The 57416-nt window shown below is 60.7% G+C and carries 50 protein-coding genes and 1 pseudogene (2 of these 51 only partly in view); 24 read left to right on the plus strand and 27 right to left on the minus strand.

Annotated elements, in window-relative coordinates:
- The 12 genes from AB4P90_RS05800 to yaaA form a co-directional block, all read right to left on the minus strand.
- On the minus strand, nt 1–410 hold the 5' portion of the coding sequence (locus AB4P90_RS05800; protein WP_014717000.1) for an alginate O-acetyltransferase AlgF. 247 nt of this gene lie to the left of the window's left edge; the window shows 410 of its 657 coding nt (coding positions 1–410); it begins with the start codon at nt 408–410; its stop codon lies off the left edge, out of view.
- A 16-nt stretch (nt 411–426) separates the two neighbouring features.
- Complete coding sequence (locus AB4P90_RS05805) at nt 427–1599, minus strand: alginate O-acetyltransferase (RefSeq protein ID WP_014717001.1); 1173 nt, start codon at nt 1597–1599, stop codon at nt 427–429.
- 11 nt (nt 1600–1610) lie between these two features.
- Complete coding sequence (locus AB4P90_RS05810; protein ID WP_395605731.1) at nt 1611–3143, minus strand: MBOAT family O-acyltransferase; 1533 nt, start codon at nt 3141–3143, stop codon at nt 1611–1613.
- A gap of 188 nt (nt 3144–3331) precedes the next feature.
- Nucleotides 3332–4441, minus strand: a complete 1110-nt coding sequence (locus tag AB4P90_RS05815; RefSeq protein ID WP_014717003.1) for a mannuronate-specific alginate lyase — start codon at nt 4439–4441, stop codon at nt 3332–3334.
- An 8-nt stretch (nt 4442–4449) separates the two neighbouring features.
- A complete protein-coding gene (locus AB4P90_RS05820; protein ID WP_395605732.1) occupies nt 4450–5898 on the minus strand; it encodes an alginate O-acetyltransferase in 1449 nt (482 codons plus the stop codon).
- A gap of 11 nt (nt 5899–5909) precedes the next feature.
- Nucleotides 5910–7478, minus strand: a complete 1569-nt coding sequence (gene algG, locus AB4P90_RS05825) for a mannuronan 5-epimerase AlgG (RefSeq protein ID WP_038448982.1) — start codon at nt 7476–7478, stop codon at nt 5910–5912.
- A complete protein-coding gene (locus AB4P90_RS05830) occupies nt 7478–8968 on the minus strand; it encodes an alginate export family protein (RefSeq protein WP_038448984.1) in 1491 nt (496 codons plus the stop codon). Before AB4P90_RS05830 ends, algG begins: the two co-directional genes overlap by 1 nt.
- Nucleotides 8965–10386, minus strand: a complete 1422-nt coding sequence (gene algK, locus AB4P90_RS05835) for an alginate biosynthesis TPR repeat lipoprotein AlgK (protein WP_051661130.1) — start codon at nt 10384–10386, stop codon at nt 8965–8967. Before algK ends, AB4P90_RS05830 begins: the two co-directional genes overlap by 4 nt.
- Nucleotides 10387–10496: 110 nt before the next feature.
- A complete protein-coding gene (locus AB4P90_RS05840; protein WP_014717008.1) occupies nt 10497–11663 on the minus strand; it encodes an alginate biosynthesis protein Alg44 in 1167 nt (388 codons plus the stop codon).
- Between the two features lie 37 nt (nt 11664–11700).
- The gene (gene alg8 / locus AB4P90_RS05845) at nt 11701–13182 is read right to left on the minus strand and encodes a mannuronan synthase (protein WP_003188740.1); all 1482 of its coding nucleotides are present in this window, start codon (nt 13180–13182) and stop codon (nt 11701–11703) included.
- An 83-nt stretch (nt 13183–13265) separates the two neighbouring features.
- Nucleotides 13266–14582: a nucleotide sugar dehydrogenase gene (locus AB4P90_RS05850; protein ID WP_014717010.1), complete on the minus strand. Its 1317-nt coding sequence runs from the start codon at nt 14580–14582 to the stop codon at nt 13266–13268.
- A gap of 878 nt (nt 14583–15460) precedes the next feature.
- A complete protein-coding gene (gene yaaA / locus AB4P90_RS05855; RefSeq protein ID WP_014717011.1) occupies nt 15461–16240 on the minus strand; it encodes a peroxide stress protein YaaA in 780 nt (259 codons plus the stop codon).
- Nucleotides 16241–16360: 120 nt separating this feature from the next.
- Here yaaA and AB4P90_RS05860 point away from each other — a divergent pair, with 120 nt between their 5' ends.
- The 6 genes from AB4P90_RS05860 to moaE all read left to right on the plus strand — a co-directional run bounded on the left by AB4P90_RS05860 (nt 16361) and on the right by moaE (nt 24518).
- Entirely contained in the window at nt 16361–17485 is a 1125-nt protein-coding gene (locus tag AB4P90_RS05860) for a polysaccharide deacetylase family protein (protein ID WP_288855017.1), read from the plus strand.
- A 340-nt stretch (nt 17486–17825) separates the two neighbouring features.
- The gene (locus AB4P90_RS05865) at nt 17826–19220 is read left to right on the plus strand and encodes a PhoH family protein (RefSeq protein ID WP_003188745.1); all 1395 of its coding nucleotides are present in this window, start codon (nt 17826–17828) and stop codon (nt 19218–19220) included.
- Between the two features lie 295 nt (nt 19221–19515).
- Complete coding sequence (locus AB4P90_RS05870; protein ID WP_395605733.1) at nt 19516–23244, plus strand: autotransporter domain-containing protein; 3729 nt, start codon at nt 19516–19518, stop codon at nt 23242–23244.
- A gap of 109 nt (nt 23245–23353) precedes the next feature.
- On the plus strand, nt 23354–23827 hold the full coding sequence (gene moaC, locus AB4P90_RS05875; protein ID WP_137270399.1) for a cyclic pyranopterin monophosphate synthase MoaC: 474 nt from the start codon (nt 23354–23356) through the stop codon (nt 23825–23827).
- Nucleotides 23824–24066: a molybdopterin converting factor subunit 1 gene (moaD, locus tag AB4P90_RS05880; protein ID WP_014717016.1), complete on the plus strand. Its 243-nt coding sequence runs from the start codon at nt 23824–23826 to the stop codon at nt 24064–24066. The genes moaC and moaD overlap by 4 nt, the downstream gene beginning before the upstream one ends.
- Nucleotides 24067–24068: 2 nt before the next feature.
- Nucleotides 24069–24518 carry a molybdopterin synthase catalytic subunit MoaE gene (moaE, locus tag AB4P90_RS05885; protein ID WP_395605734.1) on the plus strand — a complete coding sequence of 150 codons (450 nt, stop codon included), beginning with the start codon at nt 24069–24071 and terminating at the stop codon, nt 24516–24518.
- 128 nt (nt 24519–24646) lie between these two features.
- On the opposite strand, the gene rhlB is transcribed toward moaE, so the two are convergent.
- Together rhlB and AB4P90_RS05895 are read right to left on the minus strand one after the other, a co-directional pair.
- Nucleotides 24647–26113 (minus strand): ATP-dependent RNA helicase RhlB, encoded by a 1467-nt coding sequence (gene rhlB, locus AB4P90_RS05890; protein WP_014717018.1) that lies wholly within the window; start codon nt 26111–26113, stop codon nt 24647–24649.
- 95 nt (nt 26114–26208) lie between these two features.
- Nucleotides 26209–26865: an alpha/beta hydrolase gene (locus AB4P90_RS05895; RefSeq protein ID WP_014717019.1), complete on the minus strand. Its 657-nt coding sequence runs from the start codon at nt 26863–26865 to the stop codon at nt 26209–26211.
- Between the two features lie 346 nt (nt 26866–27211).
- Here AB4P90_RS05895 and AB4P90_RS05900 point away from each other — a divergent pair, with 346 nt between their 5' ends.
- The 4 genes from AB4P90_RS05900 (at nt 27212) to AB4P90_RS05915 (ending at nt 31381) form a co-directional block, all read left to right on the plus strand.
- Nucleotides 27212–28243, plus strand: a complete 1032-nt coding sequence (locus tag AB4P90_RS05900) for an amino acid ABC transporter substrate-binding protein (RefSeq protein WP_014717020.1) — start codon at nt 27212–27214, stop codon at nt 28241–28243.
- A 72-nt stretch (nt 28244–28315) separates the two neighbouring features.
- A complete protein-coding gene (locus AB4P90_RS05905) occupies nt 28316–29497 on the plus strand; it encodes an amino acid ABC transporter permease (RefSeq protein ID WP_019817630.1) in 1182 nt (393 codons plus the stop codon).
- A 10-nt stretch (nt 29498–29507) separates the two neighbouring features.
- Nucleotides 29508–30605, plus strand: a complete 1098-nt coding sequence (locus tag AB4P90_RS05910) for an amino acid ABC transporter permease (protein ID WP_014717022.1) — start codon at nt 29508–29510, stop codon at nt 30603–30605.
- A gap of 11 nt (nt 30606–30616) precedes the next feature.
- Nucleotides 30617–31381 carry an amino acid ABC transporter ATP-binding protein gene (locus AB4P90_RS05915; RefSeq protein WP_003188759.1) on the plus strand — a complete coding sequence of 255 codons (765 nt, stop codon included), beginning with the start codon at nt 30617–30619 and terminating at the stop codon, nt 31379–31381.
- Nucleotides 31382–31434: 53 nt separating this feature from the next.
- On the opposite strand, the gene AB4P90_RS05920 is transcribed toward AB4P90_RS05915, so the two are convergent.
- Together AB4P90_RS05920 and AB4P90_RS05925 are read right to left on the minus strand one after the other, a co-directional pair.
- The gene (locus tag AB4P90_RS05920) at nt 31435–31917 is read right to left on the minus strand and encodes a type II toxin-antitoxin system MqsA family antitoxin (RefSeq protein WP_395605735.1); all 483 of its coding nucleotides are present in this window, start codon (nt 31915–31917) and stop codon (nt 31435–31437) included.
- Nucleotides 31914–32225, minus strand: a pseudogene (locus AB4P90_RS05925) (type II toxin-antitoxin system MqsR family toxin). The gene AB4P90_RS05920 and the pseudogene AB4P90_RS05925 overlap by 4 nt, the downstream one beginning before the upstream one ends.
- Before the next feature lie 159 nt (nt 32226–32384).
- Between AB4P90_RS05925 and AB4P90_RS05930 the strand changes: the two are divergent.
- The gene (locus AB4P90_RS05930; protein ID WP_014717025.1) at nt 32385–33044 is read left to right on the plus strand and encodes a FadR/GntR family transcriptional regulator; all 660 of its coding nucleotides are present in this window, start codon (nt 32385–32387) and stop codon (nt 33042–33044) included.
- Nucleotides 33034–34299: a CynX/NimT family MFS transporter gene (locus AB4P90_RS05935; RefSeq protein ID WP_106111016.1), complete on the plus strand. Its 1266-nt coding sequence runs from the start codon at nt 33034–33036 to the stop codon at nt 34297–34299. The genes AB4P90_RS05930 and AB4P90_RS05935 overlap by 11 nt, the downstream gene beginning before the upstream one ends.
- Here AB4P90_RS05935 and AB4P90_RS05940 read toward each other — a convergent pair.
- The 9 genes from AB4P90_RS05940 to AB4P90_RS05980 form a co-directional block, all read right to left on the minus strand.
- Nucleotides 34296–34937 carry a DUF1120 domain-containing protein gene (locus tag AB4P90_RS05940; protein WP_395605736.1) on the minus strand — a complete coding sequence of 214 codons (642 nt, stop codon included), beginning with the start codon at nt 34935–34937 and terminating at the stop codon, nt 34296–34298. The genes AB4P90_RS05935 and AB4P90_RS05940 overlap by 4 nt on opposite strands.
- Before the next feature lie 11 nt (nt 34938–34948).
- Nucleotides 34949–36088 (minus strand): DUF1120 domain-containing protein, encoded by a 1140-nt coding sequence (locus AB4P90_RS05945; protein WP_395605737.1) that lies wholly within the window; start codon nt 36086–36088, stop codon nt 34949–34951.
- 11 nt (nt 36089–36099) lie between these two features.
- Complete coding sequence (locus AB4P90_RS05950; RefSeq protein WP_395605738.1) at nt 36100–38535, minus strand: fimbria/pilus outer membrane usher protein; 2436 nt, start codon at nt 38533–38535, stop codon at nt 36100–36102.
- A gap of 119 nt (nt 38536–38654) precedes the next feature.
- A complete protein-coding gene (locus AB4P90_RS05955; protein ID WP_014717030.1) occupies nt 38655–39359 on the minus strand; it encodes a fimbria/pilus chaperone family protein in 705 nt (234 codons plus the stop codon).
- Between the two features lie 28 nt (nt 39360–39387).
- Entirely contained in the window at nt 39388–40071 is a 684-nt protein-coding gene (locus AB4P90_RS05960; protein ID WP_020301229.1) for a DUF1120 domain-containing protein, read from the minus strand.
- A 3-nt stretch (nt 40072–40074) separates the two neighbouring features.
- Nucleotides 40075–40695 (minus strand): DUF1120 domain-containing protein, encoded by a 621-nt coding sequence (locus AB4P90_RS05965; protein ID WP_019817636.1) that lies wholly within the window; start codon nt 40693–40695, stop codon nt 40075–40077.
- Nucleotides 40696–40707: 12 nt separating this feature from the next.
- A complete protein-coding gene (locus tag AB4P90_RS05970) occupies nt 40708–41322 on the minus strand; it encodes a DUF1120 domain-containing protein (protein WP_032903332.1) in 615 nt (204 codons plus the stop codon).
- A gap of 45 nt (nt 41323–41367) precedes the next feature.
- On the minus strand, nt 41368–41490 hold the full coding sequence (locus tag AB4P90_RS05975; protein ID WP_256203223.1) for a hypothetical protein: 123 nt from the start codon (nt 41488–41490) through the stop codon (nt 41368–41370).
- Nucleotides 41491–41503: 13 nt separating this feature from the next.
- Nucleotides 41504–42124 carry a DUF1120 domain-containing protein gene (locus AB4P90_RS05980; RefSeq protein ID WP_019817638.1) on the minus strand — a complete coding sequence of 207 codons (621 nt, stop codon included), beginning with the start codon at nt 42122–42124 and terminating at the stop codon, nt 41504–41506.
- A gap of 389 nt (nt 42125–42513) precedes the next feature.
- Between AB4P90_RS05980 and AB4P90_RS05985 the strand changes: the two genes are divergently transcribed.
- The 7 genes from AB4P90_RS05985 to dacB all read left to right on the plus strand — a co-directional run bounded on the left by AB4P90_RS05985 (nt 42514) and on the right by dacB (nt 50102).
- Nucleotides 42514–43332 (plus strand): response regulator, encoded by an 819-nt coding sequence (locus tag AB4P90_RS05985; protein WP_014717035.1) that lies wholly within the window; start codon nt 42514–42516, stop codon nt 43330–43332.
- 199 nt (nt 43333–43531) lie between these two features.
- Nucleotides 43532–44167, plus strand: a complete 636-nt coding sequence (locus tag AB4P90_RS05990; RefSeq protein ID WP_014717036.1) for a response regulator transcription factor — start codon at nt 43532–43534, stop codon at nt 44165–44167.
- A 232-nt stretch (nt 44168–44399) separates the two neighbouring features.
- Nucleotides 44400–45044 (plus strand): DUF1120 domain-containing protein, encoded by a 645-nt coding sequence (locus AB4P90_RS05995; protein ID WP_014717037.1) that lies wholly within the window; start codon nt 44400–44402, stop codon nt 45042–45044.
- A gap of 99 nt (nt 45045–45143) precedes the next feature.
- Nucleotides 45144–45614 (plus strand): nuclear transport factor 2 family protein, encoded by a 471-nt coding sequence (locus tag AB4P90_RS06000; RefSeq protein WP_020301224.1) that lies wholly within the window; start codon nt 45144–45146, stop codon nt 45612–45614.
- A 37-nt stretch (nt 45615–45651) separates the two neighbouring features.
- Nucleotides 45652–45933, plus strand: coding sequence for a GIY-YIG nuclease family protein (locus AB4P90_RS06005; protein ID WP_102666713.1), 282 nt, complete (start codon nt 45652–45654; stop codon nt 45931–45933).
- A 127-nt stretch (nt 45934–46060) separates the two neighbouring features.
- Nucleotides 46061–48475 carry a TonB-dependent receptor gene (locus AB4P90_RS06010; RefSeq protein WP_038449008.1) on the plus strand — a complete coding sequence of 805 codons (2415 nt, stop codon included), beginning with the start codon at nt 46061–46063 and terminating at the stop codon, nt 48473–48475.
- A gap of 169 nt (nt 48476–48644) precedes the next feature.
- Nucleotides 48645–50102, plus strand: a complete 1458-nt coding sequence (gene dacB / locus AB4P90_RS06015; protein WP_395605739.1) for a D-alanyl-D-alanine carboxypeptidase/D-alanyl-D-alanine-endopeptidase — start codon at nt 48645–48647, stop codon at nt 50100–50102.
- A gap of 1 nt (nt 50103) precedes the next feature.
- Here the strand turns inward: dacB and AB4P90_RS06020 are convergent, their stop codons facing one another.
- Nucleotides 50104–50883, minus strand: a complete 780-nt coding sequence (locus tag AB4P90_RS06020; protein WP_014717042.1) for an IclR family transcriptional regulator — start codon at nt 50881–50883, stop codon at nt 50104–50106.
- 120 nt (nt 50884–51003) lie between these two features.
- Here AB4P90_RS06020 and hmgA point away from each other — a divergent pair, with 120 nt between their 5' ends.
- From hmgA to AB4P90_RS06040, 4 genes are all read left to right on the plus strand, one after another.
- Entirely contained in the window at nt 51004–52287 is a 1284-nt protein-coding gene (gene hmgA / locus AB4P90_RS06025; RefSeq protein WP_073451575.1) for a homogentisate 1,2-dioxygenase, read from the plus strand.
- A gap of 3 nt (nt 52288–52290) precedes the next feature.
- Nucleotides 52291–53577, plus strand: a complete 1287-nt coding sequence (gene fahA, locus AB4P90_RS06030; RefSeq protein WP_102666716.1) for a fumarylacetoacetase — start codon at nt 52291–52293, stop codon at nt 53575–53577.
- 12 nt (nt 53578–53589) lie between these two features.
- Nucleotides 53590–54225, plus strand: a complete 636-nt coding sequence (maiA, locus tag AB4P90_RS06035; RefSeq protein ID WP_014717045.1) for a maleylacetoacetate isomerase — start codon at nt 53590–53592, stop codon at nt 54223–54225.
- 254 nt (nt 54226–54479) lie between these two features.
- Complete coding sequence (locus tag AB4P90_RS06040) at nt 54480–55796, plus strand: MFS transporter (protein ID WP_395605740.1); 1317 nt, start codon at nt 54480–54482, stop codon at nt 55794–55796.
- A 101-nt stretch (nt 55797–55897) separates the two neighbouring features.
- Here AB4P90_RS06040 and AB4P90_RS06045 read toward each other — a convergent pair whose 3' ends face one another.
- The gene (locus AB4P90_RS06045) at nt 55898–56701 is read right to left on the minus strand and encodes a SirB1 family protein (protein WP_020301219.1); all 804 of its coding nucleotides are present in this window, start codon (nt 56699–56701) and stop codon (nt 55898–55900) included.
- Between the two features lie 187 nt (nt 56702–56888).
- On the opposite strand from AB4P90_RS06045, the gene AB4P90_RS06050 reads away from it, so the two are divergent.
- Nucleotides 56889–57416 carry the 5' portion of a Glu/Leu/Phe/Val dehydrogenase dimerization domain-containing protein gene (locus AB4P90_RS06050; protein ID WP_395605741.1) on the plus strand. The gene runs 492 nt beyond the window's last position, so only the first 528 of its 1020 coding nucleotides appear in the window; its start codon is at nt 56889–56891; its stop codon lies off the right edge, out of view.

Here is a 57416-nt window from a genome sequence, read left to right on the forward strand (position 1 = left end):
TCGCTGAGGTTCTGTACGCGCACCAGGGATTTCTGCTTGTTCTTGAACGGGGGTTCTTCGATCAACTGCGGCTGGCCGCTGCCGCTGTTGACCAGGGTGTAGTAGTGGTCGGCGGCCAGCTTGACCGGCAGGGTCTGGCTGCCGACCTTGGCGCTGTAGTCACCGCCCGGCATGAAGCTGAAGTCGCTGCTGGCCAGTGGCGCAACGTCGCTGAGGTTGGTGCTGCCGACGGTGGCGCTGACTTCCTGGTTGCTGGCGTTGTAGATACGCACAAAGCTGGAGCCTTTTGGTGCAGTCGGGCCGTATAGGGCGGCGTCACCGGCAGCGAAGGCCGACAGGGATACGACGCTCAGGCCTGCTGCGATAGCCAGGGTTTTAGCGAGACGACGAGGAGTAGTAGTGAAAGTCATGTGAGTTACCTCTCTTTCAGTTTTGCGCCCGGTCGGGCGTCTCGGATTTAGGTGTGTTGATTGCCATGTTCTGTTGGCGCGAACCGGCTTGTTTAAGCTGCGCAACCCAGGCTGGGTCGGCATCACCGATTTCGTTGTTGATAGGCAGATAACGTTCAGGAAACTCCCAGATCAGCACCTGAGGCGGGCTGTTCTTGAAGTCGTCACTTTTGAGGTAGCTGAGCATCGGCAGGATCGGGCCGTGGCCATCTTCGGCGTAGCTGACCACGTCGCTGTGCAAGGCTTGTTTGAGCGCACCCACGAAGTTCCAGTTGGGGTTGGCGCTGTAGCTGGTGCCCACCAGGGCCACCGGGGTTTCGCTGTCGCTGAACAGCGCGTCATCACCTTTCTCTTCGGCCAGGTGGGTGACGCGTTTTTCCAGCGGCTCTTTAGGTGGCATCAGGTTTTCGAACAGCGGGTCCAGGGGCAGGAACAAACGCAAGTCACCTTTATGTGGCTCGGTTTTCTCAGCCTCGGTGACAAAGCGCTGCGGCTCGCCGCTCAGTGGGGTCTTGTCGGCAATCGCCTTGGCCAATTGCTTGGCGGCGACTTCGGCACCGTCCGGTGTCCAGTGAGTATCGGTGCGCAGGAACACCTGCTTGCCGGCTAGCTTGGCCTGTTGCAGCGGGCCGAGCAGATCTGGAGCTGGAATGTTGTCCGCCGCCACTCGGGCATGGAAGTCCTGGTACAGGTTGGCGTGCACGCTGGCCGGTTTCACTTCACCCAAATGCTCCGGATACAGGCGTACCTTGGCCGGCACGATCGCCATCACCAGTTGGATACCCTGGGCCTTGAGCTTCTGGCGCACGCCTTCGACCAGCGCGTAGTTGCCTTGCAGGTTCTGGTCTTCGTTGACGGCGGGGTTGAATTCCTCGTCGCTGTACAACCAGTGATCACGGCCCAGCACCACGCCAGGGCGGCCTTCATTGAACAGCTTGTAGTCCAGCGCCGCCCACAGGTTGGTGCCCAGGCGCTTGATCGGGAACTCGTCGTCATAGTGGGTCTCGACGGCTTTGGTCCAGCGACCGTTGAGCACGGTGGCATCGGCGTTGGTGCTGAAGCCAAAGAAGCTGCGCAGCGACCAGGCGCCAAGTGCCAGCAACAGCACCAGGAACAGGCTTATGTAGAGGACGCGTAATGAACGGGTCATGGTCGGCTCCCTCAGAATTGGAAGTAAAGGAACGGCGAGAAACTCTGCGCCGACAGTTTCAGGATCGACGCCACGAACAGCAGCAGCACCGCCGCGCGCATGGCGTAGCGTGGCCAGTCAGCGGTCCAGTAGGCCGGTTGCACGGCAGCGTCACGGCCCACGCTGAAACCGGGCTCGTGGATGCTGCCAGGGTTGTCGCCGGGTACGGCCTTGATCAGGCTCGGGTCGGCTGGCTGGGCCTTTTCGGCAGGGCGGTTGGTGTAGAAGTCGCGCAGGCCGAAGAACGCCAGCGTTGCATAGGCCACCACCAGGGTTGCCACTTGCAGGCCGGTAAGGTTGGCGCGGTTGAGTTCCGACAGTGACCACTCGCCAAAGCTGAACATCGCACCGTACATACGCCCGGCAACGTGCAGGTTTTCGGCGCGGAAGATCACCCAGCCCATTACCACCAGCAGGAAGGTAAAGGCCCAGCGCAGCACATTGAAACTGCGCGGTGCGGTGTTCAGCCCGATGGCTTTTTCAATCGCCAGCCACATGCCGTGCCAGGCGCCCCACACGATGTAGGTGATGTTCGCGCCGTGCCACAGGCCACCGAGCAGCATGGTCAGGAACAGGTTGCGGTAAGTGGTCAGGGTGCCTTTGCGGTTGCCGCCCAGGGTGATGTACAAGTAGTCACGCAGCCAGGTGGACAGGCTGATGTGCCAGCGCCGCCAGAACTCGGTGATCGACTGGCTGATGTAGGGCTGCTTGAAGTTTTCCATGAAGCGAAAACCCATCATCAAACCCAAGCCAATGGCCATGTCGCTGTAGCCGGAGAAGTCGAAGTACAGCTGCGCGGTATAGGCCAGCGCGCCGAGCCAGGCATCGCCTGTGGTGGGGTTTTGCAGGGCGAAGCAATGGTCGGCCACCACCGCGAGGGTGTCAGCAATAAAGACCTTCTTGATGAAACCCTGCATGAACCGCGTGCAGCCCTCGGAGAATTTATCCAGGGTGTGGGTGCGGTTGTTGAACTGGTCGGCCAGGTCGCGAAAGCGCAGCACGGGACCGGCGATCAGGTGCGGGAAAATCGCCACGAACGCCGCAAAGTCGATGAGGTTGCGGGTCGCCGGGGTGTCGCCACGGTACACGTCGATGATGTAGCTGATGGACTCGAAGATGTAGAACGAGATCCCGATCGGCAACAGCACGTGAGTGAGGATGAACGGCTCCAGGCCTGCCGACTTCATCATTACATTGATGCTGTCGACGCCGAAGTTGGCGTACTTGAAGTAGCCGAGGATGCACAGGTCGACCGCCACCCCGAGCAACAGCCAGCGCTGCGCTGGCTTGGTGCGTACACCGGCGGCACCGACCTTGAGGCCGATCCAGTAATTCCACAGGGTCACTGCGGCGAACAGCGCCAGGAAGTCCACTCGCCACCAGGCGTAGAACACGTAGCTGGCAATCAGCAGCAGCAGATTGCGATAGCGTTGCCCGCTCAAGTAGTACAAGCCGAGAAAGATCGGCAAGAACAGAAACAGGAACACATTGGACGAGAAAACCATCCCGATCTCTCCATGTTTAACCAATAGTCAAGGGCCAGAGCCCCCCCAAACCCCCCACGATGTCGGGGGAGGCTGTGATCGTTCCCACGCTCTGCGTGGGAATGCCTCTTGTGGCGCTCTGCGCCACGCTTTGGGACGCACAGCGTCCCGTGCTGCATTCCCACGCAGAGCGTGGGAACGATCAGCGACTAGCTGCCTTTGTTGCCTTTTTCATGCGCCGGGTCGTAGACCTTGGTCAGGTCACCGCCCAGGCGGAAGGTCTTGAACGGTTGCATGCCATGCTTGCGTTCGATCACATCCGGTGCGCAGGTGTAGAGGGTGCAGAAGGGCTCAAGCCAGGCAAATTTCATGTCTTCCTTGAGGTCCTTCATGTCCTGCTCTTTGCCGTTCTTCTGCTCGAAGATGTCCGGGTCTTTCACCCCGGCCAGCACCTTGTCGCCCAGGCGCTTGAGCGCGCTGTTGTTTTCCTGGCGCAGGTCCACGCCGTTGACCAGCGCAAAACTGGCGATCATCGACAGCGGCGGCAGCGCGTAGTTGTGGTACGACAGGGCGCGTTGCTGGCGCTTCAATTCGTTCGGCAGGAAACCCTGGTCATCGACCTGGTTCACGCCGACCTTGTATTCCTTCACCGCCCAGTCAAACAGGTCGCGGCGGTTGGTAGCGATGGACGTTGCCATCACTGACCAGGCGGCCCAGTACGAGTGGTTGTTAGTTTTTTCCAGGGGCAGGTTGTCCCAGTCGCTCACCACCTGGTCGGCCAGCTTGTTGAACCAGGCTTCGATCTGCTGGGCTTCCTGCGGATGCTTGGCCAGTGGCTGCGACTCGGAGAACTTCAGGCGCACATAGGCCGAGGCCATGCTGCCCAGCGCCCATTTGCGCATGGACTTGCCGGTGTGATTGAAGTCCTTGGACATCAACGCATCGGCCTTGGCCCATGACACCAGCCAGTTCAGGGTGCATTCGAGCTGCTGTGGACGGCCGTCGCGCATGAACTGCATCACCCGTTTGCTGGTGTCTTTTTCCAGCTTGGTGATGTCGGCGGTGCTGTCGCGAAAGGCTTTTTCCGACTGCACATTCAGGGTCGAACGGGCCTTGTCGGAACCTTCGTACTTGCTGCGAAACTGCAACGGCCCGGTGTAGGGCGTTGGCATGCTGTCGCAATCATTCTTGAAGTCGCCGGTCTTGAACGCTTCGATCGGTGCGAAATAGCCCTGGGGTGGACGCAGTGGCGCCGCTGCATTGACGGAACCTGCGAACATGGCCAGGCCCAGCAGGCCAGGGAGCAATAACTTTTGCATAAGTAACCTCACTTCCCGAGTTGGGCGGTCTGCTGACCACCGCTTGGGAATACGTTGCGTGTGCAAATTTTCGCTTCAACCTTCTGCGCCGCAGCGCCCGCTTCGGGGCCCTGCACTTCCACGGCCAGCAAGTTCTGCGAGGCCCAGTCTTCATCGGTGCGCAGTTCAAAGGCGAAACGCCCGTCTGTATCGGATGTTTCGGGTTTCTCGATCTTGATGTCCTCGTGGCGCCCGTTCATGTACCAGAGGGTGGCTTGCAAGGTTTTCACCGACGGATCGGCGAAGCGGATATCGACCTGATGGTTGGCGTTGCGCAGGTCTTTGTTCGCGCTGTTGACCATCAGTTCGTTTTTGCCCGGTTTGAGCGTGGTGCTGGCCGACATCTGCGCGGTCTTGCCTTCGCAACCGTTGTCCAGCAGCGCCATCATCTGGCGGTAGATGGTTTCCTGGTCGAGACGGTACAGCGGCGAGAATTCCCAGATCAGGATCTTCGGCGGGGTCTTCTGGAATTCGTCGCTGCCCAGGTACTGCAGCATCGAACCTTCCAGGCCACCGCCGGGGAAGGCGACGTTGAGGATGTCGGCCCCGATTTCCTCTTCCAGGAAACCGGCGAAGTTGTAGTTCTTGCCGCTGTGGCTGGTGCCCACCAGGGTGATCTGCGGGTTGCCCGAATCGCCGAACAGGTCGCCGTCGCCGGCTTCGCCCTTGGGCTCGGTGGTGAACTGGTCCATGTACTGGATCGCATAGCTGGTGCCACACAGTTGCCCGGCCATGTTGTGCAGGGTGCCGGTCTTGCCCATGCGGCCCGAGCGCTTGGTCTCGAACTCACGCTTGGGAATCTCGGCATATTCCGGCATCTGCTTGACCTTGGCCGCGACGATTTTCGCGGTGCGCTGGGCGCCGTACGGAGTCCAATGCTGGTCGCCACGGAAATAGAAATCGTGGGCTGGCAATTCATCCGGCAGTTGTTCGTTGGTCAGCGGCGACAGGTCTGGTACCACGTAGCCCATCTTGGCGAAGCGGCCGAGCATGCTCTTGTAGTTGCCCAAGGCCTTGTCGAAATCGAACGAGGCTTTCTCCGCGGGGTTGAGCTTGTTGCGGTTCACCAGGCCACGGGTTGGCTGGTAGACCACCACCAGTTCCACGCCCTTGCTCTTGAACGCATCGTGCAGCTGCTGCATGCGCTTGTAGCCGGCCGGGGTGGTGTCGAACTCGGTGCGCAGGTCTTCCTGGGTACGGAACAGCCAGTCGCCCTGGGCTTGCACCAGGGTGGTGAAGTTCTGCTGGTAGCGCGTGGTGTAGTTTTTCGCGTCATGGGCGGCCGGGCACAGGCTGCAGCAGGTTTCAGCGGTGAAGGTAGGAGCTTTGACTTCATCGGCGCGTACGCCCTGGCTGGCCGCCAGCAGGCCGAGGGTCAGACCCGAGAGGCTCAGCAGTTTGATCATGTGTGGGTGCATAAGGGTCATCCTCAGTCCTGCAATTCGGTCTGGCGTTCGACGGGGTCGATCAGCACGGCTTTCTGCTGGCGCACCAGCAGGTCGAGAATTTCTTCCTGGCGGTCGCCCAGGATGCCGGAGAAGCTGATGCCGCTGGATTTGGTCGGCGCCAGCATCGACACGCGATACAGCTCGATACTCAACGGCGAGTCGATGGACAGCGGCCCGCTGCCGTTACCCGCCAGTTCACCGCCGACCACGATCAGCGAGACCTTGGCGTCGAACGGGTCGAGGGCGATGTCGCGGTCGGTGTCGGTCAAGTCCTTGATGTGGCCGTACACGCCGGTCAGCCCGTTGGCCATCGAGGTGTTTTCGTAGAGCTTGATGTTCACGCTGTTACGCACGCGGATCCCGTGGCGACGGTTGCTGATCACCTTGTTGCCCCACAGCAGGTTGTCGCCGCTCTCATAGAGGGTGATGCCGTCGGTGTGGTTGCGGTAGATCTCGTTGTCGGCGATCAGGTTGTTCACGCTGTTACGGTCGATCACCAGGCCCGAAAGCTTGTTGTCATAGCTGCGGTTGTTGAAGATGAAGCTGTCATTCACTTCCCGGGAAATGATGATGCCGTGCTTCTTCTTGGTGCCGTACACGGTGTTGTCCGCGATGATCAGGCCGTGAGAACGGTCATGGGGGTCAATGCCGTAGACGATGTTGTCTTTGTAGGTATTGCCCTTGATCACAAAGCCCGTGGTCTCGTAGCAGTAGAAGCCGTACCACATGTCCGAGAACTCGGAGTCGATGATCCAACCGGTCGGCTCGGGGCGCTTGAGCACCTTGGCCATGTTCGGCGTGTACTGGGAAATACTCACCCCGTACGACTTACTGTTGGCGTAGCCGAAGCTGGCCATCTTGGTCTTGGAGATGTAGGTCTCGGTGCCGCCCCAGGCCAGCAGGAATGGGCGGAATTCCTTGGCTGACTTGAACAGCGCCGGGCCATTGGTTTTTTCATCCCAGCCGGTGACCTTGGTGTCGCGCACGAACAGCTGGCCGTCGTTGATCAAAAACGAACCGGCTTGTTGGGACAGGCGCAGTTCCTGGGTATTTTTGTCGATATCGAGGATGCCCTTGCGACCGACCACGATCGGCAGCTTGGCCAAAAAGACACCCGGCGACGTTTCGCTGAAGTACTGCTTAGGCACCTTGCCCAGCAGGTCCTTGAGGTTCATGTAGCCGTCATCGACGAAGATCGCCTGGGGAATGCCATGCTGGCGCACCACCCATTCGGCCATCTTGTTATCGCCGCCGATAAAGTCCTTGAGCGCGTCTTCTTGCATCATGCGGCGGATGCTGATTTTGCCCGCCTTGGTCTTGACGATTTTCTTTTCCATCGCCTGCGCGGTGTAGCCCGACAGGTCGGGCAGCGCCGGCTTGGCCATTTCCAGCGGCGCGGTGGGCGGGCTGGAGATGGTGTAGGTTTTGGCCTGTTGCAGTTCCTTGGCGATGATCGGCGCCTTGGCCGCCGTATCGGCAAACGCTGTGGCGCTGGCCATCAGCATTGCCGCGACGAGTAGGCTTTGAGCATTCATGGCGCAGGCTCCCATCAGAATTTCCAGACCACGTCGACAAACGCGCGGTGCATGTAGGAGTCGACCTGGCTGCCATAGGCATCGCCGGGCTTGAACACGCCGGCACGCAAACGCACCAGGGCTGAAGGCTCGTCGATCGACTGGCTCAGCGCCGCTGGCAGCAAGCCTTTCTTGAAGTACTTGGTGACCACCAGGTCCATTTCTTGGCCGAGGTCTTTCTTGCCGTCTTCCAACGGCAGGGAGGTGCTGGAGAGGATCGCGCCGGTGACGTCATCGGTGTTGTTCTGCACCGCGTCGATGCCGTTGCTGCCCACCGGCTTGTTGCCGTCCACGCGCCAGAACTTGTGGTACACCAGGCTGGCGTCATAGTCCTCGCGCAGCTGCCAGGAACCGAACAGGCTCATGGACTGCATGTTGTTCATTTCGCCGCGAAACGCTTCACCAAAGCGATGCACACGGGACTGGGTGCCGGTCCAATTCGAACGGTTGCTTTGCAGGCCGTTCTGTTCGTACTCGGCACTGGCGCGCGAGTACGCGGCACCCACTTGCCACTGCGGATCCAGGCGCAGGCGCACGCCGATATCGGTGGCCCAGCCGCTGGCGTCATCGCTGCGTTTGGCGGAGGTGGGGCGGCTGCCGTCGGCGTTCAAGGCGTTGACCTTGTCGCGGTCGCCTTTCATGCCGGTGATGCTCGCCCAGTAGTTGACGGTGTTGGTGTTGCGCCAGTTGTAGGCGTCGCTATTGGCTTCGATGCCCAGCCAGGTGAGGTCGCCGTTTTCGCGCTTGTCCAGCGGGTCGCTGGCCACACCCGGTTCGGCGTAGTCGAGCTTGCCGTCGTCGTGGGTGTGGTGGCCGCGCAGGCCGATCCACTGGCCCGGTGTCCACTGGTAGGCGGCGTCGGCGTAGAAGTGCTGGCGGTCCTTGTCGACCGGCGACAATTCCTTAAGGTCGGTGCGGTATTCGCTGAAGCGTTCGGCGGCGCCGACATTGGCCTTGAGCAAGGTGGTGTCGAAGGTCCAGTTCAACGCTTCGATGTTGGTGTCGCGCCACTGGCCGTCGTCATTGCGCAGGCGCTGGCGGCCGAACTTGAGGATCTCGCCGGGGTAGGGCGTGAAGCCGCTGTAGCCGACCCAGAACTCACGCAGGGCCAGGTAGTTTTTCTTGGCCTTGCGGTCGTCGTTGCTCGACTGCTGCTCGGTGGTGTCATCGGCCGACTGTTGCAGGGTGTCGGTCTCGATGATGTCGCTGGACACCACTGCCTGGCCCATGGCGTAGGCGCTCCACGCGCCGCTTTCGCCGTAGATCCAGGGGCGCAGGTCGAGGCCGATGCCGTTGACGTCGCCGCCTTTCTGGGTGCCCAGGTCGCGGTCGTCTTCAGACTGCGCGGTGGCTTTGACTTCCAGGCCGAAGTTCTTCGCTTCGGTGAGCGCGGCCAGGGTCGGGCACGACCACAGCAGGGCGAAGGACAGGCCGATACCGGCCTTGACGAATGGGTTGAGCTTCATAGGGATTCCTCGCCGTCTTCTTCTTGCAGGGCGTGCAGTTGCAGCGTGCTTTGGGCCAGGGTGCCGCGGGCGGCCAGTTCCTGTTGCACCAGGCGTTGGCCTTCGGCGCGTTGCGCAGGCGTCAGCGGCGCTTCGAGCTGGGTGGCCAGGTCATTGGCTTCTGGCGTGTCCTGGGCCTTGGCCAACTGGCTGAAGACATAGGCGTTCAATGGGTCGGGCTTGGTGCCCTTGCCTTGGGAAAACAGTTGGGCAATGGCGAAGTCGGCGCTGTTCTGGCCGTTGCGCGCTGCGGTCAGCAGGTGGTCCAGGGCTTTTTGCGGGTAAACCTTGCCCAGGTAGCCACGGCGGTAGATCTGGCCGAGGTAGTAATCGGCGGCCACTTCACGGCCCACGGCTTTTTCGAAATGCGCCTCGGCGGCCTTGGCATCGGCGGGCACCCACTTACCTTCGTAGTAGAGCTTGCCCAGCAGCAATTCGGCGCGTGGCTGGTCGGCGGCGCGGCCGTTGTCCAAGTACTTCATCATCTGCTCGACATCGCCCAGTTCGGGGAAGTCGTAGAGCAGTTGCGCCAGGCTGACCCAGGACGCCGGGTAGCCGGGGGCGATTTTTTCCAGCAACGCCTGGGCGGTTTTCTCGTCCGGGGTACCGAGGGTGGCATCGCCGAGTACGCGGGCGACGCTGTCGACGCGCTGGGCGGTGACGGTGCCACGGCTTACGCCTGCTTCCATTTGCTTGAGCAGTTCGGCCTGTTGTTCCGGCTGCTGTTTTTTCTGATAGACCGTGGCCAGTTCGACGTAGCAGATATCGGTGGTGTTCAGCGCGGCTTTGCAGATGCGCTCCACATCATCCAGATGCTGGTCGTAGGTACCCTGCGTGCGATACAGCAGCACCTGGGCCAGGCCGGCCTCCGGGTAACCCGCCGCCTGCCATTGGCTGATCTGCTGTTGGGCATTCACATTGGGGAAGCTGTGGGGGTATTGCAGGTACAGCATCGCCAGCGGGATCAAGGTGTTGCCTTCGCCATTGGCAAAGGCTTTTTTCAGTAGGCTTTCGGCTTCATGGTGCTCGGCCTCAGTGGCGCCCGGCTTGGCCGCCAACAGGCGACCCAGGCGTGCCTGGGCGCGGGGCGAGGTGTCTGCGGCCGCACGGTAGGTGGCTTCGGCCTGCTTGATTTGCGCTGGGTCGCGGGTGCCGACCTGGATATCGGCCAGGCCCACCTGGGCCTCGCTGTAGCCCAGTTCCGCCAGTTGCTGGTAATTCTGCTGGGCGGTGACGGTGTCGCCGCGTTTCAGCGCTTCATTGGCCAGGCGCTGGTCGGGCAGGCCGGCGCAACCGGCCAGGCTTACGGCCAGTGCCAGCGCGCAGTACGCAGAGGCCAGGTGAAATTTGCTCTGTGTGGGAGCTGGCTTGCCTGCGATGGCATCGCTGCGGTGCAACTGATGCACCGAGTCGCCTGCATCGCGGGCAAGCCCGGCTCCCACAGAGGTCAGCGGTGTTGTTGGAATAGAGTTCACAGGCATGTCCTCGCTTACAGACCGTGAGCCATGGCTTTGTCGATCAGCCAGTTCAGCGATGGGCCACGGTCGCTGGTGACTTCCACCGGGCGGCCGGCGTAGGTGCTGTCCAGCGGTGCGTCGGGCTTGATCTGCACACGGATGTCAGAGGACAGGTCGGCGCTGTTCAGGCTGGTGCTGCTGACGATGGTGCCGGTGCGAACCTGTTCTTCGTCGGCGACCTGGAAGCTCACCGGGGTACCTGGGCGCACATCACCGAACTGGCGATAGCTGAAGCGCGCTTCCACATTGGCCTGGCTGCCGCGTGGCACCAGTTGGAAGATCACATCGCCCTTGCTGGCGTACTGGCCGTCGGCGACCAGTTGCTGGGCGACCACGCAGTCGCACGGCGAAGTCAGGGTGCCGGTCATTTGCTTGCCGAACAGCTCTTCAACCTTGGCCGGTTGCAGTTGGTCTTCGTCCAGGTGGCCCTTGAGTACGTCGAGCATACTGGTGCTGAACGTCGCCAGTGGCGCGCCCTTGGCCGCAACCGAATCACCTTTGAGCAGGCTCTGCACGGTGCCGTCACGGGGCATGGTCACGTTCATGCCCGGTACGCTGACGAGGCCGGCCTGGGCGTGGCTGACGAAGTACATGCCGTAGAGCGACTTGACCACAAAGCCGAAGGCTGCCAGGCCGACCAAAAAGATCGCCAGGCTGAATGTCACGGCGCGCAGGCGACCGAACGCAGTCATGCCGCTGCCGCCGTCCTTGACCTTGCGTGCCTTGGTGAAGTTGTCGCGTTGCAGGGTCGCGAGTACGTCGCCCATGGTCACGATGTCGCCGGACAGGTGCGAAGTGATCAGGTGACGCAGGGTAGAAATATCCTGGGCATCGAGGTTCTGGAACTGGCAGCCGGTGCGGCCGGTCTGGCGGTCGTAGGAGCGGATCTGCAGCTCCACGTCCATGGCCAGGCCGAGGTTGTCGATCACGAACTGCAGGCGGCCCTTGTGCACTTGGCCGATGGTGAGCGGCTGGGTGGCGGTGAAGGCCAGGCCGCCGGCGGACAGGTCGATAACCTTTGCTTCGGTCGGCGTGCGGTCACTGTTGAAGAAGCGCAGCTTGGCCGGGATTTTCACCCGGGCGTGTTGGCGCTGGGCTTCGGATTCGTGGACAACGTTGGCGTTTACTTGGCTGTTCATAGTATTCGATTTCCTAGTTAATTCAGGCTTGGCAGGGTCAGACCATCATCAGCAACACGGCAACGAAGATGCTGCCGGCGGAGAAGGTCATGGTCCGAGACGACCAGGTGTTGAACCAACGTTGAAAGCTGGCCAAATCGCGGGTCAGTTTGGTGTCCTGGCGGGTCCAGGACTGTTGATCAAGGCGGAAGAACACGTAGATCTTCACCAACGCGCCCATGATCTGGTTGTAATAGAGAATCAGCGGGTAGGCCGGGCCGATCTTGTGGCCGGAGCACGACAGCAGCAGGGTGAGGATCAGGCGGGTGATGCCGATCCACAGCAGGTAGGCGAGGATGAAGGCGCCGCCGTACTTGAAAGTGGCAATCATCGCTACGGTCAGGCCGAGCAGGGAGGTCCACATCGACACGCGCTGGTCGAACAGCACCACGCTGGTGAACAGGCCCAGGCGACGCACGCCCAGGCCGAGGGCACGGGAGTTCTGGCGCAAGTTGTTGCCGTACCAGCGGAACATCAGTTTGCGGCTGGCCTTGATAAAGCTCTTTTCCGGCGGGTGTTCCACGGTGTTGATGGCGGCGTCCGGCACGTAGAAGGTGTCGTAGCCCAGGCGCATCAGGCTGAACCAGCTGGACTTGTCATCGCCGGTGAGGAACTTGAAGCGGCCCAGGCGCCAGTGTTGCAGCGAGTCGCTTTCCACATCGGCGATAAAGCCCGGGTCAGTCACTACGCTGGCGCGGAATACCGACATGCGCCCGGTCATGGTCAGCACGCGCTTGGACAGGGCCATGGAGCACATGTTGATGTGGCGTTGGGCAAAGCGCAGCTTGTGCCACTCGCTCATGATGTAGCCGCCGCGCACTTCGCAGAATTCGTTGGTGGTCAGGCCACCGACATTGCCGAACAGCTGGAACCACGGCACGGTCTTGCGCACTACGCCTTCGGCGAGCACGGTGTCGCCATCGATCACGGCCACCACGGCGCGATCGTCCGGCAGGTGGCGGGAGATGGCGCGGAAACCAAACGCCAGGCCGTCGCGTTTGCCGGTACCGGCGATGCGCACGAAGTCGAGCTTGACGTGAGCCGGCGGGTTGAGCTTTTCCCAAAGGCTTTTCACCAGCAGCTCATCGGACATTTCCACCAGCGAGCACACCACGGTGGTGGGAAAGCCGCAGTCGATGGCTTCACGAATCACCGAGCTGTAGACCTGTGCGGTGGTCAGCGCATCGATACGAAAACTGGTGACCATCAGGAACACATGGGACGGGTCGGCGGCCTTGCCCAGCTTGCGCACTTTGCGGCGCAGGTGCGGGTACACCACGTAGAGAAACAGCATGCCGCGAAAGAAATGCGTCGCGCCCATCGAGTAGCGCCAGATACCCACAGCGCCAATCAGGAAAATAAAATTCTTCGATTGCGAATCGAAGGTACTCGCCGGCAACAGCAGGGCGAGACCCATCAGCAGGCTGAGAAAGAACAGCCAGCCGGCCGATTGCAGAAATACATGTTTTAACTTGGACATAAGCGTCATCCGCAAGGTGAGGAGGCTTCAGGCTGCAAGCGCTGGGGATAAAGCCACTGGCAGCCTGAAACTTGCCGTTGCTGTTACCAGCAAATACCTTCGGTACGGCCGCTCACGCTGGTGGCCTTGGACATGAAGCCCACCAGGTCGACCACTTGCTTGCCTTCCGGAGCGTTATGCGCCAGGGCACGGAACTTCTCGTCACGGTTACCGAGGATGATCACGTCGGAGTTGTTGATCACATCATCGAAATCCGAGTTGAGCAGGGACGACACGTGCGGGATTTTGCCTTCGATGTAGTCCTTGTTCGCGCCGTGCACGCGGGCGTATTCGACGTTGCTGTCGTAGATGCTCAGGTCGTAGCCCTTGCCGATCAGCATTTCTGCCAGCTCTACCAGGGGGCTTTCACGCAGGTCATCGGTGCCGGCCTTGAAGCTCAGACCCAGCAGCGCAACTTTGCGTTTGTCGTGGCTGGAGACGATGTCGAAGGCGTTCTGTACCTGGGACTCGTTGCTGCGCATCAGCGAGTTGAGCAGCGGTGCTTCCACGTCCAGGGAGCCGGCGCGGTAGGTGAGGGCACGCACGTCTTTGGGCAGGCACGAACCGCCGAAAGCGAAACCTGGGCGCATGTAGTACTGGGACAGGTTGAGGGTCTTGTCCTGGCAGACCACTTCCATCACTTCACGACCGTCAACGCCGACGGCCTTGGCGATGTTGCCGATCTCGTTGGCGAAGGTGACTTTGGTGGCGTGCCATACGTTGCAGGTGTACTTGATCATTTCGGCAACGGCGATGTCCTTGCGGATGATCGGCGCGTCGAGTTCTTCGTACAGCGATTGCAGCACATCGCCGGAGGCTTTATCAAACTCGCCGATAACGGTCATCGGTGGCAGGTCGTAGTCGGCGATGGCAGTGGATTCACGCAGGAATTCGGGGTTGACCGCAACGCCGAAGTCGACGCCGGCTTTCTTGCCGGAGCAATCTTCCAGGATCGGGATTACCACGTTGGCGACGGTGCCCGGCAGTACGGTGCTGCGCACCACGATGGTGTGGCGGGTGGTCTTGTCACGCAGCACAAAACCGATCTCGCGGCATACCGACTCGATGTAGTTCAGTTCCAGGTCACCGTTCTTCTTGCTTGGCGTGCCGACGCAAATCATCGACAGGTCGGTATCGCGAATCGCCTCGGCGAAGTTGGTAGTGCCACGCAGTCGGCCCGTCTGGATACCCTGGCTCAACAGCTCGCCCAGACCCGGTTCAACAATCGGCGACTTACCGGCATTGATCAGGTCGATCTTTTCCTTGGAAATGTCTACGCCGACCACTTCGTGGCCACGGGCAGACAGGCAACCGGCACACACTGCGCCAACGTAACCCAAACCAAATATGCTGATGCGCATCGCAATTACCTCTTTGTTTAATTCATGCCATTAAATGGCCGGAGTTCATGTTTGCAAGCGTCACTGATGCCGCGAAAGTTAGGCGAATAGACGCCGACTTACCGCGTGCAGGCATGTTGAATAACGAGTGACTAACTATTGCACTCAAGTTGTGCGCAACGAGGCCTTATTATTGGGGCTTGCCCTGAAATGCAGCCGTGCTTCCTTGGAGGAAGGCTCCGGCGCCGGTGCGGCAAGGTTTTGATGCAGGCAAAATGCCTTTTTTATCAATGCCTTGTGTGTTTGCACGGGCTCATTTAGGTCAGCGCTGCCTTGGCCTGCAGGGGATAGCAATGCGTACTTATCGCCACCCTTAACTCGATCAGTTGATGTTATGACCATAGAACCAAAGTGCTTTATGACAACTTGGCTACTTCCGTTGGTCGCTATGTAAGTCATCTCTTACGTAAGCAGAGAATTTCGTTACCGGTGGTATGAGCGGTGCTTCAGGACGAAGTTCCGGGCCACTCATCCCCTTTCCCGAAATTTTTTGAAATATTAGAAAAGATGGCACTGGTACTATATTGATAGCACTTGCTATTTAGGCCAGTAGTTATGGGGAGTTGGTGCGAGGGGATAGTTTTGTGCCACTACCGTTTAAAAAAAGTGGTGCCACTACGAAAAAAACCGACGGGTGTCGAGTGAAGAAATCGTTAGGGTTGTGTCTGGATGTTTTTCTGGCGCCAAATAAATGACGATGGATGGGGTGGAATGCAGGCAAAAAATGTGGGAGCTGGCTTGCCTGCGATAGCGGTGTATCAGCGACATGTGAGTCGGCTGACCCTCCGCTATCGCAGGCAAGCCAGCTCCCACAGTTGATGTTGGTGGCTGTACAGGCCTTATTCCGGTGCGTGATCGCGCAAAAACACTAGGTTATCCGGCTTGGATTGCTCCGCATTGAAGCGATAACCCTGCACATCGAACTGCTTGAGCTTGGCCGGGTCGTTGATGCGTTCTTCAATCACAAAACGGCTCATCATGCCTCGGGCCTTTTTGGCGTAGAAGCTGATGATCTTGTACTGACCGTTCTTCAGGTCCTTGAACTCGGTATTGATGATCCGCGCGTTCAAGGCCGTGCGCTTGACTGCCGAGAAGTACTCATTGGAGGCCAGGTTAAGCAGCACATCGTCGCCTTGTTCGGCCAGGGCCTCATTCAACCATTCGCTGATGCGTGTGCCCCAGAACGCGTAAAGGTCCTTGCCGCGGGCGTTGGCCAGCTTGGTGCCCATCTCCAGGCGATACGGCATCATCAGGTCCAGCGGACGCAGCAGGCCGTACAGGCCCGAGAGCATACGCAGATGGTCCTGGGCATAGCTGAAATCGGCATCGCTGAAAGTCTCGGCATTCAGGCCGGTATACACATCGCCCTTGAACGCCAGCAGCGCCTGCTTGGCGTTGGCCGGAGTGAAGGCCGGTGTCCAACTGCCGAAGCGCGCGGCGTTGAGGCCACCGATCTTGTCGGAGACATGCATCAACTCACTGATTTGCGCCGGGCTCAGTTCGCGCAGTTGCTCGATCAGTTCCTGGGAGTGGTCCAGGTACTGCGGCTGGGTGAAGCGTGCAGTGACCGGCTTGGACTCGAAGTCGAGGGTTTTGGCGGGGGAAATCACCATCAGCATGAAGTTGGCTCCTGGAATCGTGGGCGAGATTCTAGGGGTTGGGGCGTTTTGACTCCACCTATGATGGCGATAGATGCGATCCGCTATGATGGGCGGTAACTCTGTAGAGGGAGACCCCGTGTGCGATTAGCGCTTTTATTGTCCGCTTGCCTGCTGTGCCTGAATGCCCAGGCCGCGCCGGTGGATGTCGCCAGCCTGGACCGTGGTACCTGGCCGGAAAAACTCGCCAGCCCGGCGCTGTTCGATGTGGCTTCGCGGGCGGAAATCCTGATGTTTGCCCATGGTTTAATCGCCAGCGAAGCCCAGGACGAAACCGCGCTTAAGCAACGGCTGGGGCTGAAGATCATCAACCTGGCCGCCATCGATGACCTGCGTCGCCAGCTCTGGCAACGGCTGTTGGAGAACTACACATTCGCCCAGCAGAGCTGCGAAGCAGATGCCTCGTTCTGCTACCTGGTGGAAAACATGGACGATCTGCGCGAGCAGGCCGGCAAGTTCGAGGTCAGTGACAACTCTTTCTATATAGGCTGGGCTGCCCCCAGTCGGCACTTTCACGAACGCTATCTGGACGAGTTATTGCGCAAGGCCGCGCTGTTTCCGCAGATCAGCAGTGAAGTGGCGCGCTTTGGCGATCATGAGCGCAACGGTGATGAACTCAATGACCGGATGTTTTTACTGACCTTCGACGGTGGCCCTGCACCTGTCAGCGGCAATACCGACTGGCTCACCGATTACCTGCGCAAGCAAAAGATGAACGCGACGTTCTTTGTCCTTGGCAGCAGCTTGCAAACCCGTGTGGAGCGCAGTTCCGCCGCCGATGTGCAGGCGCTGTACCAAGGACAGTGCGTGGGGCTTCAGGGGTGGCAATACCGTTCCCATAGCCATTGGGTTGACTGGCAAAGCTCCATCACCCGCAGTGCCGGGCTGGTACAGAACCTGATGCCGGAAAACTATGTGCCCTTGTTCCGCCCACCGTATGGGCAGCGCCGCGCGGACAGCCAGGGCTTCTTCCAGCAACAGGGCCTGCAAGTGGCGTTATGGGACATCGATTCCCAGGACGAGCCGGGCAAGCTCAAGGCCGATGAGTCGGCGCAACGGGTGCTGACGTTGATGCTGCTATGGCGCAAAGGCGTGATCGTGTTTCATGACACCCAGGACAAGGCGCGGGTGGCATTGCCGATGGTATTGCAGGCAACGACGCAGAGTGGCTTGGGTTGGCAGGAGTGTCGCGAGGCATTTCGATGAAGTGCCCGGTTTTGCTGGCGATGGGGTGTTTTCGGGGTGATTTGCTACGACATTTCGATGCAGGCGGACTTCCGACTTTAACGGGGTACATGGCACTCGGCTAGTGCTATTCGTCATCCTGAAAAATAAACTTCAAAAAAACGTCAAAGTGCTTTTTCCTGTCATTGGTTTTGCGGTATTACGAAGTCAGATCGCCGAAACCTGCAGCACAGGTGGCGTCTTCCAAGACTCCTCCTGTGGGCACTGCACTTGACCTTGTTCAAGGTGCAATCGGTGGTCGAATCGAGGCGCAGCACCGCCCAGGTATTGCGTCGAATGGCTCCCACAAAGGTGACCGAGTATGGATGATCATGGACGTAACCCTTCTTCCGACCAGCCAATCCTTTATGTGCTTGATACCAACGTATTGATCCACGATCCAAACGCACTGCTGAACTTCGAAGAACACCACGTCGCCATCCCGATGATCGTGCTTGAGGAACTCGACAAACTCAAAAGCGGCCACCACAGCGTTGCCGCCGAATGCCGCCAGGCCATCCGCCTGATCGACAAGACCCTGGGTGAAGCCTCGCCCGAGGACGTTGAAGTCGGCGTACCGATCCAGCGTGGCAAGGGCGGCCCGAAGGGCTTGCTGTCGATCCTGATGAGCAAGCGCAGCGAGCCCAACAGCCTGCTGCCGGAAAACCTGAACGACAACAAAATCATCAACCAATTGATCGACCTGCACGCCCGCGACAAGGACCTGCGCGTGGTGCTGGTGACCAAAGACATCAATATGCGCCTCAAGGCACGAGCGTGTGGGATCGCTGCCGAGGACTACAGTACCGACCAACTGGTCGACGATGTGTCGATGTTGTCCCGTGGTTATCACATGATGACCGGTTCGTTCTGGGACCGTGTGAGCAAGGTCGAAACCCGTCAGGACCACGGCCGCACCTGGCATCAGGTACAGCTGATCGACAACCTGCCGGCCGTGCATATCAATGAGTTTATCGTCGATGAACAGGGCTTCGTGGGCTGGATCAAAGAGATCCAGGTCGACAAGTTGCTGATCCTCGACCTGCATCAGGAACCCCTGTTGCACCAGGAAGCCTGGGGCCTGAAACCGCGTGATATCTACCAGAGCCTGGCGCTGTATGCGCTGCTCGATCCGGACATTCACCTGGTCAACCTCACCGGCGCCGCAGGTTCGGGCAAAACCATCCTGGCCCTGGCCGCCGCCATCGAACAGACCATGGTCACCAAACGCTATCGCCGCATCATCGCCACCCGCAGCGTGCAGGGCCTGGACCAGGAAATCGGCTTTCTGCCCGGTACCGAGGCGGAAAAAATGGAGCCGTGGCTGGGGGCGATTACCGACAACCTCGAAGCCTTGCACATGGATGACGAAAACACCCATGGCAGCGTCGACTACATCCTCAGCAAAGTGCCGTTGCAGTTCAAATCCCTCAACTACATCCGAGGTCGCAGCTTCCAGCAGAGCCTGATTCTGATCGATGAATGCCAGAACCTCACACCGCACCAGATGAAAACCATCATCACCCGTGCCGGCGCCGGTTCCAAAGTGGTGTGCCTGGGCAACCTGGCGCAGATCGACACCCCTTACCTGTCCGCGACCAGCTCCGGGCTGACTTACCTGACGGAACGCTTCAAGGACTTCCCGAACGGCGTGCACATTGCGCTGCAAGGGGTACCGCGTTCGATCCTGGCTGAATACGCCGAGTCCCATCTGTAACTACGCTGAACCCGCTGCGAAAAGCCCTGGATTTTTCACGAAATCCGGGGTTTTTGTTATGTGCGACATTTGCCTGCGTTAACGCGTCCTGGGTGCTTGTGGTTTCTGTAATTATTTTGTTACATTTTTTCTGCGGTAAAAACAATAAGAACACTGCTTGACCCCGTCGGAACGCCACCTCCTTGATTCGACGAACGCTTGGAAAACCTGTCCAGGGTTTTCACCGTGACCCTGCCTATTACAAAAGCCCGAAACACCGCTCATTGATGACGCACATATCCAAAGGGAAAGGAAAATGGACGTAGCAGGTAATGGCTTCACTGTGTCGCAACGCAATCGTACCCCCCGTTTCAAGACCATCCCCCTCACACCCATAGCACTCGGCCTGGCGTTATGGCTGGGCCACGGTTCCATGGCCAGGGCAGACGATAACCCTTACACCCCGCAGGTATTGGAGTCGGCGTTCAGGACAGCCGTCGCCTCATTCGGCCCTGAGACTGCCGTGTACAAAAACCTCAGGTTTGCCTACGCGGATATCGTCGATCTCGCGGCCAAGGATTTCGCCGCCCAGTCCGGCAAGTTCGATTCGGCCCTCAAGCAAAACTACGAGCTACAACCCGAAAACCTGACCATCGCCGCCATGCTCGGCGACACCCGGCGGCCACTGGACTATGCCTCGCGCCTGGATTACTACCGCAGCCGGCTGTTCAGCAACAGCGGCCGTTACACCACCAATATCCTCGACTTTTCCAAAGCCATTATCGCCAACCTGCCGGCCGCCAAGCCTTACACTTACGTCGAGCCGGGCGTTAGCAGCAACCTCAGCGGGCAGTTGAACGCAGGCCAGTCCTGGGCTGGGGCAACCCGTGACTGGAGCGCCAACGCGCAAACCTGGAAGACCCCGGAAGCCCAGGTCAACTCCGGCCTGGACCGCACCAACGCGTATTACGCCTATGCCCTGGGCATCACTGGCAAGGGGGTCAATGTTGGCGTGCTGGACTCGGGCATCCTCACCGGACACTCCGAATTCCAGGGCAAGAACGCTCAGGGCCAGGACCGGGTGCAGGCGGTAACCTCCACGGGCGAGTACTACGCCACCCACCCGCGCTACCGCCTTGAAGTGCCCAGCGGCGAGTTCAAGCAGGGCGAACATTTCAGCATCCCAGGGGAATACGACCCCGCGTTCAACGACGGGCATGGCACAGAAATGTCCGGGGTGCTGGCCGCCAACCGCGACGGCACCGGTATGCACGGCATTGCCTTCGACGCCAATCTGTTTGTCGCTAACACCGGCGGCAGCGACAACGACCGCTACCAAGGCTCCAACGACCTCGACTACAACGCATTCATGGCCAGCTACAACGCCCTGGCGGCGAAGAACGTGGCGATCGTCAACCAGAGCTGGGGGCAGAGCTCGCGTAATGACGTGGAGAACCACTTCGGCAACGTCGGCGACAGCGCCGCGCAGAACCTGCGCGACATGACCGCCGCCTATCGCCCGTTCTGGGACAAAGCCCACGCCGGGCAGAAAACCTGGATGGACGCCATGGCCGATGCGGCCCGGCAAAACACGTTCATCCAGATCATCTCTGCGGGCAACGACAGCCACGGTGCCAACCCGGACACCAATGCGAACCTGCCGTTTTTCAAGCCGGATATCGAAGCTAAGTTCCTCTCCATCACCGGCTACGACGAGACCAGCGCCCAGGTCTACAACCGTTGCGGTACCTCCAAGTGGTGGTGCGTGATGGGCGTGTCGGGCATCCCGTCCGCCGGCCCCGAGGGCGAAATTATCCCGAATGCCAACGGCACCTCGGCCGCCGCGCCGAGCGTTTCCGGAGCCCTGGCGTTGGTGATGCAGCGCTTCCCCTATATGACGTCCAGCCAGGCGCGGGACGTGTTGCTGACCACCTCCAGCCTGCAGGCGCCGGATGGCCCGGACACGCCGGTTGGCGAGCTGACCGGAGGCCGCACCTATGACAACCTGCAACCGGTGCATGATGCCGCGCCGGGTGTCCCACAAGTACCAGGTGTGGTCAGTGGCTGGGGCTTGCCCAACCTGCAAAAAGCTATGCAAGGGCCGGGGCAGTTCCTCGGTGCGGTAGCAGTGGCGTTGCCCAGCGGTACCCGCGATATCTGGGCCAACCCGATTTCCGATGAGGCCATTCGCGCCCGTCGCGTAGAAGACGCTGCCGAACAGGCGACCTGGGCCGCCACCAAGCAGCAAAAAGGCTGGCTCGATGGCCTGCCCGCCAATGCCTCGGCCGACGATCAGTTTGAATACGACATTGGTCATGCCCGGGAGCAGGCAACACTCACCCGCGGCCAGGACGTGCTCACCGGCAGCACCTACGTCGGTAGCCTGGTCAAGTCCGGGGATGGCGAGTTGGTGCTGGAAGGCCAGAACAGCTATTCGGGCAGTACCTGGGTGCGCGGAGGCAAATTGTCGGTGGACGGCGCATTGACCTCTGCCGTGACGGTAGATAGCAGCGCCGTAGGCACGCGCAATGCCGATAACGGCGTGATGACCACACTGGGCGGCACCCTGGCCGGCAACGGCACGGTGGGCGCCTTGACCGTCAACAACGGTGGGCGAGTGGCCCCGGGGCATTCGATTGGCACACTGCGCACCGGCGATGTCACGTTCAACCCGGGTTCGGTGTATGCCGTCGAAGTCGGGGCCGATGGCCGCAGCGACCAGTTGCAGAGCAGCGGGGTGGCGACCCTCAATGGCGGTGTGGTGAACGTGTCCCTGGAGAACAGCCCCAACCTGTTGACCGCCACCGAGGCGCGCAGCTTGCTGGGCCAGCAGTTCAATATCCTCAGTGCCAGCCAAGGTATCCAGGGGCAGTTTGCAGCGTTTGCCCCCAACTACCTGTTCATAGGCACTGCGCTCAACTATCAACCGAACCAATTGACCCTGGCGATAGCCCGCAACCAGACCACCTTCGCCAGTGTCGCGCAAACCCGCAATGAGCGAGCGGTGGCGACGGTGGCCGAGACATTGGGCGCTGGCAGCCCGGTCTACGAAAGCCTGTTGGCGTCGGATTCCGCCGCCCAGGCGCGGCAGGGCTTCAAGCAACTTTCAGGGCAATTGCATTCGGACGTGGCCGCAGCGCAAATGGCTGACAGCCGCTACCTGCGTGAAGCGGTCAACGCTCGCCTGCAACAGGCGCAGGCACTGGACTCCAGCGCGCAGATCGACAGCCGTGACAACGGCGGTTGGGTACAGCTACTCGGTGGACGCAACAACGTCAGTGGTGACAACAACGCCAGCGGCTACTCCTCGTCCACCAGCGGCGTACTGCTGGGCCTGGACACCGAGGTGAACGACGGCTGGCGTCTGGGGGCGGCGACCGGTTACACCCAAAGCCACCTTAACGGCCAGTCGGCGTCGGCCGACAGCGACAACTATCACCTGTCGGTCTACGGCGGCAAACGCTTCGAGGCGATTGCCCTGCGCCTGGGCGGTGCCAGCACCTGGCACCGTCTGGACACTTCGCGTCGGGTGGCCTATGCCAATCAGTCGGACCATGCCAAAGCCGACTACAACGCGCGCACCGACCAAGTGTTTGCCGAGATCGGCTACACCCAATGGCGCGTGCTTGAACCCTTCGCCAACCTCACGTATCTGAACTATCAAAGCGACTCGTTCAAGGAAAAAGGCGGTGCTGCAGCCTTGCATGCCAGCCAGCAAAGCCAGGACGCGACGCTCTCCACCCTGGGCGTGCGTGGCCATACTCAGTTGCCACTCACGTCCACCTCGGCGGTGACCCTGCGCGGTGAGCTGGGGTGGGAGCACCAGTTTGGTGACATCGATCGTGAAGCTTCTCTGAAGTTTGCCGGTAGTGACACGGCCTTCGCCGTCAACAGCGTGCCTGTGGCGAGGGATGGCGCGGTGATCAAAGCCAGTGCGGAAATGGCCCTGACCCAGGACACCTTGGTGTCGTTGAACTACAGCGGCTTGCTCTCCAACCGAGGGAACAATAACGGCATCAATGCCGGGTTTACTTTCCGGTTCTAACCTTGAATGTAGGAGCGAGCAAGCTCGCTCCTACAGGATGGGATAAACAGCCCTGCGCAAATTTTGACCCACAGGTTTACAATCGCTGCTCCTGATCAGGAGTATTGCTGTGCTGACTCATCTCGATTCCCAAGGTCGCGCCCACATGGTCGACGTCACCGACAAAACCGTGACGTTCCGTGAGGCCGTGGCGCAAGCGCGGGTGCGCATGCTGCCCGCCACCCTGCAAATGATTGTCGACGGCGCCCACCCCAAAGGCGACGTGTTTGCCGTGGCCCGCATTGCCGGGATCCAGGCAGCGAAAAAAACCAGTGACTTGATCCCTCTGTGCCACCCGTTGATGCTCACCGGCGTCAAGGTGGAGCTGAGTGCCGACGGCACAGACGCGGTTCGTATCGTGGCGCGCTGCAAACTCTCCGGGCAGACCGGCGTTGAGATGGAAGCCCTGACCGCCGCCAGCGTCGCCGCACTGACGATTTACGACATGTGCAAGGCGGTGGATCGCGGCATGACCATTGAGAGTATTCGCCTGCTGGAAAAGCTGGGCGGTAAGAGCGGGCATTTCAAGGCGGATGAGCAATGAGTATCAACGTACTGTTTTTTGCGCGCTACGCCGAAGCGGTGGGCTTCGATTCGCTGGAGATGGAAGGTGAGTTTGCCACTGTTGACGCCGTGCGCCTCGCGCTGGCTGCTGATCCGGAATTCGCCGTGCTCAACGAAGCGAGCCTGATGTGTGCGCGCAACGAGGAGTTGTGCAGCCTGGACGAGCCGGTGCAAGCCGGCGATGAAGTCGCCTTCTTCCCACCCGTGACCGGAGGCTGATCATGGCCATTCGTGTGCTGGTCGAAGCCTTTGATCCAGGTGCCGAAGTCAACGCCATGCACGCGGCCAACGTGGGCGTGGGCGCGGTGGTGAGCTTTGTCGGCTATGTACGCGACTTCAATGACGGGCGCGAGGTGTCGGGGATGTTTCTTGAACACTACCCCGGCATGACCGAAAAAGCCCTGGCCAAGATCGCCGTGGAAGCCGAACAGCGCTGGCCGTTGCTCAAGCTGGAGGTGCTGCACCGTATCGGCACGCTGGAACCGGGCGAGCCGATTGTGTTTGTCGGCGCGGCCAGCGCGCACCGGCAGGCGGCGTTTGATGCCTGCGCATTTGTGATGGATTACTTGAAGACGCGGGCGCCGTTCTGGAAGAAGGAAAACACCAGCGAGGGGCCGCGTTGGGTAGAAGGGCGCAGCAGTGACCACGCCGCAGCGGATCGCTGGAAGTAGCCAGCCAGACGCAGAAACCAATGTGGGAGCTGGCTTGCCTGCGATAGCATCACTCGGAGTGACTGAAAAACCGAGGTGTCTGCATCGCAGGCAAGCCAGCTCCCACATTTTTTTATCGCATTCCTGTATCAGGGGCGTTTGCGTTCTACAGCCCGCAGCAAGTGCGTCGGCGGCGTCTCACAGCTGATCTTGCGCCCCAGCAACGCCTCGATGGATGGCAGCTGGTACGAGTCATCTTCCCCTGCAAAGCTGATCGACACACCCGCAGCCCCGGCACGTCCGGTACGGCCAATGCGGTGCACGTAGTCGTCCGGCACTTCCGGCAGGGTGAAGTTGATCACGTGGCTGATGCCGTCGATGTGAATACCGCGACCGGCCACGTCGGTGGCTACCAACACGCGGATCTTGCCTTCGCGAAAGCCTTCCAGGGTCTTGATGCGCTTGTGCTGCGGTACATCACCCGACAGTTGCGCAGCGTTGACGCCGTCGCGCACCAGGCGTTCTTCGATGCGGCGCACCTCGTCCTTGCGGTTGGCGAAGACCATCACGCGTTCCCAACCGTTGTCGTTGACCAGGTTGTAGAGCAGCTTGTACTTGTCGGCACCGGCGACGGCGTAGATATGTTGCTCGACGTTTTCGCTGGCGACGTTGAGTGCTTCGATCTCGACGATGGATGGGTCGGTGGTCCACTGCTTGGCGAGGTTCATCACGTCTTCGGTGAAAGTCGCGGAGAACAGCAGGGTCTGGCGCTCGGCTTTCGGCGGCGTCTGACGAATGATCTGGCGTACTTGCGGGATAAAGCCCATGTCGAGCATGCGGTCGGCTTCGTCCAGTACCATCACTTCGACCATGTCCAGATGTACGTCGCCACGCTGGTTGAAGTCGAGCAGGCGGCCCGGGGTGGCGACGAGGATGTCGCAGTGACGGGCTTCAAGGTGCTTGAGCTGCTTGTCGAAATCCATGCCGCCCACGAACGTCATGACGTTGAGGCCGGTGTACTTGGTCAGGTCGGCGGCGTCCTTGGCGATCTGCACCACCAGCTCCCGGGTCGGGGCGATGATCAGCGCACGCGGTTCACCCATGTAGCGCTCTTTGGGCGGCGGCGTTTGCAGCAGTTGGGTGATGATCGAGATCAGGAACGCGGCGGTCTTGCCGGTGCCGGTCTGGGCGCGGCCGATGGCGTCTTTGCCCGCGAGGGTGAAGCCCAGCACTTGCGCCTGGATGGGCGTGCAGTACGGGAAACCCAGGTCCTGGATGGCGTGCATCAGTTCCGGGGCCAGTTTGAAATCGTGGAAGCGGGTCTTGCCTTCCTGGGGTTCGACGACGAAGTCTTCGAGTTTCCAGGGGGTCACGGGCGGCTTGGGCGCACGTTCGCGACGGGGCTTGGCCACAGGCGTCGGGGCGGGCTCGGCAGGCTTTACCTGTTCAGGCGGCGTCACCGTGGTTTTGCTAGGTGAGGCGGCGGGTGCGTTCCGGCCGGGCTGTTGACCGTCATTGCGGTTGCCGGGCTTGGGGGCAGGAGCACTGGGAACAGGCGCGAGCGGCTCAGCCTCGCTTTTGCCGAACATCTTCTTGAGTGCTTTGAGCACGGTCATCTCATTAATTGGTTAAGGAATGTACGCCGGCCAGTGTAATGCAAGAATCGAGCGCGGCGTAGTGCGTCTGTCATACGGCTACATAAACACGGGGTTCAGCGCAGGCGTTCAGTCAGCCAGGTGCCAATATCGTGTATCTCTTGGGGTAACACTTCGTGGCCCATTGGGTATTCCTGCCATGTCACGGTGACACCACGGCCCTTCAAATGCTCGTAGGCGCTGCGGCCCATGGCGTTTTGTACCACTTCGTCGTACTGGCCGTGCAGGCACAGCGTGGGGATGCGTTGCTGGCTGGCGGATAATTCCAGCTCATTATCGAAGGTGGGCGCATAGGTGGAGAGGGCGATCACACCGCCCAAGGGGCCCTCCCATTTCTTAAACGCGGTGTGGAAGACCACCGCGCCACCTTGAGAAAAACCGGCGAGGAAAATTCGCGAGGTGTCTATTCCGGTTCTCTGTTGCGCCTCGATCAGGTCGGTGACCATTTTTGCCGACGCTTCCAGTTCTTCCAGGCTGATCGAACGGGCCGGGCTCATGGCCTTGATGTCGTACCAGCTAGGCATCTCGTAGCCACCATTAATGGTCACCGGACGCGTAGGTGCCTGGGGCAAAACGAAGCGGGTGGTCAGCAGGGTTTCCTGCAGGGCTTCGGCCACCGGCAAGAAGTCGTAGCGATCGGCGCCCAGGCCATGCAACCAGATAACGCAGGCGTCTGCGGGCTTGGCGGGCTGAAGAATCAAGGGTTCGGTCATGTCTGCTCCATAGATGTGCGGGCGCTCCGATGAGGTGCGTCGGAACGGTGCGCAACAGGTTGATCTGTTAAGAGAATGTCGCAAGGCTGAATCTTTTGCCATGTAACCGCAGTTGCAGCCACTCGACCAAGACTCTGGTACGCGCCTTGCTATGTGTAGCTCGATGTCAGAACTCTCCTAGGACGGTAACACTATCAGTGACTGCCGCCTGTGGGAAAGCAACTGGAATTACCGCAAAAACCTCATGCTGCTTGGCCCCAAAAAAAACCAACACGGGTCGATATCGCCTCATAAGGGTGCGCTGAGGTTGGAGCTCCGACACAACAAGAGCAATTGGAGGTTTGTAATGAAGGTATTGAAATCCACCCTGGCCATCGTCTCTGCGGCGGCTGTACTGGGTGTCAGTGGTTTTGCCCACGCGGGCGCCACCCTGGACGCCGTGCAGAAGAAAGGCTTTGTGCAGTGCGGTGTGAGTGACGGCCTGCCGGGTTTCTCGGTGCCGGATGCCAGCGGCAAGATCCTCGGGATCGACGCTGACTATTGCCGCGCGGTGGCGGCTGCCGTATTTGGCGATGCCACCAAGGTCAAGTTCAGCCAGTTGAACGCCAAGGAGCGTTTCACCGCGCTTCAATCCGGCGAAGTCGACATCCTGTCGCGCAACACCACCATGACCAGCTCGCGCGACGCGGGCATGGGCCTGAAATTCCCGGGCTTCATTACCTACTACGACGGCATTGGCTTTCTGGTGAACAACAAGCTGGGCGTGAAAAGTGCCAAGGAACTGGATGGTGCAACCATCTGCATCCAGGCCGGTACCACCACCGAGCTGAACGTTTCCGACTATTTCCGCGCCAACAACCTCAAATACACCCCGATCACCTTCGACACCTCCGATGAAAGCGCCAAGTCGCTGGAATCCGGGCGTTGCGACGTACTGACTTCCGACAAGTCCCAGCTGTTCGCCCAGCGCAGCAAGCTGGCCTCGCCGAAAGACTACGTGGTGCTGCCGGAAACCATTTCCAAGGAGCCCCTGGGCCCGGTCGTGCGTAACGGCGATGACGAGTGGCTGGCCATCGTGCGCTGGGTGGGCTACGCCATGCTCAACGCGGAAGAGGCCGGTGTGACCTCCAAGAACGTCGAGGCTGAAGCCAAGGCCACCAAGAACCCGGACGTTGCGCGTCTGCTCGGTGCCGACGGCGAATACGGCAAAGACCTGAAAGTGAAGAAGGACTGGGTGGTACAGATCGTCAAGCAAGTGGGTAACTACGGCGAGATGTTCGAGCGCAACCTGGGCAAGAGCACGCCGCTGGAAATCGACCGTGGCCTGAACGCCCTGTGGAACAACGGCGGCATTCAATACGCACCCCCTGTGCGCTGATCGCTGATGGTTCTGTCACCCGGTAGGCCAACTGCCGGGTGATGTTCTGTTCCATTATTTTCGGGGCACTTCATGCAAAATAAAATCGGCGCACCCAAGCAGAAGCTCAGCTTCAGCGACCCCAAAGTGCGTGCGTGGCTGTTCCAGATCATCACGATCGTGGCGGTGGTCTCGCTGGGCTGGTACCTGTTCCATAACACCCAGACCAACCTGCAACACCGGGGCATCACCTCGGGTTTCGACTTTCTTGAGCGCAGTGCCGGCTTCGGCATCGCGCAGCACTTGATCGACTACACCGAATCGGACAGCTATGCCCGGGTGTTTGTCATCGGCCTGCTCAACACTTTGCTGGTGACCGTCATCGGTGTGGTGCTGGCAACCCTGCTCGGCTTCATCATCGGCGTGGCGCGCTTGTCGCCCAACTGGATGATCAACAAGCTGGCGACGGTGTACGTGGAGGTGTTCCGCAATATTCCGCCGCTGTTGCAGATCCTGTTCTGGTACTTCGCGGTGTTCCTGACCATGCCAGGGCCGCGCAACAGCCATAACTTCGGTGACACCTTCTTTGTCAGCAGCCGTGGCCTGAACATGCCGGCAGCGCTGGCCTCCGACGGGTTCTGGCCGTTTGTCACCAGCCTGGTGGTCGCCATCGTTGCCATCGTGCTGATGACCCGCTGGGCCAACAAGCGCTTTGAAGCGACGGGGGTTCCCTTCCATAAATTCTGGGCGGGCCTGGCGCTGCTGGTGGTGATCCCGGCGTTGTGCGTGTTGATCTTCGGTACGCCATTGCATTGGGAAATGCCCAAGCTTGCGGGCTTCAACTTCGTCGGTGGCTGGGTGCTGATCCCAGAGTTGCTGGCGTTGACCCTGGCGTTGACTGTGTACACGGCGGCGTTCATTGCGGAGATCGTGCGCTCGGGCATCAAGTCCGTCAGCCATGGCCAGACCGAAGCGGCACGTTCACTGGGCCTGCGCCCGGGGCCGACGCTGCGCAAGGTCATCATCCCGCAAGCGCTGCGCGTGATCATTCCGCCGCTGACCAGCCAATACCTGAACCTGGCGAAAAACTCGTCGTTGGCCGCCGGTATCGGTTATCCGGAAATGGTTTCGCTGTTTGCCGGCACGGTGCTCAACCAGACCGGCCAGGCCATTGAAGTCATTGCCATCACCATGAGCGTGTACCTGGCGATCAGTATCAGCATTTCCCTGCTGATGAACTGGTACAACAAGCGCATTGCGCTGATCGAGCGGTGAGGACACACCCATGACTACGCATACGTTCAAACCTGACATGCCACCGCCGAGCAAAGTCTTCGGGCCGGTGGCCTGGATGCGCGCCAACTTGTTCTCGAGCTGGCTCAATACACTGCTGACCTTGCTGGCGATCTACCTGGTGTACCTGGTGGTGCCACCGATCCTGCACTGGGCCATCCTCGATGCCAACTGGGTGGGCACCACCCGCGCCGACTGCACCAAGGAGGGCGCCTGCTGGGTGTTTATCCAACAGCGCTTCGGGCAGTTCATGTATGGCTACTACCCCGTCGACCTGCGCTGGCGCGTGGACATGACGGTGTGGCTGGCCATCGTGGGCGTGGCGCCGTTGTTCATCTCGCGTTTCCCTCGCAAGGCGATCTACGGCCTGGGCTTTCTGGTGTTGTACCCGATCATCGCCTACTGCTTGCTGCACGGCGGCGTGTTCGGCCTGAGTAATGTGGCGACCAGCCAATGGGGCGGCCTGATGCTGACCCTGGTGATCGCCACCGTGGGCATTGCCGGCGCCTTGCCGCTGGGCATTGTGCTGGCGCTGGGACGGCGTTCGAACATGCCCGCCATTCGGGTGGTCTGCGTGACCTTCATCGAGTTCTGGCGCGGCGTGCCGTTGATCACCGTGCTGTTCATGTCGTCGGTGATGCTGCCGCTGTTCCTGCCTGAAGGCATGAACTTCGACAAGCTGCTGCGGGCGCTGATCGGTGTGATCCTGTTCCAGTCGGCCTATGTGGCCGAAGTGGTGCGCGGTGGTTTGCAGGCGATTCCCAAGGGCCAATACGAAGCCGCTGCGGCGATGGGACTGGGCTACTGGCGCAGCATGGGCCTGGTGATCTTGCCGCAGGCCTTGAAGATGGTGATCCCAGGGATCGTCAACACCTTCATCGCCCTGTTCAAGGACACCAGCCTCGTGATCATCATCGGCCTGTTCGACCTGCTCAACAGCGTCAAGCAAGCCGCCGCCGACCCCAAATGGCTGGGCATGGCCACTGAAGGCTACGTGTTCGCCGCCCTGGTGTTCTGGATTTTCTGTTTTGGTATGTCGCGCTATTCCATGCATCTGGAACGCAAGCTCGACACAGGCCACAAGCGTTAGGAGTTCTTTTTATGAGCGAAGCAATCAAACAGCCTGTGAGCCCTGAAGGCATTATCCAGATGCAGGGCGTCAACAAATGGTACGGCCAGTTCCATGTGTTGAAAGACATCAACCTCAACGTCAAGCAGGGCGAGCGTATCGTGCTGTGCGGCCCGTCGGGCTCAGGCAAGTCCACCACCATCCGCTGCCTCAACCGCCTGGAAGAGCACCAGCAGGGCCGCATTGTGGTCGATGGCGTGGAGCTGACCAACGACCTCAAGCAGATCGAAGCGATCCGCCGTGAAGTCGGCATGGTGTTCCAGCACTTCAACCTGTTCCCGCATTTGACCATCCTGCAAAACTGCACGCTGGCGCCGATGTGGGTGCGCAAGATGCCCAAGCGCAAGGCCGAGGAAATCGCCATGCACTACCTGGAGCGTGTGCGCATTCCGGAGCAGGCCCACAAGTTTCCCGGGCAGCTTTCAGGTGGCCAGCAACAGCGCGTGGCGATTGCCCGCGCGCTGTGCATGAAGCCCAAAATCATGTTGTTCGATGAGCCGACGTCGGCGCTGGATCCTGAGATGGTGAAAGAGGTGCTGGACACCATGATCGGCCTGGCTGAAGACGGCATGACCATGTTGTGCGTGACCCACGAAATGGGCTTTGCCCGCACCGTGGCCAACCGCGTGATCTTCATGGACAAGGGCGAGATCGTGGAACAGGCGGCACCGAATGACTTCTTTGATAACCCGCAGAATGAGCGGACCCGGTTGTTCTTGAGCCAGATACTGCATTGATGGAGTGTTAAAAATAAACCCGGCCTGGTGCCGGGTTTGTTTTTTGCCCTCAGTCAGGGCGTCGTCGCGATCTCGTGTTCTTTGTGGGGTGTATGCGTGGTGTTACGCATATCAGCACCCTCACTCAAGGTTTTTGCATCAACGAGCAGATGCGGGTGGCGATCAAGCAAGCGCATAAGCACGACGAGGGATTTTGGCGCCAGCAGCTCACCGCGTTCGTAACGTGAAAGTGCGTTATGTCCGCCGCCGGAAAGCAGTTGCACAGTGTCCTTTTGTGAAAGATGCAATTTGCGACGAATGCGCTTTATCTCGTTACCGATCATTCGTCTGAAGCTGTAGACCATCTCATCACAGTGATCTGAATAGCGGTCCGCGTCTTCAGGGTCAAAGATCACCTCACCACAACTTTGGCACTCCCAGCCTGAAAGGTTGTCGATTCGGCGGTGCAAGCCTTTGACTTCCGATGTTTCGCTGCGACCCGAAAAATGTCGCATTCCGTCATGCTGGCCGCAGCTGAAGCACTGTTCTGTTTTCATAGGTTACTCTCCTTGAAGGAGATCACCGGAGGTTTACCGTCCGTGCGGTACGTCACCTTGATTTAGATCTCCAGGCCATGTGAGTGAATGTGATAAACGTCTTGCCAGACGCAATGGTCGCCATAACTTGTCATGGATTTAAACAGCATCTTGCCCGTTAGCTTGTAAACAACCTCCTGCATTTGCGTGATGCTCAGATCGAGCTTTTCCCCGCAGTTGCGTGCTGTTTTGGTAAAAGCTTGTTTTCCAAGCCGCCTGACATCCGCCTTGATCAGGGCCAAATCGTAATGAGGTGTGTACTTTTCCATAAGACACCTGAGTCCAATAATTACCCTCTAAGGGTAATTTTACCAATCGAAAATACTGCTCCTTTTCCTGCCTAAGAACCCTAGTGCGTTGCCTTTGTAGGCAACTCCGAATAGCCTGTAGGGAAATTCATCCTATGATTGGACGAAAGCGCTAAACCCATGACAGACATCGCCCCGCTGATCAAACGCTCCCTGGTCGACCAGGCCCTGGAGCAACTGCGCCTGCGCATCTCCCAAGGCGTATGGGCCATCGGCGAGCGCCTGCCCACCGAGCCCGAACTGTCCGCCGAGCTCGGTATCAGCCGTAACACCGTGCGCGAGGCCATGCGGGTATTGGCCTTCTCTGGCTTGATCGACATTCGCCAGGGCGACGGTAGTTACCTGCGCTCGATGACCGACCCGCTGGGCACAATGCGGGCGCTGTCTCATTGCACGCTGGAGCAGGCGCAGGAGACGCGCCAGATTCTGGAGGTGGAGGCCATCGGCCTGGCTGCGTTGCGTCGTACCGAAGCGGACCTTACGGCATTGCGCAAGGCGCTCGACCTCAGCGCCGGGCGTTATCACGGTGACCTGGAGGCCTATATCAGTGCCGACCTGATCTTCCACCAGCACTTGGTGGATGCGGCGCACAACCCGGCCTTGAGCGAGCTGTACCACTACTTCTCCGCCATTGTCGGCGCGCAGCTGCGCCAGACCCTGAACCGCTCACCGCGACGCCAGGCGGTGTTCGACCTGCATGGAGCGCTACTCGATGCGGTGGAACAACAAGACCCGGACCGCGCCAAATCCCTCTGCCGGCAGTTGATCAATGAACCCTGAAGCCCCACGCAAGACCGAACTCGAAGAACTGTTGATCGACGCCGAAGCTGACGACGACAGCGTGCAGCAGGCGCAGCCGAGCGTGGTTCGGCCATGGCTGCTGTTGCTGGGCCTGGTGTTGGTGGCCTTGAACCTGCGCCCGGCCTTGTCGAGCCTGTCGCCGTTGCTGGCAGAGGTTTCGAGCAGTTTGGGCTTGTCCGCCGCCAAGGCCGGTTTACTGACCACCTTGCCGGTGCTGTGCCTGGGCCTGTTTGCACCTACCGCGCCGATGCTGGCCCGGCGTTTCGGCGCCGAGCGCGTGGTGCTCGGCATCCTGCTGACCCTGGCCGCGGGGATCATCCTGCGCAGTTCGTTCGGTGAGGTGGGGTTGTTCCTCGGTAGCCTGGTTGCAGGTGCCAGCATTGGCATCATCGGCGTGTTGCTGCCGGGTATCGTCAAGCGCGATTTCGCCAGCCAGGCCGGCGCCATGACCGGTGTCTACACCATGGCGTTGTGCTTGGGCGCCGCCATGGCGGCCGGTGCCTCGGTGCCACTGAGCCACGCCTTTGGCGACAGTTGGAAGATCGGCCTGGGCTTCTGGATCCTGCCGGCCCTGGTGGCGGCCCTGGTCTGGTTGCCCCAGGTTGGGCAGAAGCACGGAGCCCATCGTGTGGCCTATCGTGTGAAGGGTTTATTGCGCGATCCGCTGGCCTGGCAGGTCACCCTGTACATGGGCCTGCAGTCGTCACTGGCCTACATCGTGTTCGGCTGGTTGCCGTCGATCCTGATTGGCCGCGGCCTGAGCGCGACCGAAGCCGGGTTGGCGCTGTCGGGCTCGATTATCGTGCAACTGCTCAGCTCCCTGGCCGCGCCGTGGCTGGCGACGCGGGGCAAGGACCAGCGCCTGGCGATCGTGGTGGTGATGCTGTTGACGCTCGGCGGCTTGTTCGGGTGCCTGTACGCGCCGCTGGATGGCCTGTGGGGTTGGGCGATTGTGCTGGGCCTGGGGCAGGGCGGGACGTTCAGCCTGGCGCTGACCCTGATCGTGTTGCGTTCACGCGATTCCCATGTGGCGGCCAACCTGTCGAGCATGGCCCAAGGCATTGGCTACACCCTGGCCTCCCTCGGCCCTTTCGCGGTCGGCCTGGTACATGACTTGACCGGCGGCTGGACGGCTATCGGCTGGATCTTCGCCGTGATCGGCCTGGGCGCTATCGTCGCGGGCCTCGGCGCCGGCCGTGCGCGCTATGTGCAAGTCACCAGCGAGAAAGTCTAGAGATACACCACTTCCAGCGTGGCCGAGCCATCGAGCGGTGTTTCTACGCTCAAGTCCAGATTCTTGCGCGCATTGATCACGGTCTGCACCGTCACCATGCCTCCCAGGATACCGATCGCCGTGGGCCCGCTGACGCTGCCCTCGACGTCCGTGAAGCCCAGGTAGCTCCTGGAGCCGATGTCGATGGGGTTGAGGTTGGAGGTTCGCCACGCCAGGCCACCGGTGGTGGATTCAGTGCCGTAGATCTGTGCGGTGTTGCTGGCCTGCGTCTGCCGAGGGTCGAAGGTCATGGAGTAGACGCCCAGGCGGTTACCGCTGTTATCGAACCCCAACCCGTAGTAAATCTCGCTGTTGACCATGGCCGAGCCGTCGCGGTTGTCAGTCATGCGCAAGGCATAGCGCACGGGGCCGTTGCAGGCAATGCCGATGTGCAGATTCTTGACAGGCAGGCGCGTGGCGGTCTCCAGGTTCAGATCTTGTTGGGCAATCTTGCCGTAGTCGATCAGGCCGCCGCTGGAGAGTTGTGGCAAGCAGGCGGCGGGAATGATCAGGCCCTGGACGCTCAGGTCAACCGTGGAGGCCGCCAGTGCCTGGGCGCTGCCGCATAAAAGCAGGCTGCAAAGAAGGTGTCTTTTCATGATGCGAACTCCTACAAGTAGACAATTTCGAGAGTGCCGGACCCATTGATGCGCACCACATCACGCAGATCCAGGCTTTGCATGGGCGCCAGATACGTTTTGATGCGCATCGTGCCGGTCAGTGTCTGCATGGACACCGGCCCGGTGGTGACACCTGTCTTGTCGGTAAAACCCAGCAGGCTGTTGGCCGCCATGGGGATCTGCCGGGCGGTGGAACTGCTCCACGCCACGCCATTGCTGGTGGAGTCGGTGCGGTACAAGGTGGGAAAGCTATCGGCGCTGAATTCCCCCGGGTCGATGGTCAAATAAAAACGCCCGATTTTGTTACGGCTGGCGTCCAAGTCCAGTCCATAGGCCGTTTCATCAGTGCCGCCGGTGGCCGAACCGTCGCGGTTGTCTTTCATGCGCAGGCCAAAGCGGATCGGCGCGTCGCAGCTCACGTTCAGGCGCAGCGTACGAGTGGGCAGGGGTGTTTCGTTGGTGGCGCTGAGGTCCTTGGCGTACAACGTGCCATAGTCGACCACGCCGTGGTCCGACAGTGTCGGCAGGCAAGCAACGGGCGCAAAGTGCGCGCGCAGCGTCAGTTCCCGGTAGCGGCCGTGGCTTGCGCCGTACAGCATTCCAGAGACTTCCCAGGTAGTTGCGTCTCTGGCTTGTATTGCCGCCACACCGGCCCAGGCGCGTAGCGTCAGTTGCAACGAAAGGGTTTTGCCCATGAGTACGGCACCTTGTTCAATCGGTGCGATGCCGTGCCCGGGGCGCCACTCCAGTACCGTTGCACTCATCACGGGGGGCTGGCCGGCAGCGGTCAGCAAGCCCAATTCAACGGAGCGACCGTCGAGCACGGCATTGCCGACCTCGATGGCATAGCTGCCGTGTTCGGTAAATTGCAGGCGCTGCGGGGTGGCAGCCAGCGCACGATAGAAGAGGCTGAGGTCTTCGGCCTGGGGGCAGTTGACGTTCACGCTCAGGCGGCGCTCACCGAGCAAGCGTTCCGGCGCGCCGTCGTGTTGCGCAAGACGGTTCATCAGACCGAAATCAACCTGAGCTTCGCTGACGTTCAGTTGGCATTCTTCCAAGGCTTGGGCCGTGCCGGCGATGCCGAGCAGTAGCCACATACAGAGTGAGCGCATACAGGTTGCAAGGGGCATGACAGAAATCCTCAAGGTACGCGGCAACGTGCGGGAGCCGATTCGAAGTACACCGACGGGTCGGCTTTGGCTGCCAGTTGGTAGTGCAACTGGCAACGGCCTCCCTGGGGTGTGGTTATCCACAGCGTCGTTTGATCCAGTACGTTGGGCAGAAAGACCTGGCTGCCGTCCTGCACCAAGGTCACAAACTCACCACTGGCACTGCTGACAGAGGCGCCCGCAGGCAGCGGCGAGCCGTCGTCGTGACTGACGGTGAGCAACACACGGCGGGTCAAACCGACGCCGAACTCGACCCTGTCCACCGCGCCGCGTCCGGCCGAGATCATTGCCAGGCCGTTGTTGATATCGGCATTGCGCGGCAGCGAGCGGGTCTGGACTTCCACCGGGCTGCGCCCGTACGCGGCCACTTGCGGCACCACGGCCTGGCCTTGCCAATCGGTCCAGACCGGCCCGCTGGGGGTACTGAGCTTGATGCCGCTCATGTCGCCGACGGACACCAGGGCAAAGGTGTCGCGCACCGGGTAGGGGGAAAGGGTCACGCCGCCACCGTGCATCACCACTGCGCCGCGGGCCCCCCCTTGATAACTGGAGCGCTCGGCATCGGAGCGGCTGTAGCTGAAGTCGAGCTGGCTGTAGCGTGGCAACGCCGAGACGCCGACAGTGGTTTCCACCTGATGATCGCTGCTGTCATGTTCGGCGCTGACCCGGTAGCTGAGCTGGTCGTCGATCTGTTCGGTCACGCCCATGCCGGTGCGGTTTTCGCCGCCGGAGTTGCGTACCCAACTGCGCAGTCGGCGACTCTCGCCCAGCGGCACACTGATGTTGAGGTAAACCGCGTTATCTTGTTGCTGGCTGCCGCCCATTTGCCATTCGGCGCTGGCTGACAAAGACACCGCGCCAATACTGGTGCCCCAGGATGCCAATGCGCGGCTGCTGCTGTCGCCGGCGAAGTTGGATGAGCGCGAAACCCCGGCGCTGAATGCACCCAGTATTGGGTGCGACCACCCCAGGTTGAGGCTTTGCTGGTCGCGGTAGCGTGAAGCGCGATTGCGGTCGTCGCGCTCGTAGGTGCTCTCTTCGAGTTCGCGGTAGCCGGGGCTGCGCCAGGAATTGGCGGCGCTGAATGACCACTGTTCGTTGAGGCGCTGGGACCAGGAAAGATCGGTTTGCACACCGGAGACTTTTTCACGCGCCTGGGTGTTGGACACTTGCGTGGACAGTTGGACCTGACTGTCCAGCCAGGGAATCCAGCCCAGGCTGGCGCCCACCGAGCGGTATTCGCTGGCCGCCAGCACGCCGCTGCCCAGGGTCACTTGAGGATGCAGGGCGCCTGTCCAGCCGGCACTGACCACCCAAGGATCATCCCCTTTGGCGTCGCCGACATTACGTACCCGGCCCGCCGCCACGGAGTAACCCGGCGCTGGCAACCCGAGACCCAGCATGGCCGCCGGCACAGTGAAGCGTCGCTCACCGCCGACACTTTCCTTGACCGTGACCTCCACATCCGAGCGCGTGTTCAACCGGCGCACATCGGACAGGACAAAGGGGCCGGCAGGCACCACGGTGGAGTGAATCAACGCACCGTTCTGCCGCACTTCGACCTGTGCGGGACTGTTGGCGATACCTTGGATCAGCGCACCCTGGCCCTGCTCCTGAAGGGCGTGTTCGGTGAGCACTTGCACCCCGGTGATCTGTGCGCCGGACAGCACCGGGTTATACAGATTGACCTGCCCGGCCTGAAGCACTGCCTGATGGCTGGCGAAGGTGCGTTGAGCATAGGCTTCCAAGTGGGTGCTGCGTGACAGGCCATCCTGCCAGGTCTGCACCTGACGACTGCGCACGATCCAGTCGCCGGCATTGAAACCCACCTCGGTATTGGCCGAGCCGAACCGGCTGGCGTCATCGCCGAAGCGGTTGTAGAAGCCGCTGAGGTCGTAATTGAGTAGCCCGGCAAATCCGCCGGTTTCGTAGCCGGAAATATCCTGCCGCACCGGGCGCAGCGCTTCGGTGGGCACCACCAGGGATACCGTCAGTGTCGCCGGATCCGGCTCCACCAGGCTTTGCGGATATTGCCCAAGGAAGTCCTGGCAACCTTCGGTTTCACTGGGCAACTGCAGGTTGGCGGCGTCCAGCAAGGCCCGGTCAAAGCACAGGTTGCCCTGCTGATCAAAACTGACATCATGCCGGCCGCGTCGCTCGCCGTTGACCCGCAGGTGGACGGTATGTCGCCCGGCGGCGAAGCGCGGTGCGGCCAGCAACAGGCTGGCCAGCTGTGGGTCGATGCCACGTTGATGCAAGGTCTGGGTGTCGAAGCCGGCCGGGCTCGAATCATCGGCCCAGGCCTTGGTCGACAGCACTGCGCACAGCAGCAGCGCCAACGGCAACGGCGGTCGGGCAAGGATGGCGGGCACGGCTTCGCCGTCACGGTAACTCAATACTGTTATCACGCAAGGTACTCTTGTAGTGAACACTCAGGCCGTGTGCGCCCGGCGTTCTGGTGACGGTCGATATGCCGTCACTTCGTTATCCAGGCGTCGGTCGATGGTGCGACGCCTGTGGTTTTCCGTCAGAGGGTGATCGGTGCGTCGTAGGCCTTGACCGCAAAGCCATACACCGTGGCCGGCTGCAGCCTGACTGTGCTGGCCTGGCCACCGCTGGCCGGTACGCTGATGGCTTCGCCCGGCAGCACGTAGGTGCGCGGCAGCATGGCTTTGCCGTTACCTGGCAACAGCAGCAGCTCCTGCGCCAGGCGCACCACATAGGGCGTGTCATTGCGCACCTGCAACTGGCCGTCGCGCAGGGTCCAGGTCAGGTCGGTCCACGGTGTGCGGTTCGGCGCCAGGCCCTTGGGGTGCACGATTACCGGCAGGTTCTGGCGCACAGTCACGCCCACGCGGGCATGCCCGGCGGCAGTGGCGGCGCGACCTTGCGGCATGCCTTCGAACACGGCGCGTTTGAGTCGCTGAGTGAGCAGCGGCTGCTGGTTCTGCAGGATGAACCGCACCAGCTGGGATTTGGACGCCTCAACCCGTGACAACGGCGGTGTCACCACCAGCAGCGGCTCGGTGTCTTCTGGAATATCCAGCAAGGTCACATGCAGCAGCGCGAGCTGGCTGTCGGTGTTGGTCACCGACACGGCGGCTTCGCCCTCGGCTTCGTGCACGATCACCACGGAGGTGTCGGGTACCATGCCATCGGCTTTTACTGGATTACCCAGCACCAGTAGCAGGGCCAGGGCGCCGACGGCGGTGTTTGAGCGTGTCATGGTCATGACGGTTTTCCATTAGGCGATAGTTGGGTCAGAGGTAGCGCAAATCCAGGACGATGGAGCCGTCCAGAGGGACTTCCTGGTCCAGTGTCAGGTACTGCGAAAAGTTGATGGCCGTGTCCACCTGCAGCCTGACCAGCAACTGGCTGATGAACTCGGGCTGACGGTCACCGGGCGGCGCGAAGGCCATGTAGGAGCGTGGATAGGCATTGGGGTCTTGTGACCAGGTCTCGCCGCTGTTGATGGAGGCCAGTACCTGCAACGGCTGTGAGTCGCCCAGGGCGTCGCGATAGGACAACGCTACGGAACCGAGACGCTCCTCAGGGGCGTGTATGTTTCTTCCCAGCCCATAGAAGTAGTCGGGCGCCAGTGACGACTCGGCACGATTGTCGATGCCCACCAGTGCAAACAGCATGGGCCGGGCGCACAGCACGTGCAGATCAAGCATCTGGCTGGGCAGCACGGTGAACTCGTCGACGTTGAGGCTGTGGGACGGGATCTTGCCGTGATCGACAATGCCCTCGTTCGTCAGCTCGATATGACAGGCGTCCGGTGTGACCCGGCCGGTTACCGTGAGGTCGACGAACGAGCCCGCGTGTGCCTGGAACGCGATGAGCAGGCACAGTACGGCGGCACAGAGACGGGCGGGTGCAGCCAACACAGGCATCGGCAGGCGCAGCCCATGCCTGTCAATGTTCAAGGGATGGGCCGCCATGGGTTAAAGGTACTTCACTTCAAGGGTGGCGGAGCCGTCGATGGTGACCTCATTGCTCAGGTCCAAGCCATCGGCGCGATTAATGATGGTTTGCACTTCCAGGTCGAGGCTCAGGTCCTTGACCGCCAGTGGCTGGGTGTCGTCATCCATCGCGGCGACTGACATGTACAGGCCTGGGTCCCAGAACTTTTCCCTGTACCAGGTATTACCTTGGTCGCCCGACGCAATCGGCTGCACCACGACGCCACCTTCGGCAACCGGGTTGGCGAACGTCAGGATGTACCCGCCAAGCACCTGGGTCTCATTGATAAATCCAAGACCGTAACGTATCGAGCTGCCGGACGCTGCGCGGTTATCGATCGAGTGCAGAGCAAACTGGATCGGCGCGTCGCAATTGACCGCCATGCTCAGTGTGTTGTTGCCGATGACCGTATTTTTGTCCGGGTTCAGGTCCTTGGCGGAAATCTTGCCGTGGTCGATCACGCCACCACCGGACAGGCTCGGTGTACAGGCACTGGGCACGATCAGGCCTTTGACGGTCAGGTCAACGGTGGACGCGGCGAAGGTGGCGGCCGAGTTGAGCAGCAACAGGCTGGCGGCCAGGGTGGTCAAGCGGGTTTTCATGGTGCGGGCTCCTTAGAGGTAATTGACTTGCACAGTGGCGTGACCGTCGATGGGGACTTCGTCGGTAAGCGTCAGGTCGTTGGCGGGTGCAATGTGGGTGATCAGGCGTATCTCGGCGTCCAGTTCCTGGATCGCAATGGGGGTCACGTCGTCGTTGTTGGCGACCGCCGTCAGCAAGGTGTGACTGAGCATCACGGAGGGCATCCAGGTCGTGCCGCCATCCCTTGAAGTGATGGTGCGCACCGATACGTTGTCGGCCACCGGGTTATAGAGGCCAAGCCCGGCGTCGCCGACTTTTTCATCGTTGGCCGTGGTGCCCAGGCCGTGCCAGCTGAAGTGGCTGGCAGCCGTACCCGGGCGGTTATCGATGGTGTTGAGGGTAAAAAAAGTCGGCCCGTCGCAACGCACGCTCAAGAGCATGGTTTCCCTGGGCAAATCGGTATAGGTGTGGGTATTGAGGTCTTTGACCGACACCTTGCCGAAGTCGACAATGCCACCGCCGGAGACCACCGGGGCGCAGGCGCTGGGGGTGATGACGCCTTGGACCAGCAACTCGGTGTTGCTGTTGGCGAATGCTGGCGGGCAGAGCAGCAACACGCCTGTCAGGCTGAACGTGAGTACCTTCATGGTCGAATGGATCTCCTGGGGGTGGTTTGAATCTTCTAGAGGGAGTTACAGATACAAGCGTTCTGCAGTGCCCGGGCCTGGACGCTTATCCACAGCGCTGGCGGCCAATAGGCGGGCGCTCGCCGCCAGCGACAGGACGCTGCCGAGTAGGGCTAGGCAGAGCTTCATCGAAGAAGCCCCCTTACAGATAGTTGACTTCGAAGGTCGCGGAACCGTCCATTGCCACCTCGCTGTCCAGTGTCAGGGTATTGGTAGGTGCAATGGCGCCACGTACGGAGATGTCCATGACCACGTCCTGAAGTGGTTGCGGGGCCCAACCGCTATCACTGCGACCGCCAAAACCTACCAATGTGTTGGGGGTGACCCCGTCATCCGGGTAAAGCACAGTCCATGTCGGGCTCCAGGGGTACTGGATCAATGCTGTGGAGGGCGTCTCAGAGGTATGACTGAGCAGCGACAGCTCAAACCCACCGAGCTTTTCGTTTTCGTCGGTCAAGCCCAGGCCAAAGGTGCCGATGGTTGACGAGCCGGCCCGATTGTCGACGGTGCGGATGGCGAACAGCGTCGCCGCATCGCAGTTGACGCTCAGTTTCAGTGTCCGATGCTCAAGCCAGGTATGGCTGTCGGGGCTCAGATCCTTCGCTGCGATTTTTCCGTAATCAATGTCGCCTGGCAGGTTGGGGGTGCAGGCGCTGGGGGTGATCACCCCTTTGACGGTCAGGTCCACGCTGCTGGCAGCGAACGCAGACGAAGTCATTGCCAGCAGCAGGGCGCTGCTCAGCAGAGATATACGGATCTTCATTTCAATTTTTTCCATTGCAGGCTGGCAGATGGAGGCGCGTGTAGGGCAGCGTCCGACCCGACATGGACGGGCGGTTTGCCGAGTGGCGCTCTCGATTTTTTCGCGGCTGCCGAGTGGCAAACCGTCCCTCTTTTGGGGTGGGCCCAATTTAGCCAGGGGGTGGCACGTTGGAAATACAACTAATACGACATTGGCCTGATGCGCGGCGGCCATGAGCCAGTGGATTTTTTCGTAGTTGTTGTATCGGCTTTTAATTGCTCAAAAGGTTATTTGTTTCAGGTCGATAACATTCAAATGGATGTGGCGATCGTTGCTGCCGAATAGGCCTTTTTGGCTATTGCACCAGTGCTGCGGATTGCCGCCGGATCAATAGTCACGAAGAGGTACTGATGGGTTCGCTTTCAGGTTCAACCGCAGGAGCGAGCCAGACACTCAAGCCGCCTGTTGCCGTACCGCGTCATTGGCAACAGTTGAATATCCTGGTCGTAGAGGATCACTCCGCCTACCGCCTGTTGTTGGGATGGCTGTTACAGAAGCTGGGGCTGGGGCACGAGTTGGTCGCCGACGGGTTCATGGGCCTGGTCGCGTTCACCAGCCGGCCCTTTGATTTGGTGATCAGCGATTGCCAGATGCCGTTCATGGATGGCTACAGTATGGTCCGTGCCATTCGCCAGCATGAGCGCGACCACGGTTTGAAACGGGTACCGATCATTGCTTTGACCGCCAACCTGCAGAACGACAGCCCTCAGCGATGTCTTGACGCCGGAATGGATGCCTGGCTGCTCAAACCGCTGACCCTGGAACAACTGCATGCCCTGTTGGTGCGCTGGTTGCCAGGCGGTGATGCTGGCCAACCCGACCGGCAGGACACATTGCCGTGCGCCGTTTGGCCAACACGTGCCACGCTGGTTGCGACGTTTGGCAGCGACCTGATTGTTGACTCGCTGCTCGAAAGCCTGTTGATCGAAGCATGGGAGGACCATCGTGTCTTGCGTCATGCCTGCGCGACACTGAATGCGTCACTGGCTGCGGAGCGCCTCCATCGCTTGGTTGGCAGCCTGGTGTTTTTGGGGAGTTGCGACCTTGAAATCACCGCTACACAGTTGATCAAGCAAGTGCAGACCGATGGAGTTGCAGCACACAGCAGGGATTTGGACGTGTTCCAGACACGCTTGTGTGTCTGTCTTGAGTACCTGTCCAGCATTTGAAGCAAGAACCCGCCGGGGTTGTAAGTGCTGCTGACTGCCTAGTTTTGGTTGTAGGTACTTTCCTATTGTGTTGTAGTCCAAAAAATACCCACTACTGAATATTGGGCGCGGCTGCAAGCAGCTCTTTGTTAGCAGTTGTTGATGGGCGCTGGCGGAGGTATTTTGCGCGGGTCCAAGTTGCCATCATGCGTGGGTATCTATGCTTCGAGTAATTATTGCTGACGATCATCCTATTGTCCGAGTCGGGCAGAAAGTCGTGATTGAGGCGAATGGCAAGTGCAAAGTGGTGGGTGAGGCCGACGGTCCTGATCAGTTGCTTGGGGTATTGAGCACCACCCCGTGCGATGTGCTCGTCACGGACTTCGCCATGCCGGGCGGCCAGCACGCTGACGGTTATGGTTTGTTGGGGCTGCTGCATCGCCAGTATCCGAAGTTGCCGGTGATTCTGGTGACCATGTTCGCCAACGTCGCCACCTTGCGCGCGTCTTTCGCTCATGGTGCCAAGGCGGTTGTCGCCAAAAGCGCTTCGGCCAGGGAGTTGCCCCTGGCCATAAAGGCGGTGTGCGCCGGGCAGACCTTTGCCAGCGAATGCCTGCGAGTGCAACTGGTTGAGGCGGGAACGGGCGATCAATCCCAAGAGCCGCAGTTGTCGGGCAAGGAACGCGAGGTGGTGCGGATGCTGGCCAGCGGCATGACCGTCAGCCAGATCGCAGCACAGGTCAATCGCAGTATTTCAACTATCAGCAAGCAGAAAAGCACCGCCATGCAACGGTTGAGTATTTCTACCGACGTTGACTTGTTTGCTTACGCCCGAGATGCGGGAATGGTGCCTTAGAAAGTTACAGTTTTATGACGAGGCTGAAACTAACCGGTGTTTTTTTCAATTCGTATTAGTTGTATGGGGTTTGAAAGAGGCGGTCTTTAAAGTAGCCACGGTGCCTTTGCAATATGTGCGATGGCCGTCCCCAAATCCCTAGTCTATTAGATGAGTCGAACATGCAGGTTGATGGCGCACGTGCAGGTGCCTTTTGTCCTGTGTAGTTGAACGACCGCAAGTGAGCGCTTATATGCATCCCTCTCGTGTACTTATTACCGCCGCGTTTGTGCTGGCCGGTGTTTCCAATGCAATGGCCGCCTCCAGTGTGGACCTCAGTGTCGTCGGTGTGATCACGCCCTCCGCCTGTACACCCACATTGTCCGGTGATGGGGTAGTGGACCATGGCAAAATCTCGATTCAGGACTTCCCGGAGTTTGGCTATAAAGTACTTCCAAAGGCCACGCTGCAGCTCGAGGTGGCCTGTGATGCGCCGGTGCTGATGGCCGTCAAGAGCACGGATAATCGCCCGGGCACTGCAATTCCCACGTATCCAACTCAGCCGCAAGACCTTTCACGTTTTGGTCTGGGCCTGACCAGCGCCGGGAAGAAAATCGGTTGGTACGAACTGTCAACGTCTAACGCTACCGCCGACGATAACCCTGTTGGTTTAATCGAGTCCCCGACTGGTAATACCTGGGTGAATGCACCCGACCGTTCGACGTGGCAGCCAGGCTGGATGCGTACCGCCCACGACAGCAGTAGTGCGCCTTTTCCAATGACCAGATTCAGTGCGCAAGTGGGCGTTGCCACGACCCTGACGGGCAAGAGGGATTTGCCGATTGCCGAGGAAGTTTACATAGACGGTAGCGCTACGCTCGACGTCGTCTACCTTTAACGCTGTGGGGCATCACGCATTCCTTACGGGTAAAGCCATAGCTTTCTGCTGTAACGCGGACTATTGTTCAGCCCCCTGTTCATTGTGCGGAACCTGCCCATGAGTGATGCCCACAACGCCCTGATCACCCAGTTCTATAGCGCTTTCCAGCGGCTGGATGCCGAAGCCATGGCGGCCTGCTACACCGACGATGTGCTGTTCAGCGACCCGGCATTTGGCGAATTGCGCGGTCGGGATGCCGGCGACATGTGGCGCATGCTCACCACGCGAGCCAAGGACTTTTCCCTGGTGTTCGATCAAGTGCGCAGCGATGACACGGGTGGCAGTGCCCACTGGGTGGCGACGTATCTGTTCAGTGCGACGGGCAATACGGTGGTCAACGATATCCAGGCGCGGTTCGTGTTTCGCGACGGCAAGATCTGCGAGCATCACGACCATTTTGACCTGTGGCGTTGGTCGCGCCAGGCCTTGGGTGCCAAGGGCCTGTTGCTGGGGTGGACGCCGCTGGTGAAAAACGCCGTGCGCGCGCAGGCCAATAAAGGCCTGAAGGTATTTCAGAGCGGGCGTTGATAGACTGGGCGCTCCCTTGCGTTAACCGAATCAACTTGTGAATACTCTTGAGCCAAAACCCTGGTTTGTCTATTTGGTGCGCGCCGCCAATGGTTCGTTGTATTGCGGCATCAGCAACGATCCTTTGCGCCGGTTTGCCAAGCACCAGAGCGGTAAGGGGGCGCGTTTTTTCCTCTCCAGCCCTGCGGTGGCGCTGGTGTATACCGAGCAATGCGCGAGCAAAGGCGAAGCGTTGCGTCAGGAACGCTTGATCAAGAAGTTGAAAAAGAGCGCCAAGGAGTGCCTGGCGGCAAGTGGCTCCCCCACCAACGCCTCCTGAGTACGCGAGGGCGGCTAAAAAAGTTATTTGCATAAAAAAGGTGAGGTAAACACTCGGCCCATCCGTGTAATGCTTGAAACTGCGATCAATTCGCATTAACAGCGTTTTTTACACGGATTCTCACAGCATGAAGTCGACGGCGGGCGGTTGGATCAAACAGTGGCTGGGAGCCTCGGCATTAGCGGTATCGGGGCTGGCGTTGTTGCCGCTTGGCATTGCCCAGGCGCAGGAGCAGCAAAGCACTCAATTCAAGTTTGCCCTGGCGGCCAAGCCATTGCCTCAGGCGCTGAGCGAGTTCAGCCGGATCACCGGTATCAGCGTGATCTACACCGATGAAGCGCCCTACGGCCTCAATGCCCCGGCGGTCAGCGGGCCGATGACTGCAAGCCAGGCGCTGCAACGTCTGTTGAGCCAGTCCGGCTTCACCTTCCGCCAGATCGACGCCCGAACCCTGGCGCTGGAGCCGGTGCCTACCGATGGCGCGGTCAACCTCGGCGCTACTACCATCAGCGGCACCAACCTCGCTCAGGACAGCACCAGCTACCAACCGCCGCCGACCAGTTCGGTGATGCGCTCCCATGGGTTGCTGCTGGAAGCCCCGCAGACCGTCAACGTAGTCCCGGCTCAAGTGCTGCGCGACCAACAACCGCGCAACCTGGATGATGCGCTGGGCAATATCAGCGGCATCACTCAGTCCAATACCCTGGGCAGCACTCAGGATGCGGTGATGTTGCGCGGCTTCGGCGACAACCGTAATGGCTCGATCATGAAGGACGGTATGCCAGTGGTGCAGGGCCGGGCGTTGAACGCTACCGCCGAGCGTGTCGAAGTGCTCAAGGGCCCGTCATCGCTGTTGTATGGCATCCAGGACCCGGGCGGTGTGGTCAATATCGTCAGCAAAAAGCCTGAACGGGTGCAGTCCACCTCCCTGACAGCGCGCGGCTCTACCTTCGGCAGCGGCAAGAATGGCAGCGGCGGCAACCTCGATACCACCGGCCCCCTCGGTGACAGTGGCTTGGCCTATCGCCTGATCGTCGACCATGAAGACGAAGACTACTGGCGCAACTACGGCACCCACCGCGAGACCCTGGTGGCGCCGTCCCTGGCCTGGTACGGCGACACCACCCAAGTGGTGCTAGCCTATGAACATCGCGAATTTCTCGCGCCGTTCGACCGGGGCACCGCCATCGATCCCAAGACCAACCATCCGTTGAACATCCCCGCCACCCGCCGTCTGGATGAGCCTTTCAACAACATGGAAGGCCGCTCCGATCTGTACCGCTTGACTGTCGATCATGATCTCAACGACGACTGGAAAGCCCACTTCGGCTACAGCTGGAACCGCGAAACCTACGACGCCAGCCAGGTGCGCGTGGTCAAGGTCAACCCCAACGGCACCCTGACCCGCAGCATGGACGGCACTCAGGGCGCACTGACCACCGACCGCTTCGCCACCGCCAGCCTCGAAGGCAAGGTCGATGTTGCGGGTATGCAGCACGATCTGGTATTTGGCCTGGACGATGAATACCGCAAGATCTACCGCGCCGACCTGATCCGCCAGGCACCGCGAGGCAGCTTCGATTACAACAACCCGGTGTACGGCAACGAAGTCGCCGGTTCCAAAGTCAGCGCGCCGGACAGCAACCAGACCGATCTGCTGCGCAGCGATTCGTTGTTCTTCCAGGATGCCATCCACCTCAACGAGCAATGGATTCTGGTCGGCGGTGCGCGTTACCAGATGTACGACCAATACGCCGGCAAAGGCGTGCCGTTCACCGCCAACACCGACGGCAATGGCCAGAAGTGGGTGCCGCGGGCTGGGCTGGTGTATCGCTATAGCGATGAACTGTCGTTTTATGGCAGCTATACCGAGTCGTTCAAGCCCAACTCCACCATCGCGCCACTGGCCAATAAAACCGTGTTGAACGGCAGTTTGCAGCCGGAAGAATCCAAGGCCTGGGAATTGGGTACCAAGTTCGACCTGCCGGGGCGCATCACTGCCAGTGCGGCGCTGTTCACCATCGATAAACGCAACGTGTTGGTGCAGGTAGGCGAGGGCCTGACCTCGGAGTACAGCGTGGCCGGCAAAGTGCGCTCTCGCGGCCTGGAGTTGGATGCCAGCGGCCAGCTGACGGATAAGTGGAGCCTGATCGGCAGCTATGCCTACACCGATGCCGAGGTCACCGAAGACCCTAAGCTCAAAGGCAATCGCCTGCAGAATGTGGCAAAAAGCACCGGCTCGTTGTCGGCGGTGTATGACTTCGGCAGCATCCTGGGCGGTGATCAACTGCGCGTCGGCGCCGGGGCGCGTTATGTCGGCGAGCGGGCAGGGGACGCGGCCAACAGTTTCGAGCTGCCCAGCTACACCGTGGCTGATGTGTTCGCCAGCTACGACACCAAGCTTGAGGGGCAGAAGGTCAAGTTCCAGCTCAACGTGAAAAACCTGTTCGACCGTACCTACTACACGTCCTCGGTGAATACGCAGTTTGTGTCCATGGGCGATGCGCGGCAGGTGTCGGTGTCCAGCACCTTGACCTTCTGATTCATTTATCTGTGGGAGCCGGCTTGCCTGCGATGGCATCGACCGGGTTTGCCTGATACACCCAGTTGTCTGCATCGCAGGCAAGCCAGCTCCCACAGGAAAGCGGTCGCCACATTGATAGCGAGCTGTTAGCGTTGCCGCCATTGCATGCTTATGGAAAACGCGACTGATGTACTTTGGAAAATGGTTACGCACCGGCACCCTGCTGGTCGGTTTGAGTTTTTTACTGGGCGGCTGCGCCAGCGTCTCCCAAACTTCCACGCCGGCAACCCTGGATAAACTGCTGAGCGATCCGGCGCTGCAAGGTGCTACGGTCTCGCTGATGGTACGTGACGCCCGCACGGGCTCCACGCTGTATCAGCACAACCCACGCACCGGGTTGGTGCCCGGGTCCAACCTCAAGTTGTTGACCACGGCGGCGGCCATGGATGTGCTGGGGCCGCAATACCGCTTCGCCACCCAACTGCTGAGCAACGGCATACGCCAGGGCGACCGCCTGACCGGCAACCTGTACCTGCGTGGCCTGGGCGACCCGAGCATTCAGTTTGCCGACTACCAGGCGCTGGCCGCGCAGTTGGCCAGCCAGGGCGTACGCCAGGTACAGGGCGATCTGGTGTTCGACGACACCTGGTTCGATGCTGAGCGATTGGGGGTGGATTGGTCCCATGACGATGAAACCACCTACTACGGCGCGCAGATTTCGGCGCTGACTGTGGCACCCAATGCGGACTTTGATGCAGGCAGTGTGCTGGTCACGGCCAAGGCGCCGTTACGGGCCGGCACCCCGGTGAGTGTCGATATTTTCCCGCCTACTGATTACCTGCAACTGAGCAACCGTGCCATGAGCGGTCCGGGCAACAGTTATGGGATCAACCGTCGCCATGGCACCAACCTGTTGCAACTCAGTGGCGCAGTGGCGCCGGGAAAGCAGAGCCAGCAATTGGTCAGCGTCTGGGAGCCAACGCAACTGGTCGCGAATCTGTTTGAACAAGCCTTGGCGCAACAGGGCATCACCGTACTGGGGCGTCGGGTGATGGGCGGGGCAAGCCCGACGGCGGTAACGGTGCTGGCCGAGCACCAATCGGCGCCGTTACAGGATTTGATCACGCCGTTGCTCAAGCTTTCGAACAACAACATGTCCGAAGCCTTGCTCAAGGCCATGGGGCACCACACCGCCAATAGCGGCACGGCAGCAGCGGGCGCCGTGGCGGTGGCCGGGTTCCTCAAGCGTCAGGGGCTGGACACCGCCACGTTCAACCAGGTCGACGGCTCCGGCCTGTCACGGCGCAACCTGGTGTCGTCGCAAACCCTCACCGACCTGTTGCTGGCCGCCAGCAAACAGCCGTGGTTCGACGCCTGGTACAACGCGCTGCCGATTGCCGGCAACACCGACCGCATGACCGGCGGCAGCCTGCGCTATCGTCTGCGCGACACGCAGGCGCAAAACAACCTGCACGCCAAGACCGGCTCCATGGGCGGCGTGTCGTCATTGAGTGGTTACATCACCGACGCCGGCGGGCGCAAGCTGGTGTTTTCGATGCTGACCAACAACTACGTGGTGGCCGGCGCCCAGGTCAAGGCGCTCGAGGATCACGTGGCAGTGGCGCTGGCGCGCAGCGACGAGTGATTCAGGGCTGATAGCCCATGCGCCAACTCACGGCCCGGGTCGCCGCCAGTAAGTGCTGCGCCGCCGGGCCATCTTCATCGGCATGGAACAGCGAGGTTGGGCCGACCACGGTCATCACCGCCGCCACGTGCCCGACCGCATTGAACACCGGCGCCGACAATGCATCCACGCCGGGCATCAGCAAGCCATGCACAAAGTGCAGGCCACGGCGGCGGATTTGCTCGCACACGCTGGCATAGGCCTGATCGTCCGCCAAGCTGTGGGCGGTGCCGGCCTGAACCTCGCGTTCGCGCAGTTCTACAGTTTCCCGTGACGGCAGATAAGCGCTGAACACCAGCCCGGTGGAAGAGCTGAGCAGCGGCAACACTGAGCCCAGTTGCGTCACCACGGTAACGGCGCGCACTGCCGGCTCGATCTGCACCACGGTCGCGCCCTGGTTGCCCCACACCGCCAGAAAGCAGGTTTCGTTCAATTCATCGCGCAGTTCGGCCAGGGGCATGGCGCCGACTTTCAACACATCCATGCTGCCCAGCGCCGCCAGCCCCACTCGCAATGCCTCCCGGCCCAGGCCGTAATGGTTGGTGGCTGCGTTCTGTTCGGCAAAACCCGACGCGATCAGGGCCTGCAAATAGCGGTGCACCTTGCTCGCCGGCATCTGCACATGTTCGGCCAGGCGTGACAACGAGGTGGCCGGGGACAGTTCGGCCAGGGCCTTGAGGATATCGGTGCCGACTTCCGCCGAGCGGACTTTCTGTTTACCGGTGTCGCGAGGCTTTTCCATGGAAGGGCGAGAATCCGAGAGATGAATGGGCGTCTTTATAGCTTGACGGTCGATAGTGATCAAATTACGTTATGCGTAACTGGATTACGATAAATACAACTGACCCTCAGAGGACGATCCATGAACCTCGAATACCTGTCGGGCTTCGGCAATGAATTCGCCAGCGAAGCCTTGCCCGGCGCGCTGCCGGTTGGCCAGAACTCGCCGCAGAAAGCCCCTTACGGCCTCTACACCGAACTGTTTTCCGGCACCGCCTTCACCATGGCCCGCAGCGAAGCCCGTCGCACCTGGCTTTACCGCATCCAGCCGTCGGCCAACCACCCGGCATTCGTCAAGCTTGCGCGGCAATTGGCCGGTGGCCCGTTGGGCGCGGTCACGCCGAATCGCTTGCGTTGGAACCCGTTGGATATCCCGAGTGAGCCGACGGACTTTATCGACGGCCTGGTGGGCATGGTCGCCAATTCGGGGGCGGAAAAACCAGCGGGCATCAGCATCTATAATTACCGCGCCAACCGCTCCATGGAGCGCGTGTTCTTCAATGCCGACGGCGAACTGCTGATCGTCCCCGAGCAGGGCCGCCTGCGCATCGCCACCGAACTGGGCGTGCTGGATGTCGAGCCGCTGGAAATTGTCGTGCTGCCCCGTGGTCTCAAGTTCCGTATCGAGCTGCTGGATGCGCAAGCACGCGGTTACGTCGCCGAGAACCACGGCGCCCCGCTGCGTCTGCCTGACCTGGGGCCGATTGGCAGCAACGGCCTGGCCAACCCCCGCGACTTTCTTACGCCGGTGGCCCGCTACGAAGACCTCAAGCAACCGACTACGCTGGTACAGAAGTTCCTCGGCGAACTGTGGGCCTGCGAGCTGGACCATTCACCGCTCAACGTGGTCGCCTGGCACGGCAACAATGTGCCGTACAAATACGACCTGCGTCGCTTCAACACCATTGGCACGGTGAGTTTCGATCATCCGGACCCGTCGATCTTCACCGTGCTGACCTCGCCCACCAGCGTGCATGGCCTGGCCAACCTCGACTTCGTGATCTTCCCGCCGCGCTGGATGGTGGCCGAGAACACCTTCCGGCCGCCGTGGTTCCATCGCAACCTGATGAACGAATACATGGGCCTGATCCAGGGCGCCTACGACGCCAAGGCCGAAGGCTTCCTGCCGGGCGGCGCATCGCTGCACAGTTGCATGAGCGCCCACGGCCCGGATGGCGAGACCTGCACCAAGGCCATCAACGCGGACCTTGCGCCGCACAAGATCGATAACACCATGGCGTTCATGTTCGAGGCCAGCCAAGTGCTGCGCCCGACCCAGTTCGCTCTGGAGTGCCCGCAACTGCAACCTGCTTACGACGCGTGCTGGGCTGCGCTGCCCGCCACCTTCAACCCGAATCGGAGATAACCCATGACGCAACCAACGCAGACTCGCAGCTGGGTGGCCTCGGCCAACGGTCACGCGGATTTCCCCCTGCAAAACCTGCCCCTGGGCGTGTTCAGTATCAACGGCTCGGCACCGCGCAGTGGCGTGGCGATTGGCGATGCGATTCTCGACCTGCATGCCGCACTGGACGCGTTTGAGGGCGAAGCCCGACGCGCCGTCGAAGCCACTGCGGGCGGGCAGTTGAACGCGTTTTTCGAACTGGGCCGTGGCCCTCGCGTTGCCCTGCGCGAGCGCCTGCTGGAACTGCTGGCCGAAGGCAGCGAGCTGCAAAACCGCGAAGCGCACGTGCTGCACCGTGCCGCCGATTGCCAGATGCACCTGCCGGCCAAGATCAATGACTACACCGACTTCTACGTCGGCATCGAGCACGCGCAAAACGTCGGCAAGTTGTTCCGCCCCGATAACCCGCTGTTGCCGAACTACAAATACGTGCCGATTGGTTACCATGGCCGTGCCTCGACCATTCGTCCCTCGGGTACAGAGGTGCGACGCCCTAAAGGCCAGACCCTGCCGGCCGGCCAGTCCGAACCGACCTTTGGCCCCTGCGCGCGCCTGGACTATGAGTTGGAGCTGGGCATCTGGATCGGCCAGGGCAATGCCATGGGCGATGCGATTGCCATTGGCGATGCCGCCGAGCATATCGCCGGTTTCTGCCTGCTCAACGACTGGTCGGCGCGGGATATCCAGGCCTGGGAATACCAGCCGCTGGGGCCGTTCTTGTCGAAAAGCTTTATCACCAGCATCTCGCCGTGGGTGGTGACTGCCGAAGCCCTGGAGCCCTTCCGCAAAGCCCAGCCGCCGCGCCCTGAAGGCGATCCGCAACCGCTGCCATACCTGCTGGATAAGCGCGATCAGAACGCGGGCGCCTTTGATATCGAACTGGAAGTGCTGCTCACCACGGCCTCGATGCGTGAGCAAAACCTGCCCGCCCATCGCTTGACCCTGAGCAACACCGAGCATATGTACTGGACCGTGGCGCAAATGGTGGCGCACCACAGCGTCAATGGCTGCCAGTTGCAGGCCGGCGACCTGTTTGGTTCGGGCACGTTGTCTGGCCCGCAGCCGGGGCAATTTGGCAGCCTGTTGGAGATTACCGAAGGCGGTAAAAAGCCGATTGAACTGGCTTCCGGCGAGGTGCGCAAATTCCTCGAGGATGGCGACGAAATCATTCTGCGTGCCCGTTGCAGCCGCGAGGGTTTTGCCTCCATCGGCTTCGGCGAATGCCGCGGTACCGTGGTCGCGGCGCGCTGAGAGGGCAGGGCCATGGAACTCTATACTTACTACCGTTCTACCGCGTCGTATCGAGTACGTATTGCCCTGGCCCTCAAAGGCCTGGATTTCACCGCGCTGCCGGTCAACCTGCTGGTGCCGGCAGGCGGCGCCAACCGCCAGCCTGAATACCTGGCGATCAACCCCCAAGGGCGGGTGCCGGCACTGCGTACTGATGAAGGGGCGTTGCTGATCCAGTCACAGGCGATCATTGAGTACCTGGAGGAGCGTTATCCCCAGGTGCCGTTGCTCTCCAAAGACCTGGTAGCGCGCGCTCATGAGCGGGCGGTGGCGTCGATCATCGCCTGTGATATCCACCCGTTGCATAACTCCAGCACCCAGAACTTGCTGCGCAAGTGGGGGCACGATGAGACGCAATTGCTGGAGTGGATCGGACACTGGATCAGCCAGGGCCTGGGCGCGGTGGAGCAGTTGATTGGCGACACCGGGTTTTGCTTTGGCGAGCAGCCGGGCTTGGCCGATGCGTTTCTAATTCCACAGCTGTACGCGGCCGAGCGTTTCAAGGTGCCCTTGGCGGCGTACCCACGCATTGGGCGGGTGGCGGCATTGGCGGCCCAACATCCGGCCTTCGTGCAGGCCCACCCCGCCAGTCAGCCTGACACACCCTAGGACCCCTGTGGGAGGGGGGGGAAGCCCCAATGCCGTTCAGTCAAGCGAGCGCAATGCTCACAGCCATGAAGATCAAATGTGGGAGCTGGCTTGCCTGCGAAAGCGTTAGTGCAGTGGCAGATGCTGTGACTGTCACACCGCCTTCGCGGGCAAGCCCGCTCCCACAGGGGATTCGCGCTTAACTGACTGGCATTGGGGTAAGCCCCTCCCACATTTGATCGCGCCAACCTAATAAAAAATAAAGGTACCTTGCGATGCACAATCAGATAGCCAGCTTTCGTGCGGCACTCGACGCCCGTCCGGTGTCGCGCTACCAATGGTTGATTCTCCTGCTGCTGGCACTGCTACTGGTCACCGATGGCTACGACGCCCAGGTGTTGGGCTATGTAGTGCCGGCGCTGGCTCAGGACTGGGGCCTGGAAAAATCCGCGTTTGGCCCCGTGTTCAGCGCCAACCTGCTGGGCCTCACCCTCGGCTCGCTGTTGGTGACGCCGCTGGCGGATCGGTTTGGCGTGCGACGTATCCTGCTGGCATGCGTGCTGATCTACGCCAGCCTCACGGTATTGATGGTGTTCGCCAATTCCCTGACCACGTTGATGGCGGCGCGGTTTATCTGCGGCATCGGCATGGGCGGTGCGATGCCCAGTGCCATGGCGTTGATGTCAGAGTATTCGCCGCCACGCCTGCGCACCTTGATGGTGACCCTGGCCGCCTGTGGCTTTTCGTTCGGCGGCGCGGCGGGTGGCTTCGTGGCGGCGGGGTTTATCGACAGCTTTGGCTGGCAGGCGGTGTTCCTGGCCGGCGGTGTGACGCCGTTGCTGCTGTTCCCGTTCCTGGTGTGGCTGTTGCCCGAATCCTTGCCGCGCCTGTTGCGCGATGCGCCGCCCTATCTGCGTTTGCGCAGAGTCACGGCGCGGATGCTGCCCGACTGGCAGCCACCGCCCGCGACCGAAGCGGAAAACTTGAAGGAGCAAGGCAGCAAACTGACGGTAGTGGAGCTGTTTCGCAACGACTACGCGCGCCCGACGCTGCTGATCTGGGCGACTTTTTTCGTCAGCCTGATCCTGCTGTATTTCATGATCAGTTGGTTGCCGTCGCTATTGCTCGAAAGCGGCCTGGCGTTGAACGAAGCCAACCTGGTCACCTCCATGTTCCTGTTCGCCGGCACCTTGGGCGCCATTCTCATGGCCTGGTTTGCCGACCGCCTGAAAAGCAAAGTACGGTTGCTGTCCGGCGTGCTGGCGGCGGCAGCGTTGTGCACCGTCCTGCTGGGCTTGAACCACGACAACCCACGCTACCTGGTGGCCTGCGTGTTCGCTGCCGGGTTCTGCATCATCGGCGGGCAACTGACCCTCAATGCCTTCGCGAGCAACTTCTACCCGGCGCACGTGCGCGCCACCGGCACGGGTTGGGCGTTGGGTGTGGGGCGGTTCGGGTCAATTCTGGGGCCGCTGTTTGGCAGCCTGTTGTTGGCGATGCATATACCGGTCGAGCAGATTTTCTTTTTTTGCGCGATTCCGGCGGTGATTGCAGCGTTGCTGATTATTCAAGTGCGGGCGCCTTCACTGTAGGAGCGAGCTTGCTCACGAAGGCCGCAAGGACAGCGCGTTAAACCAGGATGCCTGCGTTATCGTTGACGTTCTTGGCGAGCAAGCTCGCTCCTACAGTGGGGTCAGTGCACCACTGAGTTGGGCGGCAGATGCCCCAGCCGCTCGGTCAGGCGCAAGCGCTGGATCGGGTCATCGCTGAGCAGCAGCGCGTGTTCCAGGTCGAAGCGTTCGGCGCTGGGGCAGTCCAGGCGTTGATACAGGCTGGCCCGCGCCAGGTAGTCGGAGGCGCTGGCGTTGCCCAGTTCCAGTACGCGCTCGGCGTCCACCAGGGCGGCCAGTGGCTCGTCGTTGGCAAGGTAGAGTTGGCGCAGGTTGCGCGACAGCCGTTGCAGGATGGCCCGTGGCTCGGCGGTCAGCAGGTGGTCGGCCTGCAATTTCAGCTTCGACCCATATTGGCGCGCCAGCAACTCGCGACAGTCGTTGGGGTACAGGCGCCGGCCGCCGCAAGGGTCCAACAGGTGATCGGCTCCCGGTACCCGCAGCAGGAAGTGCCCAGGGAAGTTCACGCCGACCATGGGGATATCCAGGCGCCGTGCCATCTCCAGGGCGATCAGGCCCATGGCCAAGGGTTGCCCGCGTTTGCGTTGCAGCACTTTGTCCAGCAGCGCGGCGGCGGGGCGCAACGGCGTGTGGTCATCCTGGGCAAACCCCAGGTCATTCATGCGCCGCAGTAGCGGCTGGCCGAGTTCATCCGCCGGTAGCAAGGGCATGCCCAGGCTCACCTGTTGTTGTAGCGCACCAAGGTCGTGCAGGATCAACGCGGGCTGCACGCTGGCGTCATGCTCGGCAGCAATCCACAACGCGGCTTCAAACAGCGCAGGGGGGGAACGGTCCAGACAGGCGAAAAAGGCTGTGCGGGGATTCATTGAGTTCTCCGGCGTATGCCCCCGTTTTAGCCTTGCTGCGAATTTTCGTCCAGCATCTTGAGAGATATCCCAAACTCTTATGTCGTAGATCCCACGAAAACGCGCGGCTTATTCCAGCGCAATCCAGCAGTTTTCTGCCGCAAGCCTATACTTGGCCCACTACCAGAAGTGATTCGGGAGCTCATTGATGTTTGCGCTCATGCACAGCACCCGCCTTGAATCGCTGCACCTGAGCGTTGATCCGGTGACCGGCTTGGAGGCGATCATCGCCATCCACAACAGTCGCCTGGGCCCAGCGTTGGGTGGCTGTCGTTACCTGGCTTACCCTAATGATGAAACCGCCGTGGCCGATGCCGCGCGCCTGGCGCAAGGCATGAGCTACAAAGCGGCACTGGCCGGGCTGCCGGTGGGCGGCGGCACGGCGGTGATCATCCGCCCCGTGCACGTGGAAAGCCGTGCGGCGCTGTTCGAGGCGTTTGGCCGTTGTGTGGAAAAACTCGATGGCCGCTTCATCACCTCGATCGACAGCGGCACCTCGGTCGCCGACATGGACTGCATCGCCCAGAACACCCGCTTTGTCACCAGCACCACCGCCGCCGGAGACCCTGCCCCTCATGCTGCCATGGGGGTGTTTGCCGGTATCCGCACTACCGCCATGGCGCGCCTGGGCAGCGACAACCTCGAGGGCCTGCGCGTCGCGGTGCAAGGCCTGGGG

Origin of the sequence: Pseudomonas sp. B16120 (assembly GCF_044218845.1) — a bacterium.
Taxonomy (GTDB): Bacteria; Pseudomonadota; Gammaproteobacteria; order Pseudomonadales; family Pseudomonadaceae; genus Aquipseudomonas; species Aquipseudomonas paracarnis.

Coding starts and splice junctions, on each gene's coding strand:
- dacB (WP_395605739.1), top strand. CDS start 48,645: ATGTACTTTGGAAAATGGTTACGCACCGGCACCCTGCTGGTCGGTTTG.
- maiA (WP_014717045.1), top strand. CDS start 53,590: ATGGAACTCTATACTTACTACCGTTCTACCGCGTCGTATCGAGTACGT.
- AB4P90_RS05805 (WP_014717001.1), bottom strand. CDS start 1,599: ATGACCCGTTCATTACGCGTCCTCTACATAAGCCTGTTCCTGGTGCTG.
- AB4P90_RS05935 (WP_106111016.1), top strand. CDS start 33,034: ATGAACCCTGAAGCCCCACGCAAGACCGAACTCGAAGAACTGTTGATC.
- AB4P90_RS05820 (WP_395605732.1), bottom strand. CDS start 5,898: ATGCACCCACACATGATCAAACTGCTGAGCCTCTCGGGTCTGACCCTC.
- AB4P90_RS05960 (WP_020301229.1), bottom strand. CDS start 40,071: ATGGCGGCCCATCCCTTGAACATTGACAGGCATGGGCTGCGCCTGCCG.
- AB4P90_RS06040 (WP_395605740.1), top strand. CDS start 54,480: ATGCACAATCAGATAGCCAGCTTTCGTGCGGCACTCGACGCCCGTCCG.
- AB4P90_RS05995 (WP_014717037.1), top strand. CDS start 44,400: ATGCATCCCTCTCGTGTACTTATTACCGCCGCGTTTGTGCTGGCCGGT.
- moaD (WP_014717016.1), top strand. CDS start 23,824: ATGAGTATCAACGTACTGTTTTTTGCGCGCTACGCCGAAGCGGTGGGC.
- algG (WP_038448982.1), bottom strand. CDS start 7,478: ATGGGAGCCTGCGCCATGAATGCTCAAAGCCTACTCGTCGCGGCAATG.
- AB4P90_RS06000 (WP_020301224.1), top strand. CDS start 45,144: ATGAGTGATGCCCACAACGCCCTGATCACCCAGTTCTATAGCGCTTTC.
- AB4P90_RS05865 (WP_003188745.1), top strand. CDS start 17,826: ATGGATGATCATGGACGTAACCCTTCTTCCGACCAGCCAATCCTTTAT.
- alg8 (WP_003188740.1), bottom strand. CDS start 13,182: ATGTCCAAGTTAAAACATGTATTTCTGCAATCGGCCGGCTGGCTGTTC.
- AB4P90_RS05810 (WP_395605731.1), bottom strand. CDS start 3,143: ATGGTTTTCTCGTCCAATGTGTTCCTGTTTCTGTTCTTGCCGATCTTT.
- AB4P90_RS05830 (WP_038448984.1), bottom strand. CDS start 8,968: ATGAAGCTCAACCCATTCGTCAAGGCCGGTATCGGCCTGTCCTTCGCC.
- AB4P90_RS05900 (WP_014717020.1), top strand. CDS start 27,212: ATGAAGGTATTGAAATCCACCCTGGCCATCGTCTCTGCGGCGGCTGTA.
- AB4P90_RS05930 (WP_014717025.1), top strand. CDS start 32,385: ATGACAGACATCGCCCCGCTGATCAAACGCTCCCTGGTCGACCAGGCC.
- AB4P90_RS06045 (WP_020301219.1), bottom strand. CDS start 56,701: ATGAATCCCCGCACAGCCTTTTTCGCCTGTCTGGACCGTTCCCCCCCT.
- AB4P90_RS05905 (WP_019817630.1), top strand. CDS start 28,316: ATGCAAAATAAAATCGGCGCACCCAAGCAGAAGCTCAGCTTCAGCGAC.
- AB4P90_RS06010 (WP_038449008.1), top strand. CDS start 46,061: ATGAAGTCGACGGCGGGCGGTTGGATCAAACAGTGGCTGGGAGCCTCG.
- AB4P90_RS05940 (WP_395605736.1), bottom strand. CDS start 34,937: ATGAAAAGACACCTTCTTTGCAGCCTGCTTTTATGCGGCAGCGCCCAG.
- rhlB (WP_014717018.1), bottom strand. CDS start 26,113: ATGACCGTGCTCAAAGCACTCAAGAAGATGTTCGGCAAAAGCGAGGCT.
- AB4P90_RS05840 (WP_014717008.1), bottom strand. CDS start 11,663: ATGAACAGCCAAGTAAACGCCAACGTTGTCCACGAATCCGAAGCCCAG.
- AB4P90_RS05910 (WP_014717022.1), top strand. CDS start 29,508: ATGACTACGCATACGTTCAAACCTGACATGCCACCGCCGAGCAAAGTC.
- yaaA (WP_014717011.1), bottom strand. CDS start 16,240: ATGCTGATGGTGATTTCCCCCGCCAAAACCCTCGACTTCGAGTCCAAG.
- AB4P90_RS05985 (WP_014717035.1), top strand. CDS start 42,514: ATGGGTTCGCTTTCAGGTTCAACCGCAGGAGCGAGCCAGACACTCAAG.
- AB4P90_RS05945 (WP_395605737.1), bottom strand. CDS start 36,088: ATGCCCCTTGCAACCTGTATGCGCTCACTCTGTATGTGGCTACTGCTC.
- AB4P90_RS05850 (WP_014717010.1), bottom strand. CDS start 14,582: ATGCGCATCAGCATATTTGGTTTGGGTTACGTTGGCGCAGTGTGTGCC.
- AB4P90_RS05915 (WP_003188759.1), top strand. CDS start 30,617: ATGAGCGAAGCAATCAAACAGCCTGTGAGCCCTGAAGGCATTATCCAG.
- AB4P90_RS05955 (WP_014717030.1), bottom strand. CDS start 39,359: ATGACCATGACACGCTCAAACACCGCCGTCGGCGCCCTGGCCCTGCTA.
- AB4P90_RS05990 (WP_014717036.1), top strand. CDS start 43,532: ATGCTTCGAGTAATTATTGCTGACGATCATCCTATTGTCCGAGTCGGG.
- hmgA (WP_073451575.1), top strand. CDS start 51,004: ATGAACCTCGAATACCTGTCGGGCTTCGGCAATGAATTCGCCAGCGAA.
- AB4P90_RS06020 (WP_014717042.1), bottom strand. CDS start 50,883: ATGGAAAAGCCTCGCGACACCGGTAAACAGAAAGTCCGCTCGGCGGAA.
- AB4P90_RS05970 (WP_032903332.1), bottom strand. CDS start 41,322: ATGAAGGTACTCACGTTCAGCCTGACAGGCGTGTTGCTGCTCTGCCCG.
- AB4P90_RS05920 (WP_395605735.1), bottom strand. CDS start 31,917: ATGAAAACAGAACAGTGCTTCAGCTGCGGCCAGCATGACGGAATGCGA.
- AB4P90_RS05980 (WP_019817638.1), bottom strand. CDS start 42,124: ATGAAGATCCGTATATCTCTGCTGAGCAGCGCCCTGCTGCTGGCAATG.
- moaE (WP_395605734.1), top strand. CDS start 24,069: ATGGCCATTCGTGTGCTGGTCGAAGCCTTTGATCCAGGTGCCGAAGTC.
- AB4P90_RS05965 (WP_019817636.1), bottom strand. CDS start 40,695: ATGAAAACCCGCTTGACCACCCTGGCCGCCAGCCTGTTGCTGCTCAAC.
- AB4P90_RS05895 (WP_014717019.1), bottom strand. CDS start 26,865: ATGACCGAACCCTTGATTCTTCAGCCCGCCAAGCCCGCAGACGCCTGC.
- AB4P90_RS05815 (WP_014717003.1), bottom strand. CDS start 4,441: ATGCAAAAGTTATTGCTCCCTGGCCTGCTGGGCCTGGCCATGTTCGCA.
- fahA (WP_102666716.1), top strand. CDS start 52,291: ATGACGCAACCAACGCAGACTCGCAGCTGGGTGGCCTCGGCCAACGGT.
- AB4P90_RS05975 (WP_256203223.1), bottom strand. CDS start 41,490: ATGAAGCTCTGCCTAGCCCTACTCGGCAGCGTCCTGTCGCTGGCGGCG.
- AB4P90_RS05870 (WP_395605733.1), top strand. CDS start 19,516: ATGGACGTAGCAGGTAATGGCTTCACTGTGTCGCAACGCAATCGTACC.